Genomic DNA, 56,165 nt, shown 5'->3' with positions numbered 1-56,165 from the left:
GCCTCGTGGCCCAGGTGACGCGCTCGGTGCGCTGGGACTCCTGCATGGACACCCTCGCCGCCCGGGGCGTCGACGCGGTCATCGAGCTGACGCCCGCGGGCACGCTCACCGGGATGGTCAAGCGCGCGATCAAGGGGACCGCCGTCGTCAACGTGAACACACCGGACGACCTGGAGAAGGCCGCGCAGACGATCGGGGAGCACGCGTGAAGATCCAGCTGACGCCACCCGTCGCCGGGGCCCGCATCCTCGGGCTCGGCAGCATGCAGCCCGACACCGTGGTCACGAACCACGACCTCGAGAAGCGGGTCGAGACCAACGACGCGTGGATCCAGAGCCGCGTCGGGATCATCGAGCGGCGCTTCGGCACCGCGGAGGACTCGGTGGTGTCGATGGGCGTCGACGCCGGATCGAAGGCGCTGGCCGACGCCGGCGTCTCCCCCACCGACCTCGACGCCGTCATCGTCGCCACCTGCACGATGTCCAAGCCGATCCCGAACGCCGCGGCGCAGACCGCCGACCGCATCGGGGTCAACGGCATCGGGGCGTTCGACGTCAACACCGCCTGCGCCGGCTTCTGCTACGGCGTCGGCATGGCCGGCGACATGATCCGCTCGGGCACCGCGCGCCACGTGCTGGTGATCGGCTCGGAGAAGCTCTCCGACTGGCTGGACATGGACGACCGCTCGACCTGCATCATCTTCGCCGACGGGGCGGGCGCCGCGGTGATCGGACCGGCGACCTCCGAGGACGAGGTCGGCGTCGGCCCGGTCATCTGGGGCGCGGCGGGCGACCTCGTCTCCACGATCCACATCGACGAGACCGACGCGCTGCGCCAGGAGGGCCAGGCGGTCTTCCGCTGGGCCACCACCAAGATCGCGCCGGTCGCGCTGCGCGCCGTCGAGGCCGCAGGCCTGACCCCCGCCGACATCGACGTGCTCGTCCCCCACCAGGCCAACCTGCGCATCGTCGAGGCGATCGCGAAGCGCCTGCGCCAGGCCGGGGCCCGCGACGACCTGCGCGTCGCCGACGACATCCAGTACTCCGGCAACACGTCGTCGGCGTCGATCCCGATGGCCATCGACCACATGCGCGGCGCCGGGCGCGCGCGGTCCGGCGACGTGGCGCTGCTCATCGGCTTCGGCGCCGGCCTGTCGTACGCGGGGCAGGTCGTCGTCCTGCCCTGAAACGTCCTACGGTGCGCACCGCACGGCGCGCACCGAACGAAGAGAAGCACGAGAAAGGGAGCCAGTGGCGACCAACGAAGAGATCCTGCCCGACCTCGCGAGCATCGTGGAGGAGGTCGCGGGCGTCGACGCCGCGGAGGTCACCTCCGAGAAGTCGTTCGTCGACGACCTCGACATCGACTCGCTCTCCATGGTGGAGATCGCCGTGCAGGCCGAGGACAAGTTCGGCGTCAAGATCCCCGACGACGAGCTCGCCAAGCTGACCACGGTGCAGGACGCCGTCGACTACATCTCCTCGCACTCGTGAGCGCCACCGGCCAGGGGGTCGTCGTCACCGGCATGGGAGCGACGACCCCGCTCGGCGGCGACGTGGCGACCACGTGGGACGGCCTCCTGGCCGGTCGCAGCGGCGTCTCCACCATCGACGCGGAGTGGGTCGACACGTTCGAGCTGCCGGTGAAGATCGCCGCGCAGCTCGCGACGGAGCCGACCGAGACCATCAAGCGTGTCGAGGCCCGGCGCCTCGACCGCAGCGAGCAGACCGCGATCGTCGCGGCCCGCGAGGCCTGGGCGCACGCGGACCTCGGCGACTACCCGTCCGCCGAGGACGGCTCGCCGAAGGTCGACGGGCTGCGGCTCGCCGTCATCATCGGCACCGGCATCGGCGGTGCGCTGACCCTGCTCGGCCAGGACGACATCCTCGAGCAGCAGGGCCTGCGCAAGGTGTCCGTGCTGACCATCCCGATGCTCATGCCGAACGGCCCGGCCGCGCACGTCGGCCTGGAGCTCGGCGCCGCGGCGGGCGTCCACGCACCCGTGTCCGCGTGCGCCTCGGGCGCCGAGGCCATCGCCTGGGGCTGGCGGATGCTGCAGGCCGACGAGGTCGACGTGGTCGTAGCCGGGGGCACCGAGGCGTGCATCCACCCGATCACGCTCGCCGGCTTCAGCCAGGCCCGCACCATGGCGATGCGCAACGACGAGCCCGAGCGTGCCTCGCGCCCGTTCGACACCGGCCGCAACGGCTTCGTGCTCGGCGAGGGCTCCGGCATCGTCGTGCTCGAGCGCGAGGAGTTCGCGCAGGCCCGTGGGGCCACGGTGCACGGGCGCATCGCCGGCATCGGCACCAGCGCCGACGCGTACCACATCACCGCGCCGGACCCCGAGGGAACGGGCCAGTCGCGCGCCATCGCGGCGGCGCTGCGGACCGCGGGTCTCGACCCGTCCGACGTGGGCCACGTGAACTGCCACGCCACCGCCACCTCGGTGGGCGACGTGGCCGAGACCGTCGCCGTCAAGAAGGCGATCGGCGAGCACCCCGTGCTCACCGCGCCCAAGGGCTCGCTGGGTCACCTGCTCGGCGCCGCCGGCGCCGTCGAGGCGATCACGACGATCCTGTCGGTGCGCGAGGGCCTCGTGCCGCCCACCGCGAACCTCGAGGAGCTCGACCCCGACGTCACCCTCGACGTCGTGGCGGGCGAGGCGCGCAAGGTGTCGCTCGACGCCGCGATCAGCGACTCGTTCGGCTTCGGCGGGCACAACGTGTGCCTGGCGATCACGCCCGCCTAGCTCTTAGCCCCGCGCCGCGGTCGGCGCGCCCCGCGACGCAGGAGCGGGGCGGGTCGCACCATTCGGCGCGATCACTAACAGGGCGTCCGCAACTGGCTGCCGGGTCGGGGGTCGACGAGACGGGGCTCGCCCCCGTCGGTCTCGACGACGGCCCCGACCTGCCAGCACAGCCGCGGCACCCGCACGTCCGCAGGCGCGTCGGCCGGGTCCTGGGTGGTGACGTACCCCAGCGGCACGACCAGCTCGCCCCCGGCCACGGGGTCGATGCGGCGCACCACGACCGACCCCACGCGCTGGGTGCGCGCGGCCGCCGCGAAGGTGGTCGCGTCCACGCGGGCGTCCGGCACGAGCGTCGCCCGGTAGGCGGACAGGTCGCCGCTGTTGCGGGCGTCGGTCCAGCGCTGGAGGAGGTCGCGGACCGCGCCCGACTGCGGGTGCGCGGCCGCCGACGCGGACAGCACCACGGTCGGCGGGCCCGCGGATCCGTCGGCCGGCAGCTCCGCGCCCACGAGCACCGGCCCGGTGTCGCCCACCGCGGCCCGGGCGACGCTGGCGGCGCGGGCGCCGAGCACGGCCCCGGCCACGACGATCACCACCAGCGCGAGGGCCAGCACGACGGGCACGACGAGGCCGGGACGCAGGCGGTCGGCGAGGGCGCCGTCCCGCAACCGACCGAGCATGGCTCCCACCCTGCCAGTACCCCCCGACACGCTCCCGACGGTAGGTGGGGAGGCCAGGACTAGCCGACCTGGTGCAGGCGGGCGGACGCGGCGCCGTCGCCGGCGTAGCGGAACTCCTCGAGCGCGGCGTCCCACCGGGTGCCGAGCAGGTCGTCGAGGCGACGGGTCAGCGCCTCGCGGGTCCCGGCGCCGGCGAGAGCGGTCCGGACCTGGTCCTCACCGAGGACGATGTCGCCGTTGGCGCTCGTGCGGCCGTGCCACAGGCCCAGGCCGGGGACGTGGCTGAAGCGCTCGCCGTCGGTGCCCGGGGAGGGGTCCTCGGTGATCTCGAAGCGCACCATCCCCCAGGCGCGCAGAGCGGTCGCCAAACGGGCCGCGGTGCCCGTGGGACCCACCCACGTGCACTCGGCACGCACCGTCCCTGGTGCCGCGTCCTGCGCGGACCAGTTCAGCACGACCCGAGCGTCGAGGACGCTCGAGAGCGCCCACTCGACGTGCGGTCCGACCGCAGACGGCGACGAGTGGACGTAGACAACGCCACGGGTGCTCACTGCTGACCTCCGGCTCGACGAGAAGCGCCTTCCCCAACGTCCTCGTCCGGACTTTCGGTCCTCTGGATCACCCAGCGCTGCAGTGTGCACCGTGGGACGGGTGTGGCGCCAGTGCCCCCGGGATCTCGGGCGTGTCGGCCTCCCTGTCCGTAGAGTCGTCGTACCGTGACCGACGATCACGGTCCGCACACGGGCGGTGCGCGGTTCGGGGACGTCTTCGCCGACGCCCAGTTCCGAGCCCTCTGGGCGGCCCAGCTGCTCTCGGTCCTCGGCGACCAGGTCGCCCGCGTCGCCCTCGCCGTCCTCGTGTTCACCGAGACGGGGTCGGCGGGGCTCACCGCGTTGACCTACGCCCTGACCTTCCTGCCCGACCTCGTCGCCGGTCCCCTGCTCTCCGGCATCGCCGACCGCGCCCCGCGCCGGCTGACGATGGTCGTGAGCGACCTCCTGCGCGCCGGGGTGCTCGCCCTCATGGCCGTGCCCGGGATGCCGTTCGCGGCGCTGTGCGGGCTGGTCGTCGCGGGCCAGCTGATCGCCGCGCCGTTCGCCGCGGCGCGGGCGGCGATCCTCCCGCACGTGCTCACCGGGGAGCGCTACGTCGTCGCCTCCGCGGTGTCCGGCACGACGTACCAGAGCGGGCAGGTCCTCGGCTTCGCGCTCGGCGGGCCGCTGGTGGCCCTCGTCGGGGTGCCGGTCGCCCTGCTCGCCGACGCCGCGACGTTCGTCGTCTCGGCGCTGATCCTGCAGATCGGGGTGGCGGAGCAGCGGGCCACGGGCGGGGTCCCCGACGACGCCGGCATCCGCCTGCGCGACGGCGCCCGGATCGTCGTGGGCGACCGGCGTCTGCGCTCCCTGGTCGCGCTCGCCTGCGTGTCGGCGTTCGTCGTGACGGTGGAGGGCCTGGCCGCGCCGTACGCGGCGTCGCTGGGCGGCGGGCCGGTGACCGTGGGCCTGCTGCTCGCCGCGAACCCGCTCGGGGCGGCGCTGGGCATCGTCCTGCTCGCCCGCCTCGTCCCGCCGGCGCGGCGCGACCGGCTGCTCGGGCCGCTCGCGGTGCTCTCGTGCGTCCCGCTCGTCGCCTCCGCGCTCGATCCGCCGCTGGGCGGGGTGATCGCGCTGTGGGTGGTCTCGGGGCTGGCGTGCGCCTACCAGGTGCCGGCGAACGCCGCCTTCGTCGCCGCCGTGCCCGACGCGCACCGCGGCCAGGCCTTCGGGCTCGCGGTGACGGCCCTGCGCGTCACGCAGGGCGTGGGGGTGCTCGTCGCGGGCCTGCTCGCCGAGCGGACCGGGCCGGCGACGGCCGTGGCCCTCGCCGGAGCGCTCGGCGCCGTCGTGGCGCTCCTGTGCGCCGTCGCCTGGAACCGCGCCCGCGGGTCGTGATCGGGCCCGGGCGTGATCACTGGCCGGTATCGCTCGCATCGCGAGCGATACCAGCCAGTAACACGACTCCCGGGGTCCGGACCTAGTGCCAGTTCGAGTCCCGGTGCCAGTTGGAGTCGGCGAAGTGCCAGTTGGAGTCCGCGAAGTGCCAGTTCGAGTCCCGGTGCCAGTTCGAGTCGGCGAAGTGCCAGTTGGAGTCGCGGTGCCAGTTCGAGTCGGCCACGGGGGTTCCCTTCGGATCTCTGGGGGTCGGTCGGACGGGTCGGGCCCGCCGCCACGGACGTGGCCCATCGCACACGCTGTGTGGTGGGCCGAGCCGCGACGTCGGTGCGACCACCGACCGCTCTCCGCGCTGACGGAGAGCGACCGGACTGTCACATCCAGCGGTGCGTCGCGGCGCATCCGCCCCTCGATGCTCGTCAAGGGTGCTGTGCGTGACCAGACGGCGACTGGGCGTCAACCATCGGAGTGATTACTGCCCAACGGGTGATGCGAGATGACGAGATCCACAGTCCGTCGGTACCGTGTTCCGCACGCGGAGACCGCCCCTGCGGCGCTTCGTCGGCTCGGAGGAGGTCACTCATCGTGACGGCGCGTGAACCTGTGAGGGGTCCTGGCGACCCCGGGTCCGCGCTCTCTCCCGCGTCCGGAGCAGCGCAGCCCGAACGTTCGGTACGTCCTGTGACGGAGGGGGCCATCCAGACCGGGGAGAGCGACGGGGTGCAGCCGGTCCGACCGGCCCGCGCGACCGCCGACGGCCCGGTGGACGGTCCCGACGTCGACGTGTCCGACATCACGGCCGGCACGGCAGCCACGGAGGCCGGCCGGTCCGCCCTCCGCCGGTTCGACCCCCGCCGCCTCGACCCGCGCCGCTGGAGCCTGTGGCAGGCGCCGCGCCGGGTCGTCGTCGCCGTCCTGCTCGTCGACCTCGTCGCGGTGGGCCTGTCCCTCGGCGTCGCCGGGACGGAGCCGATCGGGCCTGCCGACTGGCGGGCGCTCGCGCTCCTGGTGCTCGGCCTCGTCATCCACGTCGAGACCGCCCGCGGGATCGAGCGACGGCGCGAGGTCGTCGCCGACGGCCAGCCCTACATCGAGCTGAAATCCGTCTGGAGCTTCGCCGGGCTGCTCCTGCTCCCCATCGGCCTGGCCCTGGCCCTGGTCGTCGTCACGTTCGCGTACTGGTGGCTCCGGGTCAGCCAGCGCCCGGTGCCCCACCGGTGGACGTACTCCGCCGCCACCGTGCTCATCGCCTCCGTCGCGGCGTGGCGGGTCCTCGAACTCGTGCCCGGCGGGGTCCTGGTGAAGGTCGCCGGCCCGCTCGGGCTCCTCGTCCTCGTGGCGGCGGGCGTCACCCGCTGGGTGGTCAACCACGGGCTCGTCGTCTTCATGATCTGTCTCAGCGCGCCCGGGACGCCCTGGTGGAAGCGGCTCGGCTCCCCCACCGACACGCTCATCGGCATCGGCGCGCTCGCCCTCGGCGCCGCCCTGGCCGTCGTGGCCGTGACGACGCCGTGGCTGCTGCCGGTGCTGCTCATCCCCGTCATGGGCATGCACCGCGGCTTCCTGATCCAGCAGTTCGCGCGTGCCGCCCGCACCGACCCCAAGACGGGCCTCGCCAACGCCACGGCGTGGCGTGACCAGGCCGACCGCGAGCTCGCCCGTCTCCGCCGCCGGGGCGGCGAGCTCGGCGTGATCATGGTCGACATCGACGCGTTCAAGGCGATCAACGACCGGCACGGTCACCTCGTGGGCGACGCGGTCCTGCGCGCCGTCGCCGACACCCTGCGGGCCGAGGTCCGCCCCTACGACGCCGTCGGGCGCTTCGGGGGCGAGGAGTTCATCGTGCTGCTCGCCGAGGCGAACCCCGAGCAGGTCGTGCGCACCGCCGAGCGCCTGCGGCGCAGCATCGCCGAGTGCGAGGTCGTCGTGGCCCCGACCCTCGGCGGCGGGACGGTGCGGGGCATGACGGCCTCGATCGGCACCGCCTCGTTCCCGCAGGCCTCCCGCGACCTCGACGGCCTCATGGTCAGCGCCGACGCCGCGCTCTACGCCGCCAAGCACGGGGGCCGCAACCGGGTGGAGTGCGCGCCCCCGCGCTAGAGCCGGTCAGCGGAAGGCCGCGATGCCCGTCACGGCCTGCCCGATCGACAGGGCGTGCATCTCCTCGGTGCCCTCGTAGGTCAGGACGGTCTCGAGGTTGGTCATGTGGCGGAACACGGGGTACTCGAGCGTGATCCCGTTGCCGCCGAGCACGGTGCGCGCCGTGCGGGCGACGTCGAGCGCGGCCCGGACGTTGGCCATCTTCCCGAAGCTGACCTGCGCGGGGTGCAGCTGCTCGGCGTCCTTGAGCCGCCCGATGCGCGACGCCGTGAGGCCGGCCTGGTTCACCGCCACCACCATGTCGGCGAGCTTGCGCTGCGTCAGCTGGAACCCGGCGATCGGCTGCCCGAACTGCTCGCGGTCGATCGAGTAGGCCCGCGCCGACTCGTAGCAGGCCCGCGCCGCGCCCACGGCGCCCCAGAGGATCCCGTAGCGCGCCTCGTTGAGGCACGAGAGCGGGCCCTTGAGCCCCGCGACGTCGGGGAACACCGCGTCGGCGGGCAGCCGCACGCCCTCGAGGACGAGCTCGGCGGTCAGCGACGCCCGCAGCGAGAGCTTGTGCTTGACCTCGTTGGCGGTGAAGCCGGGGGTGTCGGTGGGCACGACGAAGCCGCGGATGCCCTTGCTGCCGGCATCCGGGTCGGTCTGCGCCCACACCACCGCGACGTCCGCGAGGGTGCCGTTGGTGATCCACATCTTGGACCCGTCGAGCACCCAGTCGTCGCCGTCCCGCCGGGCGCGCGTGCGCATCGAGCCCGGGTCGGAGCCGGCGTCGGCCTCGGTGAGCCCGAAGCAGCCCAGCGCGTCGCCCGTGGCCATCGACGGCAGCCACCGCTGCTTGTGATCCTCGGAGCCCCAGCGGTGGATCGCGTACATCGCGAGCGACCCCTGCACGCTGACGAAGCTGCGCAGCCCCGAGTCGACGGCCTCGAGCTCGCGGCAGGCCAGCCCGTAGGAGGTGGCGTTCGTGCCCGCGCAGCCGTAGCCCTCGAGGTGCATGCCGAGCAGGCCCAGCGAGCCCAGGCCCTTGGCGATGTCGCGGGGCAGGGTGTTCGACTCGTACCACTCGGCGATGCGGGGGCTGAGCTCCGCGGCGGCGTAGTCGCGCACCGCGTCGCGGATGTCGCGTTCCTCGGCGCTCAGGTCGGCGTCGACACCGAGGAAGTCGCTGGGGTCGGGAGGAGCGGTCGCCATGGGTTCACGGTAGGGGTTCCAGCGCGTCCGGACCCGCCCAGAACTGCGCGAATCCCGGGTGCAGTGGCAGGTCCGACACCTGCTCGACGGGTGTCCAGCGCAGCTCGGTGGCCTCGCCGTCGGTGGGCTCGAGCGCCGGCGGGACGTCGGTCTCCAGCCGGGCGTGGACGGTGACGTAGGACCATCCGCCGTGGTCGTCGACGGTGTCGCCGGTCAGCCGCACGCGCGCCGGGTCGATGCCGGTCTCCTCGACGGCCTCCCGCAGCGCCGCGTCCCGCGCCGTCTCGCCGCTGTCGCGCGCGCCGCCGGGGATGCCCCACGTGCCGCCGTGATGGCTCCACCACACCCGGTGCGCGAGCAGCACGCAGTCGGCGTGCCCGCGGTGCCCGGCGTGACGCAGCAGCAGCCCCGCGGCCCCGAACCGGCCCCAGTGCCGGTGCCCGCCGTCGCAGACCACCCAGCCGTCGCCGTCACCACCCACACGATCACGGTAGGCCGCCGACGGTTCGCGCGCCGGGCAGGTGGGAAGCTCGCAGCATGAGCGAGGTGCCCCCGTTCGGGGCCGAGGAGGAACTGCTGCTGGTCGACCCCGCGAGCGGCGCGCCGCGGGGATGGGCGGGCGCGGTGCGCGACGCGGCCGACGGATCGCTCGACGGCGAGATGCGCACCGAGCAGGTCGAGACCGCGACCGCGCCCCACACCAAGACCGACGACCTCGCCGCGGACCTGCACCGTCGGCGGATCGAGGCCCGCGAGGCCGCCGCGGCGCGAGGCGTCGACGTGGCCGCTCTCGCGACCTCGCCGCTGGCGGCCGAGGACGGCGGCGGGTCGGGGCCGAACCAGGAGGGCCGCTACGGGCGCATCGCCCAGCGCTTCGGCGCGATCGCCACGTCGCAGCTCACGAGCGGGCAGCACGTGCACGTCGAGGTCGCCTCGCCGGAGGAGGGCGTCGGCGTCCTCGACCGGATCGGTCCCTGGCTGCCGGTGCTGCGCGCGCTCGCGGCGAACTCGCCCTGCTGGCGGGGCCGGGACACCGACTACGCCAGCTACCGCTCGGTCGTCTGGTCGCGGTGGCCGTCGGCGGGCCCGACGCGGGTGTTCGGCTCGCTCGCGGCCTACGACGAGGCCGTCGCGGCGATGCTCGCGACCGACACGGTGCTCGACGACGCGATGGTCTACTTCGACGCCCGGCTCTCCCGCGAGCTCGGCACCGTCGAGGTGCGGGTGACCGACGTGGCGCTCGAGGTCGAGGACGCGGTGCTCGTGGCCGTCCTCGCCCGGGGACTCGTCGCCACCGCCGCGCGCGACCACCGTCGCGGCACGCCGGTGCCGAGCGCGCCCGTCGAGGCGTTGCGCCTGGCGCACTGGCGTGCCGCGCGCTGGGGCCTGACCGACGCCCTCGTCGACCCGCGGGAGGGCCGCACCGCCGCCGCGGGCACGGTGCTCGACGCGCTGCGCGAGCACGTGGCGGACGCCCTGACCGACGCCGGCGACGCCGATCGGGCCGCCGACGGCTGCGCCCGCCTGCTCGCCGACGGCACGGGCTCCGAGCGCCAGCGCGCCGCGGCCCGGCGCGCCGACGGCGACCTCGCCGCCGTCGTCCGCGACGCCCGCGAGCGTTTCCTGCCCTGACCCCTCGTGCGTGATCTTCTCAGCTATCACTGAGAAGATCACGCACGTGCGGTGATGCCCCGGGCCATGGCGCCGAAGATCGCGGGGGCGCCCGCCTGGACCGCGCGGCCGTAGAGCACGCCGGGCAGGCCCGAGGCCGCGAAGCGCACCGCCAAACGCAGGTGCGACCCGCGACCGGAGACGTCGGGGTCGACGGCGAGCTCGAGCCACATCCGCCCGGGCTGGCGCAGCTCCGAGCGCAGGAGCAGCGAGGAGCCCGGCTCGACGGCCGCGACGCACCAGCCGTCGACGACGTCGCCGGTCCGCAGCGGGCGTCCGTGCGGTCGTCCCCGGTAGCCCCCGACGCCCCCGAGCAGCTGGTCGGTCCAGCCGCGCACCGTCCAGGCGCCGAGCGGGACGTACCAGCCGGCGTCTCCCCCGATCCCGTCCACGACCGCCCACAGGGCGTCGGCGTCCGCCGCGCACGGCTCGGTGGTGCTCCAGCGGTACACCGCCCCCCCGGAGCCCTCCGGGTCGGTCGGGCCCGCGAGCGCCGGGTCGTCGACGGGGACGGGCCCGGCGAGGTCGCCGTCGCGCGGGCGCCCCAGGGCCGCCCGCACCGCGGCGTCGTAGGTCGTGCGCCCGCCGGGCGGCGGCCCGACCACCGCGAGCACGTCCTCCTCGGCGCACACGAGCTCCTGGGACAGCGACTCGATCAGCGGGGTGACGAGCTGCCGCGAGAGCGGGGTCAGCGCCTCGACCACCCAGCCGGCCAGCGCGGGCGCCCCGGGCGGCACCGGCACGGGGAGCGGGACCGCGGCGCTCTGGGGCAGCCCGGCGAGGCGCAGGTAGCGGCGGATGAGCTCGAGGTAGCTCAGGACGTCGGGCCCGCCGACGTCGAAGCGGCGGTTCACCTCGGGCGGCAGGTCGAGGGCGCCGACGAGGTAGTGCAGGACGTCGGCGATCGCGATCGGCTGGGTGCGGTGCGCCAGCCACGGCACGGCCGGCAGCACGGGCACGCGCTCGGCGAGGTAGCGGATCATCTCGAAGCTCGCCGAGCCCGAGCCGACCACGATCGACGCCTCGAGCGCGGCGGTCGGGACCGGGCCGGCGAGGAACACGTCGGCCACCTCCGCGCGCGACGTGAGGTGCCGCGACGACGGGCCCGACGGCCGCAGCCCGCCCAGGTAGACGACGCGCCGCACGCCCGCGTCCGCCGCCGCGGCGTCCACCGCCCGGGCCGCGTCGCGGTCCCTCTCGGGGAAGTCGGGCTGGTCGAGGGCATGCGCGAGGTACACCACCACGTCGGCGCCGGCGACGAGGGCGGCGATCGCGGACGGGTCGGCGAGGTCGCCGGGGACGACGTCCACGCGGTCGGCCCATCCCGTCGCGGCGAGCTTGTGCGGGCTGCGGACCAGGGCGGCGACCTCGTGGCCGCCGTGGAGCAGCCGGGACACCAACCGGACCCCGACGTAGCCCGTGCCCCCGATCACCGCGCAGCGCATGGAGCCATGATCTCCGCGCGCGCACCCCGGGGGCACCCCCGGGTCGGGTCAGCTGACGGTGGGCTTGCCCGGGCGGTCGGCGCGGCGCTGGTCGACGAACAGGCCGCCGCCGCGACGCGCCACGAGCACCAGCTGCCACAGCGCGAACGCGAGCAGCACCGCGCCGATGATCGACGCCCCGAGCACCAGGGCGACGATGCCCGCCGTGGCCGCGATCCAGATGACGGTGTCGCGCGCCGTGCGCCGTGCGCGCATGACGTCCTCCTCAGACCCGGGACCCGTCCCCACGATCGTGCGTCGCCCGATCGTGGCGGCGACGCGGCCAGTGTGACCCGTCCGGGCCCGGACCGCAGCCGATCGTGCCCGGTGGGGGCCCTGACACCCGATCGCCCGACCTCCGTCGGCGCAGCGTGAGCAGGACCTGTGACCAGCAACACACGACTGCGACAGGGTGGTGTGGATCCAATGCGTTTGCCCGACGCGCTGTACGGCTAGATCATGGTGTTCGGCTGACGCGGTGCCCCCACACGCCCGGGGACCCGTTCCGCGACGACACACGTCGCGGGTCGAGGGAACCGATACGGGGACCCCGGCGTCATACCGAGTACATCGAGTGCTCCGGTCCCGGAGACGTCGTTCCCACGCGGGTCGCCGTCGAGGACCGTCACGCAGGACCTCCGGATACGTACCGACGCCCGGCGCACGACCGTGCCGCAGGGTCCGTCGCCGGGTGCGCACGCGCCCGACAACGGCCCGCGGCGCCTGGCCGCCCCGGCGCGGACAGACCGACCGACAGCTTCGACCACCACGAGCGAGATTGGATGAGCAGGATCATGGACTGGGAGCTCGCGGCTTGCCGCGACCACGACCCCGAACTCTTCTTCCCCCTGACCGCCCACGGTCCCGGCTCGGCCCAGCTGGCCGAGGCGAAGGCCGTGTGCGGCGGATGCCCCCTGCAGCGGGGCTGCCTCCAGTGGGCGATGGACACCGGCCAGGAGGCCGGCGTCTGGGGCGGCACCTCCGAGGACGAGCGCCGTGCGATGCGTCGCGGTGCCCGGATCGGCAACTCCGCCCGCGCCGCCTGAGGCGGGCACACCACACGCACGAAGGGCCCGTCCCCCGAGGGGGACGGGCCCTTCGTCGTGTGCGGGTCGCTCGTCAGCGCCCGGTGACCTTGCGGGCCGCGAACTGCAGCACCTGACCCCCGGTGGAGATCACGGCGCCTGCGACGCTGAAACCGGTCTTGACGGCGATCGCGGCGGCGTTGCCGACGATGCGCACCGGGTTGTAGCCCGGCGCGTTGTCGCGCACCTGGTCCGCGGCCTGGCGGACGTTGCGGTCCACCTGCTGGGCCGCGGCCTCGCTCGCCCGTCCGACGCGCGCCGCGGCGGCGTCGCCGGCCCCGTCGAGCTCCGAGGCGATGCCCGAGGAGACGGAGTCGGCGCGATCGCCGGCCTGCGCCACCTTCTCGCCCGCCTCGTCGGCGCGGACCTTGGCCTCCGAGCCGGCGTGCTGCGCGACCCGGGTGGCGTCCTTCGCGACGCGCTCGCCGGCGCGCGAGGTCGTGGTGGCGACCTGGTCGCCGGTGACCTGCGCGACGGTCGCCGCGTCCTTGGCGGCGGCGGACACCGACTTGTCGCCGTCCGCGGCCTTCTTGGCCTGGTCGGCGACACCGGCCGCGCCGGCCTCGGCCTGCGCCGCGGCCTTCTTGCCCGAGGCCTGGACGCGATCGGCGTCCTTCTGCGCGGTCGCCTTGGCGTCCGCACCGACCTTCTTGGCGCTGCTGGAGGCCTTGTCCGAGGCGGACTCGGCCTTGGCGCGCGCGCCCTCGGCGTTGGCCTTGGTGGTGGCCTTGGCGGCCTCGGCGGTGGTGTTGTCCTCGCCGGAGGCGACATTGTGGGTGTCGCGCACCTTGCCGTCCGTGCCGTGCACGACGACCTTGCCGCCGCCGTCCTTCGACACGATCTCGGTGGCGCGATCGACGGCCTCGGCCTGCGTGGCCGCCTTGGCGCTGGCTCGCTGGGCACCCTTCTTCTGCACCTGCCAGCCGTCCTCGGTGGGAACGACGTACCGGTCGGCCATGACGGTCTCAACTCCTGTCTGACGGCTTCTTCAAGCCGTGTGTTTCCCAGGCCGCGACCTGCACAAACGCGCCGGCGGCCGAGGTTGGTTTCACCCGTTCAGCGCAGCCGCCGCACGGTCCTGCAGCTCGACGTACCGCCGGGTGGCCTCGTCGCGGACCTCCTCGAGGCGGGCGAGCCACGCCTCCTGCGGCGATCCCTCCGGCACGATGACCGGACCGTACCGGCGCACCAGCTCCGGTCCCACCACCGAGGCCGCGGTGGCGACGGTGGCCGATCCGGCGGCCTGCGCCCAGGCGATCGGGCCGAGCGGCGTGCAGCCGAAGAACTGGCTGACACCCGGGGTCTGCACCACCGCGAACAGCGCGCCCGCGGAGACGACGCCGGCGCCGATCACCATGGGGCTGCGACCGCCGCCGGCGACGACGGTCTGCCCGAGCTGGGTGCCGACGAGCGCCGTGAGCGCCACGGTGCGCGAGCGGGCCGGGCTGCCGTACGGGGTGGTCTGCGCCGCCAGCCACGCGAGGCTCGCGCCGCCCGCGGTCGCCATGGCCCGCAGCCCGATCTCGCGGTTGAGGGCCTCGCCCAGCGACGCGTCCGGCCCCTCGGCCAGCAGCGCGGCCGCCGACCCGGGCTCGGGCGCGCGCACCGCGAGCGCCAGCGAGGGCACCAGGTCGGTGAGCAGGTTGACCAGCAGCAGCTGGCGGGCGTTCAGCGGCGACGTGCCCGTGGTGCTCGCGCCGAGCACCGTGAACGCGATCTCGCCGAGGTTGCCGCCGACGAGCACGCCGAGCGCCTCGCGCACCGACGCCCACATCGCCCGGCCCTCGACCAGCGCCGCGAGGATCGTCTCCAGCCGGTCGTCGGTGATGACGAGGTCCGCCGCGGCGCGGGCGGCGGGCGTGCCCCGGCGACCCAGCGCGATGCCCACGTCGGCGAGCCGGATGGCCGGCGCGTCGTTGGCGCCGTCGCCCGTCATCGCCACCGTGCGCCCGAGGCGCTGGAACGCCTGCACCGCGCGCACCTTGTGCGACGGCGTGCCGCGCGCGATGACGCGGACGCGCGGGATGAGCTCGTCGAGCGCGTCGTCGTCGAGGGCGTCGAGCTCGGTGCCGGTGACGACGACGCCGCCGTTGAGGACGTCGAGCTCCTCGGCGACGGCCTCGGCGGTGCTCGGGTGGTCCCCGGTGATCATGACGACCTGGACCCCGGCGTCGCGCAGGTCGCGCACGGTGGCCTGCGAGCCGGCGCGCACCGGGTCGGTGAAGCCGACGAACCCGGTGAACTCGAGGTCGGCGACGTCGGCGTCGTCGAGCGTGCGGTCGTCGGCGCCGTCGGCACCGTGCAGGGCCGCGTGCTGCTCGGCGGTGAGCACCCGCTCCGCCACCGCGAGCACGCGCATGCCCTGCCCCGCGAGCAGCTCGGTGTGCTCGAGGAGGCGCTGGCGGGCCTCGTCGTCCAGCGGGGTGCCCGCCCAGCTGGTGGCGCGGGCGATGACCACCTCGGGCGCACCCTTGACCGAGATCAGCCGGAACGGGCCCCCGTCCTCCTGCGGGTCGTCGACCTCGCCGAGCGTCGCGTGGTACCCGCGGGACGGGTCGAAGTCGAGGGAGGCCACCGGCCACCAGCCCGGCCGCTTGTGGGCCGGGTCGACGTCGAACTGCTGGCCGCCGGAGACCACCGCGCGGTCGGTGAGGTGCGCGAGGCGCTCCCCCGGCGCCGGGCGCGGGGTGGCGCGCAGCGCGGCCGCGAGCACGCGGCGCTGGCGCTTGCGCAGACGGTCGGTGGGCCGCAACTTGACGCCGTCGGAGATCGCCGAGAGCGCGAGGCGTCCCTCGGTGAGCGTGCCGGTCTTGTCGAAGCACAGCACGTCGGTGCGCCCGACGGCCTCGATCGTCTTGGGGTTGCGCACCAGGGCACCCTCGGCCGAGAGGCGCCGGGCCGACGCGAGCTGGGCCGCCGAGACGACGAACGGGAGGCCCTCGGGGACGCTGGCGACGGCCAGCCCGACCCCGGAGTGCAGGTTCTGCTGGAACGGCAGACCGCGCACCGCGCCCGCGAGGACCACGGCACCGGCCGACGCGATTGCCAGCGGGGTGGTGACGCTGGTGAGGCCGGCGAGACGCTCGTCCACGCCGGCGACCGGGGCGGCCGCCCTCGCCGCGGCGGTGGAGCGGCCGACCTCGGTGCTCGACCCGGTGGCGACGACGACCGCGCGCCCGCGCCCGGTGGCGACGGTCGAGCCCTCGTAGAGCATCGAGCGACGGTCAGCCACGGTGCGCGCGATCACCGGCAGGGGCGACTTCGGCACCGGCAGGGACTCGCCCGTCAGCGACGACTCGTCGATCTCGAGCCCGTCGGACGCGAGCACGCGGCAGTCGGCGGGCACGACGTCGTCGGGCCCGAGATCGATGATGTCGCCGACGACGACCTCGTCGGCGCCGACGCCGCCCGCGGTGCCGTCGCGCACCACCCGGGCGCGGATCGACGACCGCTCGAGCAGCCCGGCCACGGCGCGGTCGGTGGCGACGCGCTGCACGCCGCCTATCAGCGCGGAGAACGCGGTGACGCCGACGACGATCGCGGCGTCGACGACGGCGCCGATGGCCGCCGAGAGCACCGCGCCGCCGGCGAGCACCGGGGTGAGCGGGTTGTTGAGCTCGTCGAGGAACGCGCGGCCCAGCGAGGTCTCGGTCTCGGCCGCGGCGGGGTCGTCGCGCTGACGGCGGTGCGCCTCGGCGGAGGTGAGGCCGCCCTCGGTGACGTCGAGGCGGGCGAGCACGGTGCTCGTGGGCATGACGTGCCAGGGCGTCCGGCTGACGCCGGGGACGACGACGCGGCGTCCCAGCTCCGTCGCCGACCAGGCACCGTTGCCGAGCGAGACCGCGGCGGCGCCGTTGACGGCGAGCCCCGCGAGCCCCGGGCCGCGCGGGGCGGTGCCGGCCGTCGCCATGATCGTGCCGAGCACCGTGCCGGCGCGGGCGAGGTTCACCGAGCGCGAGGACACGCCGCGCGCGACCTTGACACCCTCGATGAGCAGCGCGGCAGTGCCGAGGTCCTCGCCGACGAGCACGTGGGCACCCCAGGGGGCGACGCCGTCGGCGCGCGAGACGCCGATGCCGAGGTCGGCAGCGGCGAGGGCCTGGCGGTCGCGGGAGACGACGAGGACGCCCGACCCGGCGGCCTGCAGCGCGCGCACGGAGTTCCGGAGGGCCTCGCCCCCCGGCACCGCGCGGTCGGCGATGCCGGGTCCGGTGCCCTCGCTGTCGCCGAGCACGAGGGTCAGCCCGGCGCGGCGCGCGGCGGCGGCGAGCGCCTCGGCGGCGGACGCCGGCTCGGGCAGCACGCCGACGACGGCGGTGAGCCGGTCGTCGCGGCGCAGGCCCAGGACGTGGGTGGCGCCGTCGGCGAGCAGGGCCTCGCCCGCCTCGACCGCCCGCGGGTCGTCGCCGCCGGGGATGTCGTCGAGGCCGGTGAGCAGCCAGTACTCGCCGTCCGCGGTCAGTCGGCGCGGCGCGGTGGCGTCCTCGGGGTCGAACAGCTCGTGCACGCGCGGCACGAGCTCGTCGAGGGCGTCGGCGGTGCCGTCGGCGCCGGGCAGGGCGAGCAGGTCGCCGAGCATGAGCACGCCGGTGGTCAGGGCCTCGGCGTCGAGGACGACGGTGTCGAGGCGGTCCATGCGGCGCAGCGCGCTCGGCTCGACCACGACGGCACCGCGGCGGGCGAGCACCCGGCCGAACGTGGTGGCGAAGCCCTCGCGGCCGAGACGCCCGGCCTTCGGCAGCGTCGACAGCGCGACGCCGGCGCCCTTGCGCAGGGAGGTCGTGACCGCGGACGCCCCCGCGAACCCGGCGAGGGCCGCGGCGCCGACCACGTCGCCGTGGCGCTCGACCGGGCCGAGGGGCAGCGCGACGGGGCGGGGCTCGGCGAGGGCGTCGTCGGCGCGGGCCGCCGCGCACTCGGGGCCGGAGAGCAGCCGCGGCTCGGCCTCGGTCCAGGTCTGCTGGCGGGCGCGGGCCTCGGCGACCTGCATCGCCCGGTAGGCGGCGTCGACGAGCAGGCCGGCGTGGCCCTGGCCGAGGGCCTGCGCGGCGGCGTTGGACAGCGCGAGCAGGACGTTCGCGCGCTCCTGTCCCACCGCGCGCTCGACGGCCTCGCGCAGGCGGGGCTGGTGGTCCACGAAGGTGGCCGCGGAGGCGAGCTCGGTGGGCAGCGGGGTGCGCCGCAGGATGCTGCCGAGGGCGGCGACGCCCAGGCCGGCGATGTCGGCGGCCAGGATCGTGAACGCCTGCTGCGCGGCGTTCATCAGGGGCGCGGACGCGGCGGCGACCGCGTCCCCGCCCTCGCGCTCCTCGAGGATCTCGACGAGGTCGATCAGGTCGTCGACGGTCTCGTCGTCGGGCAGACCGACGGGGCCCTCACCCTCGTCGACGAGGCCGACGACGACCGCACCGAGCGCGGCGTTCACGGCCGCCCACGCCACCTGCGGGTGCGCCGCGAGCGCCTTCTCGACCGCGCGCGCCAGCTCCTCCCCCGACTCGCGTACGACGGCGGGCACACCGATCTGCAGGCGACCGGCTCCACGCCACACGCGGCGGCCGCGGTGGCGGAACGGGTCGACGCGGTCGAGCACGCCGCCGGCGATCCCGAACGGGTCGACCACGCGGGCGAGCAGGCCGCGGGACGGACGGGGCGCGGGGAGAGAAGCCATGAGAGTGGCTGACGTCCTCTCGTCGAAGGGGAGCGAGCGGGTCGGCGCCCGTGGTGTCGAGGGCCTCGCGACGTCTCCGCCGGGGCACACGCTCGGCCCAGCGCCGACACCGGCGGCGACCAGCTTACGGGCGACCCAGTGCAGGAGGCCCCATCGCACGCGTCCCGGACGTGGCGCCCGGGTGAACGTCGCCCCGATCGGGTGCGCGTCCCCCGCAGACCGGCGCGCCGATCCCGGCGTCGGCGCCTGAACCACCCGGGCCGCCGGGTCCCGCGGCCCGCGACGCCAGGGCGTGCAGCACCCGGCCGGCCGGCGGCCACGACGCGACGCGCAGCGCTCCGCGGCGCACCCCGGCCACGAGGCGGTTGCCGGGGAGGAAGAAGTGGCGTGACCGCCGGGCCGCGCTGCCCGCCGCGAGCGCCGCGGGCCGGTGGGCCTGCTCCCACTGCGCGAGCCCGGCCTCGGGGTCGTCGGGGTGCGCGGTGAGGTGGGTCCCCAGCGTCTCGCCGCCCACGAGCGCGAGCGCCGAGCCCTGGCCGGAGTAGAGCGTCGGGCACCACGCGGCGTCGCCGACGAGCACGACGCGACCGCGCCGCCACGACCCGATGCGGATCTGGGCGACGGTGTCGACGTGGGTGGTGCCGGCCTCCTCGACGCCGTCGAGGATCTCGGGCATGAGCCCCGCGAAGTCGCCGTAGACCCGGCGCAGCGCGCCCACCGGGTCGCGGGCCGCGCGGGACGCCGCGTCGGCGCCGTCGGCCCCGAGCAGGTCCGCGCGGAAGGTGAAGAAGACGACGGGGTCGTGCTCCGCGACGGCCATGAGGTGCGCGGTGCGACCGACCTCCGCGGGCACGACGTAGTCGCCCTCGCGCAGCTCGCCGGGCAGCCGCGGCAGGATCGCGGAGATCACGACCTGGTCGAACTCGTGGCGGAAGTGCTCGTCGGGGCCGAAGACCATCCCGCGGACCGCCGAGCGCACCCCGTCGGCGCCGACGACGAGGTCGAAGCGCTCGCGCGTGGAGCCGTCGGGGCCGTCGAGCACCACGTCGACGGTGTCGCGGCGCGGGTCGAGCCTGCGGGGGGCGGTGGCGAACCGGACCGTGACGTCGTCGGGGCGCGCCGCCCAGAGCGCGGCCTCGAGGTCGCCCCGCACGAGCGCGAGCGCGCGCGGGTCGTCGGCCAGCGACGCCTCGACCCGGGACACGGTGCGCCCGCGGCCGTCGACCCCGGTGATGATCCCGTCGGCGGGCAGCCGGGTGCGCAGCGCGCCGGAGACCCCGAGGCGGCCGGCCGCGGCGAGGCCCTCGGGCGCGAGGCGCACGAAGTACCCGCCGGTGCGCCGGGCGGGGGCGCGCTCGCAGACGTCGACGCTCCAGCCGGCACGGTCCAGCGAGGCCGCGGCGGCGAGCCCCGCGACGCCGGCGCCGACCACGAGTGCCCGCGGCGGTCCGTCACGCCCGGTGCGCTCCACGATCCCCACAGTAGGCGTCGCCGCAGGGCCGGACCCGTGGGCGGGCGCGTGGGCCCGCTCTCACAGGGGGCTCCGGACAGCACGCGGCCCCGTCACCGGCGAGGCGTGACGGGGCCGGGAGGAGAGCTCAGCTGCGCGCCGGCTCGCTGCGGCGGAAGTGCGCGCACTCGCACTGGGCGCAGTGGTCGCCGAGGTAGTAGTGCTCGTGCGACTCACGCGGGTGCCGACAGGAGCAGAGGTCCACGAGCGGAACCCGGGCCAGGGACGGCGGGATGGGGGCGCGGAGGAAGGGACGGTGTGACCGACGGTGGTCGATGAGCTTCATGTGGAGGAGGTCCGTTGAGGTGGAGGGGTCGGCAGGGGCGGTCGAAGAGCGGTCGTGGGCACTTCGTGCCCGCGCGCACGGTGGGTACGCGCGGACGGCACGGGGTGGGCGGTGGTCCCGCCCCGGGCCGCGACGAGCTCCGTCCGGACCCGTGACAGTTCACGTCGGGCCTGATCGAGCTCGTCGTGGGCCTGGTCCCGCTCGCGCGTGACCAGGGCCACCTCGTCCTGCAGCGACACGACCATCGCGGCCGCGGTGAGGGTCAGCCCCTCGTCGAACAGCTCGCGGATCCGGGCGGCGAGGGCCAGCTGCCGACGCGACCAGCGTCGGTGCCCGCCGGCGGAACGATCCGGACGGACCATGCGACCCGCATCCAGACTCCGGAGGAACGCCTGCCTCACACCCAGGAACTCCGCTGCCTGACCGGTGGTCAGAGCGGGGGTCTCCTCGTCGTCGAGGCTCTCGGCGCCCACGGCTTCCGTCGCGTCCTCAAGTTCGTGCACTGCGTGCGTCCGCACCGCGTTGCGCAGGGCGAACGTCCCGAAGTTCTACTCGCCACTGCAATTTCTGTCAACGCTCAACGAGACACGAGCAGGGCGTGTCACCCGGAGGGAGTGATCCGCGGGTGACGGTCGGGTGACGAGGTGCCCACGATCACCCGAATTCGTGGACTCGGTATGTCGCTGTGGCCCGATCCGGGTATGTGTGGTGGAAGGATGGGACTCGGTGTCGAGTAGGGGGGGTGGACGATGGGCCAGTCGGATCCGTCCGCGTCCCCGTCCGGCCCCTCCGCACCCGGCCCGCTCCCCGAGCGTCTCGGTCAGCGCTTCGCCCTCGGCGAGCTGATCGGCCGGGGCACGTGCTCCGAGGTCTACCGCGCCCACGATCTCCTCCTCGACCGCGACGCCGCCGTGAAGATCTTCCCGGTGGCCGACGACCCGCGCATCGAGCGCGAGGTCTCGCTCACCGCGTCGATGGACCACCCGAACCTCGTGCCCGTCTACGACGTCGGCGGCGTGAACGGCCGGGCGTTCGTGGTGATGGCGCTGCTCGAGGGCGGCAATCTGTCCGATCGGCTCGCCGACGGCCCGCTCCCGGTGGCCGAGACGCTGCTGGCCGTGGCGGCGGTGGCCGACGCGCTCGGTCACGTGCACCGGGCCGGCGTCCTGCACCGCGACGTGACGCCCCGCAACGTCCTCTTCGACGGCGACGGGCGCGCGCACCTGTCCGACTTCGGTGTCGCCTTCGTCGCCGACGCCCCGCGCATCACCGACACCGGCATCGTCGTCGGCTCGGCGCCCTACCTCGCCCCCGAGCAGGTCCGCGGCGAGCCCGTGGGCCCGCCCGCCGACGTCTACGCCCTGGGCCTCGTGATGATCGAGGCGCTCACGGGGCGCCCGGCCTACGAGGGCGCGCCCCTGGCCGCCGCCCGCGAGCGCCTGGAGCGTCGTCCCGAGGTCCCCGAGGGCCTCGACTTCGAGATCGTGACACTCCTCGAGGCGATGACCGCGGACGATCCGGCCCACCGCCCGCCCGCCGAGAACGTGTGCATCGGCCTGCGCCGGGCCGCGCTCGCCGCCGAGACCCTCCCCGCGAACGGCGCGCCCCTCCCGTTCGCCGGCCTCGGCCTGCCCGGCCTCCTCCACGCCACGACCGACACGTCCGCCACCACCGACACCTTCGCCACCGCGGGCGCCACCGCGGGCGGCACCGCGGCCGCGGCCCGGGCGGAGACCCCGCGCCGCGAGCCGCGCCCCGTGCTCGCCCGGTCCGGCGGTCTCGTGATCGCGGCCTCGGTGGCCGCGGCGGTCCTGCTCGCCGGTGGCGTCGTCGTCGCCTCGGCCTGGACCGTCGACAGCGTCGCCGCCTCCGCCCCGCCGGCGGCCACGCTGGCCCCGCCGACCGCGGAGGTCGTGGCCGACCCCGGCCCGGGGTCGCTCGTCGGCCGCGGGTCCGGCCGGTCCGAGGCACGCGACGAGGACCGCGGCTCCCGCGGCGACGACGAGCCGGTGACGGTGCGCCGCGGATCGAGCGCGTCGCAGCGCGCCGCCGCGACCACCTCGACCGACGGCGGCGCGGCGTCCTCCGCGCCCCGCGAGACCACGTCGGCCGCGCCGACCACGGAGACGTCCCCGGAGCCGACGCGGGAGACGACCCCGGAGACCTCGTCGTCGACGCCCTCGCCGTCGTCCGAGCCGAGCGAGAGCACCGAGCCGTCGACGCCGTCGCTCGCCCCGGGTCTGTCGCTGCCGTCGGTCACCGTCCCGTCGGTGTCGCTGCCCCTGCCCACCGGGACGTCGTCGACCACCAGCCCGGCGCCCTCGTCGAGCAGCACGACGTCGAGCAGCAGCACCTCGAGCGCGGCGCCGTCGTCGACCACCGCCGCCGACCCGACGAGCAGCGCCCCGGCCTCCCGCACCGAGGCCTCCCGCACCGAGGCCTCCCGCACCGAGGCGAGCACCGAGGCGAGCACCGACGCGGCGTCGAGCGCCACCACGACGACGTCGACGCCGAAGCGCGCGGCCGCCCTCACCGACCCGGCGCTCGAGGCGCTCGGCAGCCGCTGACCGGCCTCCAGCTCAGCGCAGCGAGACCATCGACCGGACGTCGAGGCGCCGCAGCACCCGGTCGGCCACCTCGGGGTCGACGCCCGGCTCGCTGCGGGCGGCGAGCACCTCACGGCGCGCGGCGGCGAGGGCGAGCGACTGCACCCGGTTCCACTGGTCGCGACGTCGGCGCAGGGTCTCGAGGCGGCGCTCGTAGTCGGCGCGGCCGGCCGCGTCGTCCCCCGGCGCGCCGCCCATCCCGCCGCCGGGCCCGCCCTCCCCCGCGCCGAGGCGGGCGAAGCGGGCGCGCAGCTCGCCGAGCACCTCCTCGCCGACGCCGTCGTCGAGGCCGAGGGCCTCGCGGTCGAGGCCGGCGAGCTCGGTGAGCGCCGCCCGGCGCGCCCGGCCGGCGAGGCGCTGCTCGGCGTCGCGCCCGACCTCCTCGCCCTCCTGCACCCCGAGCCGGCGCAGGAGCAGCGGCAGGGTCAGGCCCGGTACGACGAGCGTCGCCACGAGCACCCCGGCAGCGATGATCACCAGCTCGGTGCGGAACGGGAACGGGCTGCCGTCGGCGGTGACGCGCGGCAGGGCGAGGGCCAGCGCCAGGGTGGCGAGGCCCCGCATCCCCGACCAGGTCAGCACCGCGGCCTCGGCCGCGGTCCGTGGTGCGGCGAGCTCGGCACCACCCCGCCGGCGCACCACCACGAGCGCCGCGAGCGCCCACACCGCCCGCACCGCGATCACGACGACGGCGACGACGGCGGCGTCGGCCACCATCCCGCCGAGCCCGGTGCCGGCGTCGGCGACCACCGCGCGCAGCTCGAGCCCGATCAGCGCGAACGCGGCCGCGGTCACGAGCATCTCGACGACGTTCCAGAACGCCCCTCCGGTGAGGCGCTGCTCCACGTCGTCGGCGTCGGCGCGCTCGCGGGTCTGCAGCGCGGCCACCACGACGGCGATCACGCCGGAGGCCTCGATCCCGTCGGCGGCCAGGTAGACGGCGAAGGGCAGCACGAGGGTCAGGGCGCTCGGGGCGACGGGGTCGGTCAGCCGGTCGGCCAGGCGCCCGGCGAGCCAGGCCGCGGCGAGACCGACGAGCACCGCCCCCACGGCCGCCCACACCAGCTCCAGCAGCGTCCCCGCGCCCGCGGCCTCCCCCGACACGGTCGCCGCGATCGCGGCCTGGAACACGACCAGCGCGGTGGCGTCGTTGAACAGCCCCTCGCTCTGCAGCACCGAGACGAGCCGTCGCGGCATCCGCAACGGCCCGGCGACGGCCTCGACGGCGACGGGGTCGGGCGGGGCGACCGCGGCGCCGATCGCGAGGGCGGCGCCGATCGCGATGCCCGGGACCAGCCACACCACCGTGGCGCCCACCGCCGCGATGGTCACCGCCACCAGCAGCACGGCGAGGAAGAGCACCGAGCGCCAGCGCTCGCGGAACACCGTCCACGACGCCCGCTGCGCGGTGGCGAACAGCAGCGGCGGCAGGAACAGCGGCAGGATCAGCTCGGGGTCGAACTGCGGGGCGTCGATGCCGGGGACGAACGCGGCTCCCGCGCCGACGAGCACGAGCAGCACCGGCCACGGCAGCCGGAGGCGGTCACCCACGCCCACGAGCACGACCCCGACGAGCAACGCCGCGACCACGAGCGCCAGCACGGTCATGCGGCCGGACCCTGCCAGAGCACCGGCGCACCGACGCGGCATGCTGATCCCCATGGCGGGATTCCGGGACCTCGTGGGGCGGGCACTGCAGGCCGGGCTGGACCTGCTGAACAAGCAGGCGGACAGCCAGGGTCGGCAGCAGGACCGGGGGCAGGGTCGGGAGCAGGGTCGGGAGCAGGGCCGGGGCGGGCCTCCCTCGGGCCGGCCGGGACCGTCGCCGGCGGGCGGTGGCGTACGGAGCGCGGCCGCGAACGAGCGGGCCGGCGCGATCTCCTACCAGCCCGACCTCGACGGTGCCGCCGATCCGGGCGAGGTCGTGTGGACCTGGGTGCCCTACGAGGAGGACGCCTCACAGGGCAAGGATCGTCCCGTGCTCGTCGTCGCCCGCGGGAAGGGCGGCGACCTGCTCGGCCTGATGCTCTCGAGCCAGGGCCACCGGCGCGACGACGCGCACTGGCTGAGCGTCGGGTCGGGCCCGTGGGACCGCGAGGGGCGCGAGTCCTTCGTCCGACTCGACCGCGTCCTGGAGATTCCGGAGGACGGCATCCGGCGCGAGGGCGCGATCATGCCCGCCGGCGCGTTCGAGCACGTGGCGGGCGAGCTGCGCAGCGGCTACGGCTGGCGCTGACCACGCGACGAGCCGCTACCCTCCAGCCACCGACCCGGCGCCCTGTCCGGGTTTCGATCGTCCTCCGTCACCGCGTCGCGGCTGCTCGGCCGGGCCCGAGGGTGTAAGGAGTGCCCGTGCCGATCGAGCCCGCGTCCGTCTCGCCCTCCGTGTCCTGCGGAGCCTGTGGCGAGCCCACCACCGGAGAGGACGCGCGCTGCGAGGCCTGCGGGCGCCGTCCCGCCGGCGTCGAGCACGCCGAGGACGTCCTCGAGAGCCCTGGTGCGGGGACCGCCGACCTGATCGTGCTGGGCGCCGGTGTCACCGATCGCGGACACCGCCGCCGGCGCAACGAGGACGCGTTCGACCTGGTCCGCGTCGCCACCGACACCGGCGACGTGGTCGTCGCCGTGGTGTGCGACGGGGTCGCCTCCGTACCCGGCGGGGCCACGGCCTCGCGCGCGGCCTGCGACGTCGCGGTGGCCGCCGGTCGGGAGGCGCTGGCCGGCGGGCAGGACCTCGACGACGCCGCCGCCACCACCGCCGATGCCGCGCGCCGGGCCGTCGCCGCGCTCGCGCCGGGCGCCGGTCAGGCCCCGGCGTGCACCTACGTCGCGGCCGTGCTCGACGCCGAGCGCGCGGTGGTGAGCTGGGTCGGCGACAGCCGTGCCTACTGGCTCTGCCCCGCGACGCCCGAGGACTCGGCGGTGCTCACCGAGGACGACTCGTGGGCCGCCGAGATGGTGGCCGCCGGCGTCGTCGGCGCGGAGGACGCCCTGTCGGACCCGCGCGCGCACGTCATCACCCGCTGGCTCGCGGCCGACGCCCCGGACGTCGTCGCCCGCCACCGCAGCTGGGTCCTCGACGACACCGGCGTCCTGCTGCTGTGCAGCGACGGGGTGTGGAACCACCTGCCCGACCCCGCGGTGCTCGCCGCGGCCCTGCCGTCGGCGACGACGCCCACCGACGCGGACGGCGTGCACGCGGGTGCGCTCGCCCTCGTCGACGCGGCCCTCGATGACGGCGGCCACGACAACGCCACCGCCATCCTGCTCGCGGTCGGTCCGGCCCCCGGGGCCTGAGCGGTCACAAGGGGGTGCGGGCCGCCAGGTGGGTCGGTGTCATCGAGAGGGCGATCATGACCTCGCCGGAGTCGACGTAGGCCCGGTCGGGGATCTGCTCGAGCTTCGTGCGCGTGCGCGGGTCGACGCCGTAGTCGTCGGCGACGGCGAGCACCTGCCACCGCCGCAGCGGGAAGCGCTCGCCGTCCAGGACGGCGCGGAATCCGGGCATCCCTCCACGGGTACCGGGGCTCGCCACGATCGACAACGTGAGCGTTCCGACAGCTCGCGTTCACGCCACGGGTAACGCCCGAGTCCCGTGCAGCAAGGCCCCGGTCAGCCGCGCGCGGGGGTCGGCGGCCACGTCGAGGGGGTCGGGCTCGACGTCGGCGCGCACCAGCAGGTCACCGAGGGCGGCGATCATCGCGCCGTTGTCGGTGCACAGCCGGATCGGCGGGACGCGCAGGGTCAGGCCGGCGGCGGCGCAGCGCTCCTCCATCAGCGAGCGCACGCGGGAGTTCGCCGCGACCCCGCCGACCATGAGCAGGGTGTCGGCGCCCTGGTGGGCGCAGGCGGCGACGGCCTTGCGGGCGAGGGTGTCCGCCACCGCCTCCTGGAACGACGCCGCGACGTCGGGCACGGGCAGCGTGCCGTCGTGGGCCTCGACCCAGCGGGCGACGGCGGTCTTGAGGCCCGAGAACGAGAATGTCCACGGCGGGTCGGACGGACCCGTGAGCGGGCGCGGGAAGGCGATCGCGCGCGGGTCGCCGTCGCGGGCGGCGCGGTCGATCGCCGGACCGCCCGGATAGGGCAGGCCGATGAGGCGCGCGACCTTGTCGAACGCCTCGCCCGCGGCGTCGTCGACGGTGTCGCCGAGGTGCACGATCTCGTCGCGGGCCAGGTCGCCGACGCTGAGCAGCGACGTGTGCCCGCCCGACACGATGAGCGCGACGCAGCGCTCGGGCAGCGGGCCGTGGTCGAGCACGTCGACCGCCGCGTGCCCGGCGAGGTGGTGCACGGCGTAGAGCGGCACCCCGGCGGCCAGCGAGTACGCCTTGCCCGCCGCCAGCCCGACCTGCAGCGCCGGGCTCAGACCGGGCCCCGCCGTGACGGCGACCGCGGTGACGTCGGCGAGGTCCACCTGGGCGCGCTGCAGGGCCGTGCGCACCATCGGCGCCATCGCCTCGAGGTGCGCCCGCGCCGCGACCTCGGGCACGACGCCGCCGAAGCGCGCGTGCTCCTCCATGCTCGACGCCAGCGCGTCGCCGAGGAGCACCCCGCCCGAGACCAGGCCCACCCCGGTCTCGTCGCAGGACGTCTCGATGCCGAGGACCAGGGGCGTGCTCACCCCCGCATTCTGCCCTCGCCCATGCCGGGAACCGGGGCCGGGACCTCAGGCCGGCACCAGCCGCCGGCGGGTGCGGTCGGGGTCGGCGCGGTACCAGGCGAGGGTGGCGGCGATGCCGTCGTCCCAGTCGGTCGCGCGCGTGCTGAACGAGGCCCGGAACGCGGAGTCGTCGACGAGGAACGGCTGCTCGAACTGGTAGAGCAGCTCCGCGCCCTCGCGCGCGATCGGCGAGACGAGGCGCATCGCCGCGACCATCGCCGGAGTGATCCGGCCGAGCCGGGGCTCGTGACCCGCGGCGGCGAAGACGCGCTCGACGAACCGGCGGCCGGTGATCGCCGGCGGCACCGGCGTGTGCCAGACGCGGCCGGTGGCGCCGGCCGGGGCGAGGGAGAGCTCGACGAGCGCGGCCCCGACGTCGGGGGTGTAGCCGGCGGTCATCGGGAGGTCGGGGTCGCCCGGCCAGCGGACCGTCCGGCCCTGCGCGGCCTCACCGAAGACCCCGGCGGCCAGGAGCGACTCGACGCCCGGGCCCCACAGCTCCGGCGCGCGCCCGATCACGGTCTCCACCTCCCCCCGCGCGTGCGCGGCCAGCACCATCTCGGCGAGCCAGGCCCGCAGAACGCCCTTGGACGACACCGGCGCGACCGTCGTGTCCTCCCGCATCGGGGCGTCGACCTTCCCGTACATCCAGGTGTCGTCGGCGAACACCAGCCGCGCCCCCGCCGCGCCCGCGGCCGCGAGCAGCGCCCGGGTGGCCGCCGGGAACGCGGCCCGCCAGGTGGTGAACGGCGGGTTCACGCAGTGGTGGACCACCGCCGCGTCGCGGCAGACATCTCGCATCGCGGCGGCGTCTCGTGCGTCGGCGGCGACCGCCTCGGCGCCGTCGACCGGGGTGCCCGACCGCGTCACCGCGCGGACGGGCAGTCCGCGGCGGACGAGGTCGGCGCACACCGCCCGCCCGATCCCACCGCCGGCGCCGACGACGACGTGCGTGCTCATGAGCTCATGTCCTTCTGGTGCGGGGTGTCGGGGGTGCCGAGCATGCGGTCGAGACCGGCGGCGGCGACGCCCGCCGGGAGCGCCGCGACGAGCGCGTTCCGCGCGGCCACCGCGAGCGGCGAGCGCCACAGGGCCACCTCGCCCGCGCGGCGGGAGCGTCGTGCCACCGCCTCCGCGCCGGGGCGCCGGCGGGCCTCGTAGGCGGCGAGGGACGCCGGGTCGTCGGTGGCCTCCTCGGCGAGGGCCACCGCATCGAGGAACGCCTGGGCCGCGCCCTGGCCCAGGTTCGGGGTCATCGCGTGGGCGGCGTCGCCCAGCAGGGCGATCCGTCCCTGGTGCCAGGAGCGCGGCGGGCGCAGGTCCTCGAGCGCGTGCACGAGGACCGGCCCCTCGACGGCGTCGAGCACGGACGGGATCGGGTCGTGCCAGCCCGCGAGTCGCGCGCGCAGCCAGGGCAGGGGGTCGTCGCGCGCCGGGACCTCGGCGGTGGGCACGACGGCGTAGAGGTAGGTGCGGGCGCCGGGCAGCGGACCGAGGCCGACGAGGGCGCCGTTCCCCCAGCTCTCGCCGCCCTCGGCCAGGTCGTGGGCGGCGATGAGCCGGAACCCGGTCTGCCCGGTGGGTCGCGGCACGGCCTCGGGCCACGCGGCGGCCCGGATCGTGCTGCGCAGGCCGTCCGCGGCGACGACGAGCTCGGCGGGGTGCTCCCGGCCGGCGTCGTCGTGGACCACCGCGGGCCGGGTGGCGTCGCCGGGGTCGACCCGGCGCACCTCCACACCCGTCGTGACCTCGGGGGCCGCGGTGCGCAGCAGGGCGTGCAGGTCGGGGCGCCGCAGCACGACGACGCGGTCGCCCTGGCGCCGGCGCAGGTCGGCCGTGTCGGTGCGGGCGAGCCAGCGGCCCGACATCGTGCGGATGCCGCCGCCGACCTCGACGGTGCCCGCGGCGCGGGCCTGCGCGCCGATCCCCGTCGGACCGGGCCCGAGCACGTCCAGCGCCCGCAGCGCGTTCGGCCACACGGCGATCCCCGCGCCGGCCTCGTCCGGTTCGGCCCGGCGCTCCAGGACCGTGACGTCCCATCCGTGCCGGCTCAGCGCGATTGCGCCCGCCAGTCCACCCAGCCCCGCGCCCACGACCACCGCTCGCGCCATGACCCTCACTCCTCTACGTCTGTAGTAGCAGCTACTCTACGGCTGTAGAGGATGCCGCCGGAAGGGGACGGATGGTGGAACGCCGGGACGTCCTCGCCGACGCCGCGATCACGGTGCTCGCCCGGGCGGGCAGCCGCGGTCTGACCCACCGCGCGGTCGACGGCGCCGCCGGCCTGCCCGAGGGCACGAGCTCGTACTACTTCCGCACCCGCTCGGCGCTCCTGCAGGCCTGCGTCGACCGGATGGCGGCGCGGACGCTGTCGGAGATGGCGAGCGGGGCACCCGCGGGGCCTGCCACGCTCGACGGTCTCGTCGCGGCCGCCGTGGCGACGGTCGGGCGCTGGCTCGCCGACGACCAGGAACGCCTCCTGGCGCGCTGGGAGCTCGCGCTGGAGTCGACGCGACGCCCCGAGCTGGGCGCGGCCCTGCAGGCGGCGGGCGCCCGGGTGCGCGAGCGCGTGGCCGCGACGCTCGCCGCCCTGGGCATCGTCGAGCCCGAGCGCCGGGCCCACGACCTCGTCGCCTGCCTCGACGGCCTCGCGTTCGACCAGCTCGCCGGCGCCGGGGCCCCGCGCGACTCCGCGGCGCTCCGGGCCGCGATCACCGACGTCGTGCGGGGGTTCACGGGGTCGCCGTGAGGAGTCACCGTGAGGGCTCTCCATCTCGATCTCCCGAGAGTGTCGTGAGTGCTCCCGCCGCGGACAGCACTGGTGACACTGTCGGGAGATCGACATGGAGAGCTCACGTCACCGGGACCACCCGCCGATCCCGGGCCACGAGCACCAGCACCGCGACGGCCAGGACGATCTCGACGAGGAACCCCGTCTGCTGGAGCACCGCGTCGAGCAGCGGGAAGTGCTCGAGGTGCAGGCAGTGGAACACCGTGTGGGGCACGGTGAAGGTCAGGAACGCGACGACCGCGGTGATCACCACCCGCCGGTCGAGCCACCACGCGGCGAGCGCCAGGGCGACGCCCATGGCCAGGGTGCCGGCGCCGACGTCGCGCACGAGGTGCTCGTTGTACGGCGGGAGCAGGGCGACCCAGGGCGTGCCGCCGTACGGGAACGCCTCGTAGAAGGCCACGGGCAGGAACAGCGCCCAGGAGCCGACGACGAACTGGATCGCCGCGAGGGCGCCGAGCAGGATCCTCATCGCGTGCCCTCCGCCCGGGCCGCGAGGAACTGCTCGAAGGTGACGACGCCGTCGGCATGCTCCGGCGTGAGGTGGGCGCCGTCCCGGTAGCCGCGGGCGATCGCGCCGGGCAGGCGCAGCGGGACGACGGCGCGGCGCCGGCCGGAGGCGGCGAGCCAGTCACGGGCGAGATCGGCCATCGGGCGGACCTCGGGGCCGCCGAGGTCGTTCGCCCGGCCCTGCGCCGGGCCGTCGACGAGATCGGCGAGGCGGTCGGCGACGTCGTCGAGCGCGACCGGCTGGAACGACGTGCCGGCGAGCACGGGCAGGAGTCCGGTGCGGGCGGCGGCGGTGAAGATCTGGACCAGGAGGTCGTGGAACTGCGTCGCGCGCAGGAGCGTCCACGGCAGCCCGGATCCCTGTACGACGCCCTCGGCCCGGACCTTCTCCCGGTAGTAGCCCAGCGGGATGCGGTCGACGCCGACGATCGAGACGAACACCAGGTGCGGGGTGCCGACCCGTCGGGCGGCCGTGACGAGGTGCTCGGTCGCGGCGGCGTCGCCCCTCGGGGCCGTCGCGCAGTGGACGATCGTCGAGACGCCCGCGACGGCCTCGTCGAGGCCCTCGCCGATCGCCAGGTCGCCGACGACGCGGCCGGGCCCCGGCCGGCGGCTGAGCACGCGCGGCCGATCGAGCCGGGCGACGAGCGCGCCGCCGAGCCTCCCCGTCCCGCCCGTCACGAGCACGGTCATGTGTCCTCCCGAGGCCGTCGGGCGCCTGGGTGCGGCGCCCGTCAGGAGGGTCGACCGGACAGCCCCTCGGAACGTGACACCTGCCCGGCGAGGAAGGTGAGCTTGTCGGGGTTGCGCAGGAAGCGGACACCCTGGGATGCGGTCGCCTTCGGTGTCGACCGTGACCACGCCGACGAGCTCGCCGTCCTGGTAACCGAGCAGGGCCGGGGCACCGTTGACCTCGGCGGCCGCGCCGGTCCCCCGCCACCGCGACGGCCCGAGGATGCCGACGAGGAACCGCGCGACGGCGTCCCGGCCGTGCACGGGGCGCCGGGCCGCGCTGACCTTGCCGCCGCCGTCGGACCAGACGGTGACGTCGGCGGCGAGCAGCGACTCCAGGCCCGCGACGTCGCCGTTCCGGGCCGCCGCGACGAAGCGCGCGAGCAGCGGCCCGACGTCGGCGCGCGGCGGGGCCGCGGGCGCCGTCGCGAGGTGCCGGCGGGCCCGGGTGTGCAGCTGGCGGGACCCGGCCTCGGTGACGTCGAGGACGGAGGCGACCTCGGCGTGGCTGTGCCCGAACGCCTCGCGCAGCACGTAGACCGCCCGCTCCGGGGGCGTGAGCCGTTCCAGCGTCGTCAGCAGGGCGAGGGACACCGACTCGCGCTCCTCGACCGTCGCGGCCGGGCCGGTCGCCGGGTCCGTCGTGAGGATCGGCTCGGGGAGCCACGGCCCGACGTAGGTCTCGCGGCGGGCCCGGGCGGAGTCGAGGCGGTTGAGGCACAGGCGGGTGACGACGGTGGTCAGCCAGGCGGCGGGGTTGTCCACCGCGTCGCCGTGGCCCGACCACCGCAGCCAGGCGTCCTGGACGACGTCCTCGGCGTCGTGGGCGGACCCGAGCATGCGGTAGGCGAGCCCGAACAGCCGCGGCCGCTGCGCCGTGAACGTCTCGGTGGCGTCCCTCACGACGACCATCCTGCCCGGGAACGCTTGCCTTCGACCGCACTCGAAGTCCTACGGTCGAGGCGTGAGCGTGACGACCGAACGTCTGCGGGACCTCATCGAGACGATGCCGGCCGAGCTGCCGCCGCTCACGGTCGAGCTGGTGCGCGATCTCGACATCGCCGAGCACCTGGCGATCGCGGACGTCGCGGCGCTGACCGGCCTGTCGCCGCACACCCTGCGCTACTACGAGCGGATCGGGCTCGTCGATGTCGCGCGGGATGCGGGCGGGCGTCGGGTCTACGACCGGGACGCGGTGGGCCGGGTCGTGTTCATCACGCGGCTGCGCGACTCGGACATGCCGATCGCGTCGATCGCGCGCTACGTCGAGCTGGTCAAGCAGGGCCCGGAGACCGAGCCGGAACGCCTGGCACTGCTCGAAGCGCACCGCGCCGACGTGCTCGTCCGCCTCCGTGAACTGCAGGCCGCCCTGGCCGTCGTCGACTACAAGATCACCGCCTACGGCGGGGCCTGCGGCAGCTAGGAACACGAGCAGAGCCAGCGCGGCGACCGGCGGCACACCCCGCGCGGCGCGATGGTCTTCGCCCTCCTGACCGGCCCTTGCCGTGCCGGTGATCGTGCTGCTCTGATCTGGGGATCATGGGCCGCGCCGGAGCCGACCGACGTCCGACGCGCACCGCGTCCGGCCTGGCGATCGCGCTGCTCTCCGCGTTCTCCTTCGGGCTCGCCGGGCCGTTCGCGGCCGCGTTGCTCGCGGTCGGCTGGTCGCCGCTCGCGGTGGCGCTGGGCCGGCTGGCCGGCACCGCGGTCCTGCTCGGGGTGCCGCTGGCGCTCGTGTTCGTCCGCGGGTGGCGTCCGCGCGCCGGCCACCTGCGCGCCGTCGTGGTCTACGGGATCGTCCCCCTCGCCGGCGCGCAGGTCTGCTACTTCAACGCCGTCGACCACCTCTCGGTGGGCGTCGCGCTGCTCATCGAGTACACCGCGCCGGTGCTGCTGCTCGGCTGGATGTGGGCACGCGGCGGCGCGCGTCCGAAACCGGCGACGCTGCTGGGTGCGGGGCTGGCGGTGGCGGGTCTCGTGCTCGTCCTCGACGTCGCCCGCGGCGCGGAGTTCGACGTCGTCGGCGTGCTGTGGGGCCTGGCCGCCGCGGTGTGTCTGGCGGCGTACTTCCGCCTGTCCGCCGACGCCTCCGACGAGAACGGCCCGCCCGCGCTCGTGCTGACCGCGGGAGGCGCGATCGTCGGCAGCGCCGTCGTCGTGCTCGTCGGGGCCGTCGGTCTGCTGCCGCTCACGGCGACGACGACCCCGATCTCCCTCGCGGGGTGGACCGCGCCGTGGTGGGTCGGCGTCGTGCTCGTGGCCGCGCTGTCGACGACGCTCGCCTACCTCACCGGGATCGCCGCCGTCGGGCGGCTGGGGTCCCGGCTGGCGTCGTTCGTCGGGCTCAGCGAGGTGCTCTTCGCCGTGCTGGGCGCGTGGTGGCTGGTGTCCCAGCGGCCCACGCCCACCCAGGTCGCGGGCGGCGTCCTCGTCGTCGCCGCCATCGCGCTGATCCGGTGGGCGGAGGGGGTCTGAGCGCGCTCCGCGAGCACTCCGGGCTCAGTAGGCGATCCCGAACACCGCGACCAGCAGCGTCATCGCGGTGAGCGTGATCAGCACGATGGCGACGAGGTTGAGCCACACCCCGCCGCGGACCATCTGCCCGATCGTCACGTACCCCGAGCCGTAGGCGATCGCGTTGGGCGGGGTGGCGACCGGGAGCATGAACGCGCAGGTGGCGGCGAGGGCCACGGGCGCGGTCAGCAGCAGCACCGGGGTGCCGATGCCCATCGCGACCCCGCCGACGAGCGGCAGGAACGTCGCGGCCGTCGCGGTGTTGCTGGTCAGCTCGGTGAGCAACAGCACCCCGGCCACGAGCAGCAGCACGAACAGCGCGGTCGGGATGAACCCGAGTCCCGCGGCCTGCTCACCGATCCACTGCGAGAGCCCGCTCGAGTCGAACTGCTCGGAGAGCGCGAGCCCGCCACCGAAGAGCAGGAGCACGCCCCAGGGCAGCTGCAGCGCGCTGTTCCAGTCGAGCAGCCGCACGCCGAGCGCGGCACCGGCCGGGGCGAGGAAGAGCACGACGCCGACGGTCATGGCGATGCCCGCGTCGCTGATGGCCGGGTTCTCCCAGACCAGCGGGATGACCACCCAGCTCAGCGCGGCCAGCACGAACGCGGCGAGAACCCGCTTCTCCCCGCTCGAGGGCGGGCCGAGCCGCTCGAGCTCGCGGTCGATGAGCGCCCGCCCACCGGGGATGCGGTCGATCTCGGGCTTGAACAGCACCTTGGTGAGCACGAACCACGCGATGGCCAGGAACACCACGGAGAGCGGCAGGCCCACGAGCATCCACTGGCCGAACCCGATCTGGATGCCCTGGGTCTCCAGGTAGCCCACCAGCAGCGTGTTGGGCGGGGTGCCGATGATGGTCGCCAGGGAGCCGATCGAGGCGGCGTAGGCGATCCCGAGCATCAGCGCGGTGCCGAACGTCGACTGCACGACCGTGCGGCGCGCGCTCTCGTCGTCGGGGGTGTCGCCGGCCGGGGCGGAGCCGCCCCGGCCCGTGGTGGCGGGGTCGAGCACGAGCAGCAGCACCGAGATCCCGATCGGCAGCATCATCACCGCGGTCGCGGTGTTCGAGACCCACATGCTCAGGAACGCCGTCGCCACCATGAACCCGGCGACGAGCATCGTGGGCTCGGTCCCCATCGCCCGGATCGTCACCAGGGCGATGCGCCGGTGCAGGTTCCACCGCTGCATGGCCAGGGCCAGCAGGAACCCGCCCATGAACAGGAAGATGATGTCGTCGCCGTACGAGGCCCCGACATCACTCACGCTGGGCCCGCCGAACACCGGGAAGATCACGAGGGGCAGCAGGGCGGTGGCCGGGATCGGGATGGCCTCGGTCATCCACCAGACGCCCATGAGCACCGCGACCCCGGCGGTCAGACGCGCCTCGGAGGCCAGGCTCGCGGGCAGCAGCAGGTAGACCAGCACCGCCGCGACCAGGCCGGCGAGCAGGCCGATCCGCCGGCGACGGACGATCCGGGGCGACTCCGGCTGGGCCTGCAGACCCGGCGAACGGTGCTCGCGCCCGCCGAGGTCCGCAGGGTCGTCCGCAGAGTCGTGCGGGGTGTCGTCCGCGGTGTCGTCCGCGGTGTCGTCCGCGGTGTCGTCCGCGGTGTCGTCCGCGGTGTCGTCCGCGGTGTCGTCCGCGTCCGGCTGCGGCGTGGTGCGGCCTTCGGTCATCGCGACCCCCCGTCGGTCGGTGCGGCGTGACCCGTCACGGTAGGGCCGGGCCTTCACACCTCCGGGGGACGAACCTTGCGGTTGGCCGACGATCGGTGCTGCTCACGCGCCGTCAGGCACCTTCGGCATCCCCCTCGGCCTCGAGGAAGGCCTCGCGCAGCTGCTCGACCATCGCGGGGTCGGGCTCGGCCCAGAGCCCGCGGTCGACGGCCTCCAGCAGGCGCTCGGCCATCCCGTGCAGCGCCCAGGGGTTGGCGTCGCGCAGGAACGCGCGGTTCTCCGGGTCGAGGACGTAGTTCTCGGTGAGCGAGCCGTACATCCAGTCGCTCACCGTCCCCGCGGTGGCGTCCCAGCCGAAGAGGTAGTCGACGGTCGCGGCCATCTCGAACGCGCCCTTGTAGCCGTGGCGGCGCATCGCGGCCATCCAGCGCGGGTTGACGACGCGGCTGCGGAAGACGCGCGCCGTCTCCTCGATCAGCGACCGGGTCTTCACGTTCTCCGGCCGCGTCGAGTCGCCGACGTACGCGGCCGGCGCGGCCCCGGTCAGCGCGCGGACCGTCGCGATCATGCCGCCGTGGTACTGGTAGTAGTCGTCGGAGTCGGCGATGTCGTGCTCGCGGGTGTCGATGTTCTTCGCCGCCACCGCGATCCGCCGGTACGCCGCGCGCATCTCGTCGACCGCCGACTCGCCCTGGCGCCCGCGCCCGTACGCGTGCCCGCCCCACGTCGTGTAGATCTCGGCGAGGTCGGCGTCGCCGCGCCACTCCCGCGAGTCCATCGCCTGGAGCAGACCCGCGCCGTAGGCACCGGGGGGCGAGCCGAAGATGCGCGTCGTCGCGGCCTGCCAGTCCGACCCGCCGGCGACGTCGGCCCGGGCGTGAGCGGCGACGAAGTTGTCCTCGTCGGCCTCCTCGAGCCCCGCGACCAGCTGCACCGCGTCGTCCATCGTCGCCACGACGTGCGGGAACGCGTCGCGGAAGAACCCGGAGATGCGCAGGACGACGTCGACGCGGGGCCGGCCGAGCTCCTCGGTCGGCGTCACCTCGAGGCCCGTGACCCGGCGCGACGCCTCGTCCCACACCGGCCGGACGCCCATCAGCGAGAGCGCCTCGGCGATGTCGTCGCCGCTCGTGCGCATCGCCGCGGTGCCCCACAGCGACAGGCCGACGCTCGTCGGCCACTCGCCCTCGTGGTCCTCGCGGTACCGCTCGAGCAGGGAGTCGGCGAGCATCTGCCCGGTCTCCCAGGCCAGCCGCGACGGGATCGCGCGCGGGTCGATCGAGTAGAAGTTCCGCCCGGTCGGCAGGACGTTGACCAGCCCGCGCAGCGGCGACCCGCTCGGCCCCGCCTTCACGTGCCCGCCGTCGAGGGCGTGCAGGACCCCGGTGATCTCCTCGGTGGTCCGGTTCAGTCGCGGGACGACCTCGGTGGCGGCGAAGGTCAGGATGTCGGTGACGACCGGGTGCTCGGTCCCCAGCACCTCGAGGGTGACGTCGGCGGCGACTGCGCCGACCCCCCGGGGATCCGCCCAGCCCTGCTTCTCCATGCCGAGCACCAGCGAGTGCGCGGTCTCCTCGAAACGGTCGGTGTCGGCGCGCGACGTGCTCCCGTCCTCCTCCATGCCCAGCGCCTCGCGCAGCCCGGGCAGCGAGTTCGTGCCCGACCACAGCTGCCGCGCGCGCAGGATCGCGAGCACCATGTCGACGCGCTCCTGCCCGCCGGGCGCCTGGCCGAGCACGTGCAGGCCGTCGCGGATCTGCGCGTCCTTGATCTCGCAGAGCCAGCCGTCGAGGTGCATGACGAAGTCGTCGAAGCGCTCGTCGTCGGGCTGGTCGGAGACGCCGAGGTCGCTGTCGAGCTTCGCGGCCTGGATCAGCTGCCAGATCTGCCCGCGGATCGCGGTGATCTTGCCGGGGTCCATCGCCTGGATCGAGGCGTACTCGTCGAGCAGCTGCTCGAGCCGGGCGAGGTCGCCGTACGACTCGGCGCGCGCCATCGGCGGCACGAGGTGGTCGACGAGCGTCGCGTGCGCCCGGCGCTTGGCCTGCGTGCCCTCGCCCGGGTCGTTGACCAGGAACGGGTAGACCAGCGGCAGGTTCCCGAGGATCGGGTCGGGCGCGCAGGACGCCGAGAGCGCGGCGGTCTTGCCCGGCAGCCACTCGAGGTTGCCGTGCTTGCCGACGTGCACCAGCGCGTGCGCCCCGAACTGCGTCTGCAGCCACCGGTAGGCCGCGAGGTAATGGTGCGAGGGCGGCAGGTCGGGGTCGTGGTAGATCGCGATCGGGTTCTCCCCGAACCCGCGGGGCGGCTGCATCATCACGACGACGTTGTCGCGCTGGAGCGCGGCGACGGTGATGGCGCCCTCATGGAGGAACATCGAGCCGGGTGCCGTGCCCCAGTGCTCCTCGACGCCGGCGCGGAAGTCCTCGGGCAACGTCGCGAACCACGCGGTGTACTCGTCGACGGGCACGCGCGCGGGGTTCGCGGCGAGCTGCTCCTCGGTGAGCCAGTCCTGGTCGTAGCCGCCCGCGTCGATGAGGGCGCGGATCAGGAGATCGCCGTCCTGGACGTCCAGCCCGGGGACGTCGCCGATGGTGTAGCCGGACTCCCGCATCGCGGCGAGCAGCCGCACCACCGACGCCGGGGTGTCGAGACCGACCGCGTTCCCGATCCGCGCGTGCTTCGTCGGGTAGGCGCTGAGCACCAGCGCGATGCGCTTGTCGGCGTTCGGGACGTGGCGCAGGCGCGCGTGCGACACCGCGAGGCCGGCCACGCGCGCCGCCCGCTCGGGGTCGGCGACGTAGACCGGCAGGCCGTCGGCGTCGGTCTCCTTGAAGGAGAACGGGACGGTGATGACGCGCCCGTCGAACTCCGGCACGGCCACCTGGTTCGCGGCGTCGAGCGGGCTCACGCCGTCGTCGTCGCCGAGCCAGTCCTCGCGGGACCGCGTCAGGCACAGGGCCTGCAGGATCGGGACGTCGAGCGCCGCGAGCGCTCCGGTGTCCCAGCTCTCGTCGTCCTCGCCCGCGCTCGCCGACGCCGGGCGGGACCCGCCCGCCGCGAGCACGGTGGTGACCAGGACGTCGGCCTGCCGGAGCACCGCGACGAGCTCGTCCTCCGGCGCGCGCAGCGACGAGCAGAACACCGGCTCGGGCACCCCGCCCGCGTCGACCACCGCGCGGCACAGGGCGTCGACGAACGCGGTGTTCCCGGCCATGTGGTGCGCGCGGTAGTAGACGATCGCGACGCGGGGGCGGGCCTTGTCCGCAGCGAACGCGCTGTTCGCTGCTTCTATGCGCGCAAACTCCCCGTTCGCTCCCTCGGCGGAGGCAGCGTCCCAGCCCTCGAGCCGGCCCCAGTTCGGCATCTCGGCCGGCGGGTCGAAGCCGTGGCCGGTGAGCAGGACGGTGTCGGAGAGGAAGTGGTGCAGCTGCGTGAGGTTCTCCGACCCGCCCTGGGCGAGGTAGAGGTGCGCCTGGGTGGCGACGCCGACGGGGACGGTCGACGACTCCATGAGCTGCGCGTCCGGGCTCTGCTCGCCGCCGAGGACGACGACCGGCCGGGGCTGCGACGGCGCGAGCAGGGCGTCGAGGCCCGCCTCCCACGCCTGGCGCCCGCCGAGCAGGCGCACGACGACGAGGTCGACGCCCTCGAGCAGGGCCTCGAGGTCCTCCACCGCGACCCGGGCGGGGTTCGCCCAGCGCCAGGCACCCTCCTGCCCGGGGGTGCTGGCCCGCGCCGAGCGCAGGTCGGTGTCGGACGTCGACAGCAGCAGCAGCACCGGCGCTCCCGGGGGTCGGTGGCGGGCGCCCGGGAGTTCGGACGCCTCATCATCTGATCAGACATCGTGACACGGGCACCGGGGTGCAGGTCCGTGTCGCCGGGCACTCTCATCTGAGCATCTGACTAGATACTGTGTCGACGATGCCCGACTCCCGACGACGTGACGGCGCCGAGCCTACGGACCCGCGCACGACCCCGCGGACCGTGCCGGACGCCTGTCCGGGCGCCTGGCGACGCCACGACGCCGCCGACGGCGCCCTGGCGCGCTTCCGCCCCGTCGGCGGCGCCGTCACCGGCGCGGAGCTCCGGGTGCTCGCCGACGCCGCCGCGACCGGCGGCTCGCCGCTGGAGCTGACCTCGCGGGGATCGCTGCAGGTCCGCGGCCTGACCGCGGAGGGCGCCGACCGGCTCGCGGCGACGCTCAGTGCGCTCGGCGGGGACGCCGCGCTGCTCGACACCCAGGGCCGCGACGTGCCCTGCAGTGTCGTGGCCTCGCCCTCGGGGCTGCTCGACGACGCGGCCCGTGCCGTCGCCGACGCCCTGCGCGGGCGCACCGAGGTGCCCGGCCGGCTGCTCGTCGCGCTCGACGACGGCGCCGGCGACGTGGCCGCCCTCGACGGGGACGTCACGGTGGTCGACGGAGCGCTCGTGCTCGCCGGCACCCCGACCGACCTCACCGGTGACCCCGCCGCCCTCGCCCTCGCCGCGGTCGAGGCGTTCCTCGAGGTCCGGGGCAGCGCCTGGCGCGTGGCCGAGGTGGGCCCCGAGAGGGTCCGCCCGGGCGTTACTGGCTGGTATCGCTCGCTGAGCGAGCGATACCAGCCAGTAACCGCACGACACGGCGCCGGCCCGGAGATCACCGAGGTGCTCCCCCGCCTCGGGGAGATCGACGCACCGACCGCCGCGGTGCTCGCCGACCTCGCCGACGCCGGGGCCACCCTGCGCGTCACGCCCTGGCGCACGGTCGTGCTGCGCGAGCTCGCCGACCCCGACGACGCCCTCCGCCGACTCGCGGACCTCGTCGAGACCGGGCCGTCGCCGTGGTCGAGCCTGTCGGCCTGCGTCGGCGCGCCGCGCTGCGCCCGCTCGCACACCGACGTCCGCGGCGACCTCGCCCACGCCGTGGCCACGGGCTGCGCCGGCGGGCTCCTGCACGCGCACTGGGTCGGGTGCTCGCGGGCGTGCGGCACGCCGGCCGGTCCGGTCGCCGTGGTCGAGGGCACGCCCGGCGGCACCTATCGCACGACCGTCCGAGCAGGGAGGGTGTCCCCGTGAGCGCCGGCCACACACAAACGGCAGCGACGGAGTGGTCCGCTGTCCCCTCCTACGTCGCCGACGGCCCGGAGATCTATCGCCGGTCGTTCGCGATCATCCGCGCGGAGGCGGATCTCGCGCACCTCCCCGGGGACGCCCACGACGTCGTCATCCGCATGATCCACTCGTGCGGGATGGTCGACCTCGCCGCCGACACCGAGGTCTCCCCCGGTGCGGTCGCCGCCGCGCAGGACGCCCTGAAGGCCGGCGCTCCGGTGCTCTGCGACGCCATGATGGTCGCGAGCGGCATCACGCAGCGCTTCCTGCCCGCGGGCAACGAGGTCGTCTGCACGCTCAACGCCCCCGAGGTCCCGGCCCGCGCCGCCGCGATGGGCACCACCCGCAGCGCCGCCGCCCTCGAGCTGTGGCGACCCCTGCTCGACGGCGCGGTCGTCGCCATCGGCAACGCGCCGACCGCGCTGTTCCGGCTGCTCGAGATGATCGAGGAGGGCGCCCCGCGCCCCGCGGTCGTGCTCGGCCTGCCCGTCGGGTTCGTCGGGGCGATGGAGTCGAAGGCCGCGCTGGTGGGGCATCCGGCCTCGTTGGAGCACGTCGTCGTCCACGGCCGCCGCGGCGGGTCCGCGATGACCGTGGGCGCCGTCAACGCCCTCACCCTGGGCTGCGCCCAGGGAGTCGCTCAGTGACCGGACGGCTCTACGGCGTCGGGGTGGGCCCCGGCGACCCCTCGCTCATGACGGTGCGGGCGGTGGACCTCGTGCGCGGCGCCGACGTCGTCGCCTACCACTGCGCGCGGCACGGCCGCTCGCACGCGCGCTCGATCGTCGCGCAGTACCTCGGCACGCAGACCGAGGAGCAGCTGACCTACCCGGTCACCACGGAGCAGACCGACGACTACCAGGGCCGCCTCGACGCCTTCTACGCCGAGGCCGCCGCCCGGCTGGCCGCCCACCTCGACGCCGGCCGCGACGTCGTGGTGATCGCCGAGGGCGACCCGTTCTTCTACGGCTCCTACATGCACCTGCACAAGCGCCTCGCCGACCGCTTCCCCACCGAGGTCGTGCCCGGCGTGACCTCGGTGTCCGCGGCCGCCGCGTCGCTGGGACGCCCGCTCGTGGAGCGCGACGAGGTCCTCACCGTCCTGCCCGGGACGCTGCCGCCCGACGAGCTGGCGGCCCGCCTCGCCGACACCGACGCCGCGGCGGTGATGAAGCTCGGCCGCACGTTCACCGGGGTCCGCGCGGCCCTCGCGACCTCGGGACGCCTCGACGAGGCGTTCTACGTCGAGCGCGCCTCCACCGAGACCGAGCGCACCGCGGCCCTCGCCGACGTCGACCCGGGCACGGTGCCGTACTTCTCCGTCGGCATTGTGCCCTCGCGGGTGCACGCCGACACCACCCCGGCCGCGCGGACGGAGACCGCCGAGGTGATCGCCGGCCGGACGCCCGGCGAGGTCGTCGTCGTGGGGCTGGGGCCGGGGGCGCGCGACCGGCTGACCCCCGAGGCGGCCGCTGCCCTCGCGTGGGCCGACGACGTCGTCGGCTACGCGACCTACACCGCGCGGGTCCCGCCGAACCCCCGCCAGCGCGTACACGCCTCGGACAACAAGGTCGAGTCCGAGCGTGCCGCGTTCGCCCTCGACCTGGCCCGCTCCGGGCACCGCGTGGCCGTCGTGTCGTCCGGCGACCCCGGGGTGTTCGCGATGGCGTCGGCCGTGGTCGAGGTCGCCGCCGACGACTACCCCGACGTCCCGGTCCGCGTCGTCCCCGGCGTGTCCGCGGCGCAGGCGGTGGCCGCCCGGGTCGGCGCCCCGCTGGGCCACGACTACGCGATGATCTCGCTCTCCGACCGGCTCAAGCCGTGGGAGGTCGTCGAGCGCCGGCTCGCCGCCGTCGCCGACGCCGACATGGCGATGGCCCTCTACAACCCGGGCTCGCGGTCACGGACCTGGCAGGTCGAGGCGGCCCGCGACCTGCTGCTGAAGTACCGCGACCCGTCCACGCCGGTGATCGTCGGCCGTGACGTCGACGGGCCGGAGGAGTCGGTGCGCGTCGTGCGCCTCGCCGACCTCGTGCCGGGCGAGGTCGACATGCGGACCCTGCTCATCGTCGGGTCGTCGAGCACGCGGTGGCCCGCCACCGGCACGGTCTACACGCCGCGACGGCACGGGTAGGTCAGTCGCCCGCGAGGGGGACCCAGATCCAGTCCTGGTCGGTCCGGTCGCGCCCGACCAGCTGCCCGCACGTCGCGCAGAACAGCTCGTTGGCGCCCATCGACTCGTCGGCGACGGCCCACCCCGTCACCACCCAGGAGTGCTGGCGCCCGCCCAGGCACAGCCACCGCTCGTCGCCGTCGCTCACGGGCCCGATCGTGTCAGGCGACCTGGGTCAGCGTCGCGGATTCGTAGGGGCGGGTCTCCCACCGCTCGAGGGGGAGCCCGCCGACGGACGCGAACAGCTCGCCCATGCCGGCCTGCATCGCCTCGGGCGACGCCCAGATCGACACGGCGACGATGCGCGAGCCGTCGGGCTCCTCGTAGGCCCCGATCTCGTCGAGCCCGTCGATGTGCGCCGACGTCTCCCGGATGACGTCCATCGCGGCGAGCATGTCGTCGCGGTGCTCCGGCTTCGGGAAGTGGACGACCTGGAACAGGACACGGCTCATGGCGAGCTCCTCTCGGGGTCTGCGGCGGCGGCCAGGGCGGCGAGGATCGCGGCCCAGCCTGCGGAGTAACCGCCGCCCGCGGTGGTGGCGGCGGCGAACTGCTCGGCGGTCAGCTGCTCCCAGCCGCGGTGCTCGACGTCGACCTTGGTCAACGCGGGCCCCAGGGCGCGGAAGGTCAGCTCGACCTCGGTGGTGACCGGGGTGGCCTCCCAGGTCATGACGAAGCGTTCGGGCGGCTGCCAGGCCAGCAGGTGACCCCAGGTGACCTCGGTGCCGTCGGCCCAGGTCTCGTGGACCCGGCCGCCCTCGCGGCGGTCGAACCCGACGGCGCGGACACGCTCGCCGCCCAGCGAGTAGGGCTGCAGCGGCCACCAGTCGCCGATGGTGTCGACGAAGATGCCGAAGGTGTGCTCGCGGCTCGAGCGCACGAGCGTCGACTGGCGGATCGGCGGCCGGCGCAACGGGGTGACGGTGCCGTCGCTGTGGTCGGGCGGGCTCATCCGGTCTCCTCCTCGTGCTGGTCGTCGGCGACGCCCCGGTCGGCCTCGACGATCCGGCGCGCGCGGTCGAGCGCCGAGCCCCACAGGTCGTCGAGCATCTCCCGCAGCTCGGCGAGCCCCTCCGGGCGCGCACCGTAGAGCCGGCGCGTGCCCTCGCGGCGCTCGGTGAGCAGGCCGGCCTCCTTGAGCACGGTCAGGTGCTGGCTGACGGCCGGGCGGGTCACGTCGAAGGCGGCCGCGATCTCCCCCGCGGCCAGCTCGTCGTGGGCCACGAGCTGCAGGATCGCCCGCCGGCGCGGCTCGGCGAGCGCCCGCAGCGCGCGGTCGCGAGGATCCTCGCCAGGGCTCACGCCCACAGCCCGACGGGGTTGCCGTCGGGGTCGGACACGACGGCGATGCGCCCGTAGCCGCCGGGCAGATCCATCGGCGGGGCGAGGGTGTCGGCGCCGAGCTCGGAGGCGCGGGCGAGGCCGGCCTCGAGGTCGTCGACCCGGACGTAGAACTTGACGCCCGTGTCGCCCGGCGCCTGCGACGGCCCGATGCCGCCGCCGATGGCGTCCGGCCCGGCGCCGGTGTCGACCATCGCGTAGCCGTCCATGTCGGGGTCGGGCTCCGCCGACCACCCGAACAGCTCGGTGTAGAACCCGCGGACCTTCTCGGGTGCGGTGCTGGTGATCTCGAAGAACGCGACCGGCTGGCCCATGGTGACCTCCTGCTCGTGCTTTGTCGGAATTGCTAACGTTAGCGTTCGCTTTCGTTAGCGTCAACGCACGCTTATGGAGTCGCCGCAACGCTGACCGACGCGCACGCAGCTCCACCAGTTGCTCCCGCGCCCGAGGCACCGTAGGAACCGGCGCGCCGACCTCGTGTCGCTGACCGACGAGGGCGAACGGGTGCGGGCCCGGGCCGCCGCGGCCCTCGCCGCGTGCGACGACCGTTTCCTCGATCCCTTGGACGCGCCCGACCGCGCGCGCCTGCGCACGCTGCTCGGACGGCTCGTCGCGGGCGCTGACCCGCATACTGGGTGAGATGCGGCGCTTCCGCCGGTCCCCTCCCCGCCGGCCGCTCGACGCGGTCGAGCTCGCGGAGGCGGCCGCCCTCGGTGATCTCGTCGCCGTCGTGTGCGTGCTCACCCGCCTGTTCCCGGTCGGCCCGATCGGCGTGGTCGTCGCGGCCTTCCCGCTGGCCGTGCTGTCGTCGCGTCGGGCGGGGCGCGCGGGGCCGGTCGGGGCGCTCGTCGCCGTGGTCGTCGCGTTCCTCGTCGCCGGCGTCGGCCCGGCGGGCACGGCGGCGTCCGCGGCGTCGCTGGGCTGGCTCGTCGGCGTCGGCGCGCGCCGCGGGTGGTCGACGGTGCGCACCGCGCTCACCGGCGTCGTCGCCCTCGCCGTGCCCACCTCGGTGGTCGGTACCGCGCTGCTCGCCGCGTTTCCCGCGTACCGGGAGCTCGTGCTCGACCAGCTGCGCACCTCGTGGAGCGGCCTGGCCCGCCTGCTGCGCGGCGGGCTGCCCGAGGTCGTCGCGGCCGGGGACCGCGCGGTGCGGGCGATCACCGACTACTGGTGGGTGACGCTGCCCGCGATCGCGGTCGTCAGCACCCTGTTCGGGGTGGCGGTCGCGGCGTGGATCCTCGCGCGGCCGCTGCGCTCGGTGCAGCGCCTGCTGCCGACCGACCTCGCCGGCCGGCTGCCCACCACCCGCGCCGGCGCGCCGGTGGCGCCGCTGCCGCTGCACCTGCGCGGGGTCGCGCTGCCGTCGGGACCTCCGGTGGACCTGGACCTCGACGCCGGCCGGTTCGTCGTGGTCACCGGGCCGAACGGGGCCGGCAAGTCGACGCTCGGGCGCGTCGTCGCAGGGCGTCCACCGTCCGAGGGCACGGTCGAACGTCCCGGCGAGGCCGGGCTCGGCGTCGTCGGCGGCACCGGGATGGTGTTCCAGCGCCCCGACAGCCAGGTGCTGGGCGTGCGCGTCGCCGACGACCTGCGCTGGGGCCTGCCCTCCGGTCACCCCGTGCCGGTCGACGAGCTGCTCGCCCGGGTCGGTCTCGAGGGTGCCGGCGACCGCGAGACGGCGACGCTCTCGGGCGGCGAGCTGCAACGTCTCGCCGTCGCGGCCCTGCTCGCGCGCTCCCCCGCCGTCGTCGTCAGCGACGAGAGCACGGCGATGCTCGACCCCGAGGGCCGCACCGAGGTCACCGACCTGCTCCGCAGCCTCACACGCACCGAGGGTGTCGGGGTCCTGCACATCACCCACCACGACCCCGGCGAGGCCGACACCGTGCTCGCGCTCCCGGGCGCGCCAGCGCCGCCGGGGGCCGGCGGGGTGCCGTGGGGTCCGCCGCGCCCGCCGGCCGGTGGGTCGCTGCGCCTGCGGGGCGTCGACATCGTCCACGACGCCGGCACGCCGTGGCGTCGGCCCGTGCTCTCCGGGGTGGACCTCGACGTCCCGGCCGGGCGGATGGTGCTGCTCACCGGCCCGAACGGGGCGGGCAAGACGAGCCTCGCGTGGGTGCTCGCCGGCCTCGCCACCCCCGCGCGCGGCACCGCGACGCTCGACGGCGCGCCGCTGCGCAACGGCCGCGCCGGCGCGCTGCTGGCCGTGCAGCACGCCCGCCCCGCGCTGCTGCGCCCCACCGTGGGCGAGGAGGTCGAGGACGCCGCCGGCGTCGGCCCGCGCACCGCCGACACGACCCTCGCCGCCCTGGGCCTCGACCCGGCGATCTACCGCGACCGATCCGTCGACGAGCTCTCGGGCGGCGAGCAGCGCCGCGTCCTGCTCGCGGGGCTGCTCGGCGCCGGGCCACGGGTGCTCGTGCTCGACGAGCCGCTGGCGGGCCTCGACACGGACGCCGCGACGGCGGTGCGCGAGGCCCTGCGCGCGGCGCGGGCGGCGGGCACCACGCTCGTGGTGGTCACCCACGACATCGCGCCGCTGGCCGACCTCGGCGACGCGGTCCTGCGCGTCGAGGACGGGGCGGTGCACGGGCCGCCGGAGCTCGTGCGGCCGTCGAGCACCTCGTCCTCGTCCTCGTCCTCGTCCGAGCGGGAGCGCCGGCCCCGCGCCGTCGGCGCGGTGCGCACGCTGCCGGGGCCGTCGGTGCTGCACCGGACCTGGGTGGGCACGAAGATCGCGGCGCTCGCCGCGACGGCGCTGGCGCTGTTCGTCGACCCCACCTGGCCGACCCTCGGCGCCGCCGCCCTGCTCCTGGTCGTCGGGGCCGTCGCGGCGCGCCTGCCCCGCGGGGCCGTGCCGCGCCCGCCCCGCTGGCTGCTGCTCTGGCTGCCGGCTATCGTGCTGTCGACGATCGGCACGCGCCCGCCGCTGGTCGACGTCCTCGGCACCGAGCTGAGCCTCGGCGGGCTCGAACGCGTCGTGCTCTTCCTCGGCACGACGCTCGTCTCGCTGCTCGGCGCGGCCCTGCTGATCGCGACGACCCCGCTCGGTGCGTTCCCGCCGCTGCTCGAGCGCCTGGCCCGGCTCGGGAGGCGCGTGCGGATCCCGTTGCGGACGCCGACGACGGCGATCGCGCTCGGGCTGCGCCTGGTGCCGCTGCTGCTCGCCGAGGGTCGGACGGCGTGGCTCCTGATCGCCCAGCGCCAACCGGTCGGGCGCGCGGTCACCCCGCTGCGCGAGCAGGTGCGCACGGCCGTGCGGGCGGCGATGCAGGCGTGCGCGATGGCCACCCGGCGGGCGGCCGAGACGGGCGAGGCAATCACCGCCCGCGGGGGCCTGGGCGCCGTCGCCGGCCCGGACCAGCGCCCGGGGTGGCGGGACCTCGCCGTCCTCCTCGTCGTCGCCGCGGTCCTGGCTGTGGGGTTGTGGGGCTGAGGACGAGATGTCAGCGGCGTGGCGCCGCAGACGTTGAGTGTCCGTATTCTTCCGTCGATCACAGGCGCTCGAGCACCTCATCGACGGAGCTCACCGCCGTCACGCCCTCCGGCAGGGGCGGGCGGTCGACGAGCACCACCGGCAGCGACCGCTCGCGGGCCGCGACGAGCTTGGCCTCCGTGGCGCCGCCGGAGTCCTTGGCCACGACGACCGTGATCGCATGCTGGTCGAGCAGGGCGCGCTCGTCGTCGAGGGCGATGGGGCCGCGGGCCAGCACGAGCTCGGCGTGTGGAGGCAGCACCGCAGGCGCCTCGATCGCGCGCACGAGGAACCACGCGTCGACGTCCACGAACGCCCCGACGCCCTGGCGGCCGGTCGCGAGCAGGACCCGCGCACCGACAGGGATGGCCGCAGCCGCCGCCGCCAGCGACGGCACCCGCGTCCAGCGGTCCCCCGGTCCCTGGGTCCACCCGGGCCGACGCAGGACGATCAGCGGCGTCCCGGCGAGCGACGCCGCCGCCGCCGCGTGCTCGGTCATCGTCGCCGCGAAGGGATGGGTCGCGTCGACCAGCACGTCGACGTCCGCCAACGCGTCGGCCAGCCCGGCGACCCCGCCGAAGCCGCCGGTCCGGACCTCGCCGGCGGGCAGCCGGGGGTGACGCGTCCGGCCGGCGAGGGACGTGGTGACGTCGAATCCCCGCGCGGCCAGCTCGGCCGCCAGCGCCCGCGCCTCCGCCGTCCCCCCGAGCACGAGTACCCGCCGCGTCATCGAGGGCCCGCGACGCTCCGGCGAAGGGCGCCCCTCGCCGCTCTATCCGGCCGAAGGTGCCCTTCGCGCGAAAACCGCCCCCTCACGGCCGCGCGCGGGTCGCCGAGTAGAGGTGCGACTCGTCGCCACCGGAGGTCCCGACCACCGCCCCCACCACGATCACCGCGGTCCGGCGGACGTCCGCCGCGGCGACCTGCTCGGCGATGTCGGCGAGCGTGCCGCGCAGGACCACCTCGTCGTCCCGGGACGCCCGCGCGACGACGGCGACCGGCTCCGATGCCGGGCGGTGCCTCAGGAGCGCTTCCACCACCGAGGCGCACCGCTGCACGGCCAGGTGCAGCACGAGCGTCCCGCCGGCCGCGGCCCACACGTCGAGCGACTCCCCCGTCGGCATCGGCGTCGCGTTGGCGGCGTCCCGGGTGAGCACCACGGACTGGCCGACGCCGGGCACGGTCAGCTCGGTGCGCAGCGCGGCCGCCGCCGCGGCGAAGGCCGGGACGCCCGGCACGATCTCCCACGGCACGCCGGCGGCGTCGAGGCGGCGGGTCTGCTCGGCGACCGCGGAGAACACCGAGGGGTCCCCGGAGCACAGGCGCGCGACGTCGTGGCCCGCCTCGTGCGCGGCGACGAGCTCGGCGGTGATCTCGTCGAGCGTCATGCGGGCGGTGTCGACCCGGTGCGCTCCCGGCGGGCACTGCCCGAGCAGCTCCTCGGGCACCAGGGAGCCCGCGTAGAGGCACACCGGGCTGGTGGCCAGGGCGCGCAGGCCGCGCACGGTGATGAGGTCGGGCGCGCCCGGCCCGGCGCCGACGAAGCGGACGGTCACGCGGAGGGGTCCTTCCGGTGGATCAGCTGGGTCACGCCGGCCAGCGCACGCCACGCCGAGAAGCGGCCGACGGGCTCGGCGCGCTGGATCCCGATCCGCCGCAGCGCGCCGCCGTGCGCGGCGCGGAACGCGGCGAGAGCCGCCTCGCCCTCGACGGTGACGGCGTTGGCCACCAGCCGCCCGCCGGGACGCAGCGACCCGTGGGCCGCCTCCAGCATCCCCGGCACCGACACCCCGCCGCCGACGAACACCGCGTCCGGCGTCTCGAGGTCGGCGAGCACGTCCGGCGCCCGTCCGAGGACGACGCGCAGCCCCGGCACCCCGAGCCTTGCGGCGTTCGCGCGGATGCGGGCCGCCCGATCCTCCCGCACCTCGACCGACAGAGCCCGGCACGCCGGGTGGTGGCGCATCCACTCGATGCCGACGCTGCCCGCCCCGCCGCCGACGTCCCAGAGCAGGGCGCCCGGCACCGGGCGCAGCGCGGCGACGGACAGGGCCCGGACCTCGGTCTTCGTGAGCTGACCGTCGTGGGAGTACGCGTCGTCGGGCAGGCCCGGCGCGCGTCCGAGCAGCGGGTCCTCGGGGAGGTCCGGGCAGGTCACGGCCACCACGGCCAGCGGGTCTCCGGGCGGGTGGACCCAGCCCGCGGCGTGGCCGTCGACCCGGCTCTCCCCCGGCCCGCCGAGGGAGCCGAGCACCGTCATCGTCGCGGCCCCGTAGCCCCACGACGTGAGCGACTCGGCCAGCGTCTTCGGGGCGTCGCCGTCCGGCACGAGCACGAGCAGACGCCGGCGGGGCGCCAGCGCGGCGCGGACGGCCTCCGGTGGCCGGCCGACCGTCGAGAGCACCTCGACGTCCTGCGCGGCCCAGCCCAGGCGCCCGCACGCCAGCGCGAGCGACGACGGCGCCGGGTGGACGGCCGCCGTCGGGTCGTGGGCGAGCACCGTGGACCCGATCCCGTAGAACGTCGGATCGCCGCTGGCGAGCACGACGAGCGCCCGGCCGGCGTGCTCGGCGAGCAGCCCGGGCAGCGCCGGCACCAGCGGCGAGGGCCAGGTGGCGTGCGACGCGGACAGCGAGGGCAGCAGGGCGAGCTGACGGGGGGCGCCGAGCACCACGTCCGCGGCCTCGAGCGCGGCCCGGGCGGGCTCCCCCAACCCCGGCCACCCCTCGGCTCCGATGCCGACCACCGTCACGGTCACCGCGACACCTCATCACGGACCGGGGCACTCCCGGACTGGGAGCCTCGTCACCCCGCGTGAGGCTCAGCCCGGGGTGTAGCGCAGGCCCGTCATCGTCAGCACGGTGCGGTCGCGGTCGTCGCGCAGAAGCGCGCGCCCGCTGCGCAGGCGGCGCCCGTCGTGCTCGACCTCGACCTCGGTGCGCACGGTGCGCCCGTCGGCGGGGACGGCGCGCAGGAACGTCGCCGTCGCCTCGTCGGGCGGCCCGCCGAGCACGTCGGCGAGGGCGCGGGCGGGCAGCGAGGCCAGCGCGCCGCCCTGCACCACGCCGGCGTGGTTCACGGCCTCCGGGTCGGGGGCCGCGCCCTCGCCCACCAGCGTGTGGGGCGCCCGCGCGGTCGGCGACCAGTCCGGGGTCGCCGTTCGGTACTCGGCGGCCTGCTCGTCGCGGAGTACGGCGTTGCGGCCGTGGGCTCGCGCCACCGTCCGGCCGTCGTCATCGGTGATCACCGCGGTGCTCAGCGCCACCTCGGGATCGCGCTCGTCGAGGCACCCGACGGCGTGCAGGGTCCCGGCGACGGCGTCCCGCGCGACGACGTGCAGGGTGAGGCGCAGCGTGGTGATCCGCTCGCCGGCCGCGAGCGTGCTGGTGACCGCGAGCCCGGAGACGAAGTCGCCGAGCAGCCAGAGTGCGCTGTCGACGTCCCCGTCCGGGGCCGGCATGTCCGCTTCGGCCCGTCCCGGCTCGATCGCGCGGAGCCGCGCCCGGACGGTGGCGTGGACGGGCGCGAGCGGGATGTCGTCCGCCACGCAGCGCCGCAGGACCCCCAGCGGCGTCTCGTCGGCGGTGGGCGTGCTCAGGAGCGTGCCCCGGCCCGGATGTGGGGCGTGACGCCCGTGAGCTCGGACGCGAGGTCCCACAGGCGCGCCTGGACCTCGCGGTCGTGCGACGCCACCGTCGAGCCCACCGGCACCGGCGGACCCGCGATCTCCTGGAACCCGCTCGGGCCGATGAAGGTGCCGCCGGGCAGGTCGGGCATCGTCGCGGCGTAGAGCGTCGGCTGGGCGCCCGACTCGGGCCCCTGCGCGATCACCTTGTTCATCAGGCCCATCGCGGCGTCCTGCACCGACTCGGTACGGCTCTGCAGGTTGGTCGCGCTGTAGCCGGGGTGCGCGGCCATCGACCGCAGCGGCGAGCCGGCCGCGACGAACCGGTGCTCGAGCTCGTAGGCGAACATCAGGTCGGCGAGCTTGGACTGCCCGTAGGCGAACCAGCGCTGGTAGCGGCGCCGGCGCCAGTTGAGGTCGGACAGGTCGATGCTGCCGAGCCGGTGCGCGACGCTCGAGAGCGTCACCACGCGGTCGGTGATCACGTCGAGCAGCAGGCCAGTCAGCGCGAAGTGCCCGAGGAAGTTCGTGCCGACCTGCATCTCGAACCCGTCGGCGGTGCGCCGCTCCGGGATCGCCATGAGGCCGGCGTTGTTGATGAGCACGTCGACGGGTCCGTCGAGCTCGGCGACGAAGGAGCGCACCGATGACAGGTCGGCGAGGTCGAGCCGGCGGACCTCGGTGGTGCCGGGGGCGTCCACGCCGATCTCCGTGGCCGCCTGCGTGCCCTTCTCGGTGTCCCGGACCGCGAGGACGACGTGGGCGCCGGCACGGACGAGTGCACGGGACGCCTCGAGGCCGATGCCCGAGTTCGCACCGGTGACGACGAATGTCCGTCCGGTCTGGTTTCCGATGTCTGCAGGAGTCCACGCGGCCATGTGGCTCCCGTGCCCGGCGTACGGGTGGCCGAAACGGTGGTCCCGAAACGGTGGTCACCGTCGCACGAGGACCTCGGCGAGGTGCCGGTAGACCTCGACGTTGACACCCAGCCCGACGTGGCTGCCGCGGACCTCGAGCGCCTCGGCGTCCTCCGGGCGGCACGCCGAGGGCCGCACGATCCCGTCCTGCCCGCTCCAGATGGCGACGACGGGCGGGGCGGCGGGCGCGACGAGGTCGGCCCCGAACGGGCACGGGCAGCGCACGGTGAGGCAGAGCGGGCGGTGTGGGCGCACCACGTTCTGCGCGACCCGGGCCCCGCTCACCGCGGCCAGGGTCAGCACCGACGCGTCGAGCTGCGAGGCCAGCGGGCTGCCGAGCGCGACCACCCGGCGGACCAGCGACGGGCTCCGGGACGCGAGCGCGCGGGCGAGCAGGCCGCCCCGGCTGTGCCCGATGATCGTCACGGGCGCCCCGGCGCGGTCGGCGACCTCGGCGAGGCGCCGGTCGAGGCGGCGCACCGCGGCCTCCGAGCAGTCGACGTTCCAGGCGATGCCCGAGCGGTAGGAGCGGTGGCCGATGCGCCGTAGCCAGTCGTGCAGGACGGTGAGCGTGACGTCCCCGGCGAGGAACCCCGGCACGAGCAGCACCGGCGCGCCGTCGCCGTGCGGCACGTCGTGCCCGCGCCAGGTGTCGCTCACGAGCAGGCGCGCCAGCTCGAGGTGCACCCGCGCCTCGCCGAACGGGCGGCCCCACCAGCGCAGCGGGGGCGGGAGCTCGGCCACGCCCCCGACCCTATGTGAGTGATGTTCACGGCTATAGCCGTGAAGATCGCTCACGGGGGTAGGTCAGGCGGCGCACCAGCAGCTCGGCCGGGCCCCGGTGGCCGGCGCGGGCGAGGAGCCCGGCCACGAGCACGCCGGCCAGCCAGGTCGCGAGGCCGATCAGCGTCGCCGCCGCGAGGCTCGCCGACGACCCGAGCCCGCCCGCCACCGCCGCGAACACGGCCACGAACACCACCGACTGGGACAGGTAGAGGGTCATCGACCAGGTCCCGGCGGCCGCGATCAGGTCGCGCCCGGGCCAGGACACGCTCGCGAGCAGGCCCATGACGCCGAGCAGCCCGAGCGCGCCTGCGTAGCCGCCCGCGGTGTGGGCCGCGCCGGCGAGGCCCGCCAGGACACCCGCCGGCACCCACGTGCCCGCGACGGCCAGGGCCAGCGGCAGCCCGAGCACCACCGAGGCCCCGAGCCCCCCGACCGCCCAGACGGCGAGCCGCCGCCGGTGGGCCTCCGGTTCGTCGAGCGTGCCGGAGCGGGCGATGACGACGCCCACGAGCACGGCGGGCGCGGTGAGCAGCGCCGAGAACAGGGTGGTCGTCAGCCACTCCCCGGGGTGCGCGGCCAGGAAGGCGCCGACGGTGGGCGCCCCGATCGAGGGGACGGTCGGGACCCCCTGCGGCGTGCCCTGGCCGGTACTCAGCAGGCCCCCGAACGTCGCGATCGCCCCGGCCGCCGCGAGGAGCCCGCGGGACGACCCTGCTGAGGACCCTGCCGCCGGCCCCGTCGCCACCACCGGCGCGATCAGCAGGATGACCAGCCCGTACGCGCCGATGATGTCGCCGGGGAAGAGCAGCACGCCGTGCAGCGCGCCGACGCCGATCAGCACCACCCCGCGCCGTCGCAGCACCCCCTCGGGCGCGCGGTCGGCCAGCCGCGCCAGCCCGTAGCCGACGAGGGCCGCGAACAGCGGGTAGACGCGGCCGTCGACGAGCACCACCTGCACGACCGCGACGACGCGGTCGCCGCCGACGAGCCCCGCCGGGTAGCCGCGGTAGCCGATCGGGCGGTCGACGAGGTAGAGGTGCGCGTTGGCCACCGCGATGAGGACGAGCATCAGACCCCGGGCCAGGTCGGGGGCGGTACGCCGCGCGGAGAGTCCCGTCGGTCCCGTCACCGCGCGCGTCCCCCGTCTCCACCGCCGTGTCTCCCGGCGCCGCCACCCGGCGGCCGGGCGAGGATGACACGATGTGTCGGTGCACCTCACCGAGCCCCCGGACGGCACCGACGAGGACGCCGCCCGGGCCGAGCAGCGCCAGCGCGCGCTCGACGAGGACCACCGGATCTGCGACGCCGTCGAGGCCCTGCCCGACGGCGACAGGATGCACGCCTGGGTCACCCGCTTCGCCCTCCTCGCCGACCCGACGCGTCTGACGCTGCTGCTCTGCATCCACGCCGCCGGCGAGATCTGCGTGTCCGACCTCGCCCTGGCCGCCGGGCTGAAGGACACCACCACCTCGCAGGCGCTGCGCCTGCTGCGCGCGCAGGGTCTCGTCGCCACCCAGCGCAGCGGCCGCGTGGTGCGCTACCGCCTCGACGACGAGACCGTGCACGCGCTGCTCCACGAGGTGGCGGGGCAGCCCGCGCGGTTGTAGCTCCCCGCCGGAGCGACGGGTCGTCTCTAGGCGCGGAACAGCTCGCCCAGGATCTGCTCGAGCCTGCGCGCCTCGATGAGGAACGCGTCGTGCCCGTACGGCGACTCGATCCGGTGCACCTCGCCCGCGCCGGGGATGAGCTCGGCCAGCTCCTCCTGCTGGTGCAGCGGGTAGAGCCGGTCCGACACGGAGCCCGCGACGACGGTGCGCGCCGTGATCCGGCCCAGCGCCTCGCGCAGCGACCCCCGCCCGCGGGCGACGTCGTGCCCGTTCATCGCCAGCGTCAGCGCGACGTAGCTGCCGGCGTCGAAGCGGTGGACGAGCTTCTCGGCGTGGTGGTCGAGGTAGCTCTCGATCGCGAAGCGCCCGCCGTCCTCCGGATCCTCACCCGGCTGGGGCCGGCGTCCGAAGCGCGTGTCGTACTCCTCGCCCGTCCGGTAGGTGTTGTGCGCGATCCGCCGGGCGACGCCGAGCCCGGCGTGCGGGCCCTGGCCGCGCGGGCGGTCGTGGTAGTCGCCACCGCGCCAACCCGGGTCCTCGCGGATCGCCGCGATCTGGGGGGCCGCCCACGCGATCTGGTCGGCCGACGCCGCCGCGGGCGAGCACAGCAGCAGCAGCCGCTCCACCCGCTCGGGCGCCATCACGGCCCACTCGAGCGCCCGCATGCCCCCCATCGAACCGCCGAGCACGGCGGCCCACCGGTCGATCCCCACGGCGTCGGCGAAGCGTTCCTCGACCGCGACCTGGTCGCGCACCGTCGTCCGCGGGAACCGCGAGCCCCACGGGCGCCCGTCCGGTCCCGGGCTCGCCGGTCCCGTCGTGCCCTGGCACCCGCCGAGGACGTTGGGGGCGACGACGAACCAGCGGTCGGTGTCGATCGCCCGACCCGGCCCGATGATCGCCGACCACCAGCCCGGGGTGGGGTGCCCGAGACCGGGATCCCCCGTGACGTGGCTGTCGCCGGTGAGCGCGTGCAGCACGAGGACGGCGTTGGTCCCGTCGAAGCGTCCCCACGTCTCGTAGGCGACGCGCACGTCGGGCAGGGTCGCGCCGCTCTCGAGCGTCACCGCGCCGAGGTCGACGAAGTGACGGCCGCCGACCGGGTCCCCCTCCCGCCACGCACCGGTGGCGGGAGGGAGGACCTGGACGGACGTGTCGCCGTCGACACGCTGGAGTGAGTCGGTCACGCAGCCAGATCTCTCACTGGGCAGACTTGGCCGCCGTGAAGCCCGCCTCGAGGTCGGCCTTCAGGTCCTCGACGTGCTCGATGCCCACGGCCAGGCGCACGAGGCC

General features: G+C 75.7%; 54 protein-coding genes (2 of these 54 running past the window's edge). 20 read left to right on the top strand and 34 right to left on the bottom strand.

Annotated elements, in window-relative coordinates; genetic code table 11:
* From OG774_RS01650 to OG774_RS01635, 4 genes are all read left to right on the top strand, one after another.
* A protein-coding gene (locus tag OG774_RS01650; protein WP_328306203.1) for an ACP S-malonyltransferase crosses the window boundary here: on the top strand, positions 1-209 show its 3' portion. 724 nt of this gene lie to the left of the window's left edge; the window shows 209 of its 933 coding nt (coding positions 725-933); the start codon falls outside the window, past its left edge; it ends in the stop codon at positions 207-209.
* On the top strand, positions 206-1,186 hold the full coding sequence (locus OG774_RS01645; RefSeq protein ID WP_328306202.1) for a beta-ketoacyl-ACP synthase III: 981 nt from the start codon (positions 206-208) through the stop codon (positions 1,184-1,186). Before OG774_RS01650 ends, OG774_RS01645 begins: the two co-directional genes overlap by 4 nt.
* Before the next feature lie 64 nt (positions 1,187-1,250).
* A complete protein-coding gene (locus OG774_RS01640; RefSeq protein WP_274187924.1) occupies positions 1,251-1,493 on the top strand; it encodes an acyl carrier protein in 243 nt (80 codons plus the stop codon).
* The gene (locus OG774_RS01635) at positions 1,490-2,752 is read left to right on the top strand and encodes a beta-ketoacyl-[acyl-carrier-protein] synthase family protein (RefSeq protein ID WP_328306201.1); all 1,263 of its coding nucleotides are present in this window, start codon (positions 1,490-1,492) and stop codon (positions 2,750-2,752) included. Before OG774_RS01640 ends, OG774_RS01635 begins: the two co-directional genes overlap by 4 nt.
* A 74-nt stretch (positions 2,753-2,826) precedes the next feature.
* Here OG774_RS01635 and OG774_RS01630 read toward each other — a convergent pair whose 3' ends face one another.
* The gene (locus OG774_RS01630; protein WP_328306200.1) at positions 2,827-3,432 is read right to left on the bottom strand and encodes a hypothetical protein; all 606 of its coding nucleotides are present in this window, start codon (positions 3,430-3,432) and stop codon (positions 2,827-2,829) included.
* Between the two features lie 59 nt (positions 3,433-3,491).
* Complete coding sequence (locus OG774_RS01625; RefSeq protein ID WP_274195536.1) at positions 3,492-3,983, bottom strand: DUF3145 domain-containing protein; 492 nt, start codon at positions 3,981-3,983, stop codon at positions 3,492-3,494.
* Positions 3,984-4,148: 165 nt separating this feature from the next.
* Here OG774_RS01625 and OG774_RS01620 point away from each other — a divergent pair, with 165 nt between their 5' ends.
* Positions 4,149-5,363, top strand: coding sequence for an MFS transporter (locus OG774_RS01620; RefSeq protein WP_328306199.1), 1,215 nt, complete (start codon positions 4,149-4,151; stop codon positions 5,361-5,363).
* Between the two features lie 82 nt (positions 5,364-5,445).
* Here the strand turns inward: OG774_RS01620 and OG774_RS01615 are convergent, their stop codons facing one another.
* Positions 5,446-5,586: a hypothetical protein gene (locus OG774_RS01615; RefSeq protein WP_274187919.1), complete on the bottom strand. Its 141-nt coding sequence runs from the start codon at positions 5,584-5,586 to the stop codon at positions 5,446-5,448.
* 458 nt (positions 5,587-6,044) lie between these two features.
* Here OG774_RS01615 and OG774_RS01610 point away from each other — a divergent pair, with 458 nt between their 5' ends.
* Positions 6,045-7,463, top strand: coding sequence for a sensor domain-containing diguanylate cyclase (locus OG774_RS01610; protein ID WP_328306198.1), 1,419 nt, complete (start codon positions 6,045-6,047; stop codon positions 7,461-7,463).
* 6 nt (positions 7,464-7,469) lie between these two features.
* On the opposite strand, the gene OG774_RS01605 is transcribed toward OG774_RS01610, so the two are convergent.
* Both OG774_RS01605 and OG774_RS01600 read right to left on the bottom strand, forming a co-directional pair.
* Complete coding sequence (locus tag OG774_RS01605) at positions 7,470-8,657, bottom strand: acyl-CoA dehydrogenase family protein (protein ID WP_328306197.1); 1,188 nt, start codon at positions 8,655-8,657, stop codon at positions 7,470-7,472.
* A 4-nt stretch (positions 8,658-8,661) separates the two neighbouring features.
* Complete coding sequence (locus tag OG774_RS01600) at positions 8,662-9,138, bottom strand: NUDIX hydrolase (RefSeq protein WP_328306196.1); 477 nt, start codon at positions 9,136-9,138, stop codon at positions 8,662-8,664.
* A 56-nt stretch (positions 9,139-9,194) separates the two neighbouring features.
* Here OG774_RS01600 and OG774_RS01595 point away from each other — a divergent pair, with 56 nt between their 5' ends.
* A complete protein-coding gene (locus tag OG774_RS01595; protein WP_328306195.1) occupies positions 9,195-10,289 on the top strand; it encodes a carboxylate-amine ligase in 1,095 nt (364 codons plus the stop codon).
* Between the two features lie 38 nt (positions 10,290-10,327).
* Here the strand turns inward: OG774_RS01595 and OG774_RS01590 are convergent, their stop codons facing one another.
* Together OG774_RS01590 and OG774_RS01585 are read right to left on the bottom strand one after the other, a co-directional pair.
* Positions 10,328-11,773: a DUF2867 domain-containing protein gene (locus tag OG774_RS01590; protein ID WP_328306194.1), complete on the bottom strand. Its 1,446-nt coding sequence runs from the start codon at positions 11,771-11,773 to the stop codon at positions 10,328-10,330.
* A gap of 48 nt (positions 11,774-11,821) precedes the next feature.
* Positions 11,822-12,028 (bottom strand): hypothetical protein, encoded by a 207-nt coding sequence (locus tag OG774_RS01585; protein ID WP_274187913.1) that lies wholly within the window; start codon positions 12,026-12,028, stop codon positions 11,822-11,824.
* 578 nt (positions 12,029-12,606) lie between these two features.
* Here OG774_RS01585 and OG774_RS01580 point away from each other — a divergent pair.
* Positions 12,607-12,858 (top strand): WhiB family transcriptional regulator, encoded by a 252-nt coding sequence (locus OG774_RS01580; RefSeq protein ID WP_328310719.1) that lies wholly within the window; start codon positions 12,607-12,609, stop codon positions 12,856-12,858.
* A gap of 73 nt (positions 12,859-12,931) precedes the next feature.
* Here OG774_RS01580 and OG774_RS01575 read toward each other — a convergent pair whose 3' ends face one another.
* The 4 genes from OG774_RS01575 to OG774_RS01560 form a co-directional block, all read right to left on the bottom strand.
* Positions 12,932-13,855 carry a DUF2188 domain-containing protein gene (locus OG774_RS01575; RefSeq protein ID WP_328306193.1) on the bottom strand — a complete coding sequence of 308 codons (924 nt, stop codon included), beginning with the start codon at positions 13,853-13,855 and terminating at the stop codon, positions 12,932-12,934.
* A 90-nt stretch (positions 13,856-13,945) separates the two neighbouring features.
* On the bottom strand, positions 13,946-18,565 hold the full coding sequence (locus tag OG774_RS01570; protein WP_328306192.1) for a cation-translocating P-type ATPase: 4,620 nt from the start codon (positions 18,563-18,565) through the stop codon (positions 13,946-13,948).
* 124 nt (positions 18,566-18,689) lie between these two features.
* Entirely contained in the window at positions 18,690-20,036 is a 1,347-nt protein-coding gene (locus tag OG774_RS01565; RefSeq protein WP_328306191.1) for an FAD-dependent monooxygenase, read from the bottom strand.
* 321 nt (positions 20,037-20,357) lie between these two features.
* Positions 20,358-20,834 carry a helix-turn-helix domain-containing protein gene (locus OG774_RS01560; protein WP_328306190.1) on the bottom strand — a complete coding sequence of 159 codons (477 nt, stop codon included), beginning with the start codon at positions 20,832-20,834 and terminating at the stop codon, positions 20,358-20,360.
* A gap of 276 nt (positions 20,835-21,110) precedes the next feature.
* Between OG774_RS01560 and OG774_RS01555 the strand changes: the two genes are divergently transcribed.
* Positions 21,111-22,928: a serine/threonine-protein kinase gene (locus tag OG774_RS01555; RefSeq protein ID WP_328306189.1), complete on the top strand. Its 1,818-nt coding sequence runs from the start codon at positions 21,111-21,113 to the stop codon at positions 22,926-22,928.
* 12 nt (positions 22,929-22,940) lie between these two features.
* On the opposite strand, the gene OG774_RS01550 is transcribed toward OG774_RS01555, so the two are convergent.
* Positions 22,941-24,575, bottom strand: a complete 1,635-nt coding sequence (locus OG774_RS01550; RefSeq protein WP_328306188.1) for a Na+/H+ antiporter — start codon at positions 24,573-24,575, stop codon at positions 22,941-22,943.
* A 52-nt stretch (positions 24,576-24,627) separates the two neighbouring features.
* Here OG774_RS01550 and OG774_RS01545 point away from each other — a divergent pair, with 52 nt between their 5' ends.
* Together OG774_RS01545 and OG774_RS01540 are read left to right on the top strand one after the other, a co-directional pair.
* Positions 24,628-25,203 (top strand): type II toxin-antitoxin system PemK/MazF family toxin, encoded by a 576-nt coding sequence (locus OG774_RS01545; RefSeq protein ID WP_328306187.1) that lies wholly within the window; start codon positions 24,628-24,630, stop codon positions 25,201-25,203.
* A gap of 116 nt (positions 25,204-25,319) precedes the next feature.
* A complete protein-coding gene (locus OG774_RS01540) occupies positions 25,320-26,264 on the top strand; it encodes a PP2C family protein-serine/threonine phosphatase (RefSeq protein ID WP_328306186.1) in 945 nt (314 codons plus the stop codon).
* A gap of 4 nt (positions 26,265-26,268) precedes the next feature.
* Here OG774_RS01540 and OG774_RS01535 read toward each other — a convergent pair whose 3' ends face one another.
* The 4 genes from OG774_RS01535 to OG774_RS01520 are packed head-to-tail and all read right to left on the bottom strand — an operon-like array spanning position 26,269 to position 29,741.
* Positions 26,269-26,475, bottom strand: coding sequence for a hypothetical protein (locus tag OG774_RS01535; protein ID WP_328306185.1), 207 nt, complete (start codon positions 26,473-26,475; stop codon positions 26,269-26,271).
* A gap of 60 nt (positions 26,476-26,535) precedes the next feature.
* The gene (gene tsaD / locus OG774_RS01530; protein WP_328306184.1) at positions 26,536-27,591 is read right to left on the bottom strand and encodes a tRNA (adenosine(37)-N6)-threonylcarbamoyltransferase complex transferase subunit TsaD; all 1,056 of its coding nucleotides are present in this window, start codon (positions 27,589-27,591) and stop codon (positions 26,536-26,538) included.
* A 45-nt stretch (positions 27,592-27,636) separates the two neighbouring features.
* Positions 27,637-28,590 (bottom strand): NAD-dependent epimerase/dehydratase family protein, encoded by a 954-nt coding sequence (locus OG774_RS01525; protein ID WP_328306183.1) that lies wholly within the window; start codon positions 28,588-28,590, stop codon positions 27,637-27,639.
* Complete coding sequence (locus OG774_RS01520) at positions 28,587-29,741, bottom strand: FAD-dependent monooxygenase (RefSeq protein WP_328306182.1); 1,155 nt, start codon at positions 29,739-29,741, stop codon at positions 28,587-28,589. The genes OG774_RS01525 and OG774_RS01520 overlap by 4 nt, the downstream gene beginning before the upstream one ends.
* 71 nt (positions 29,742-29,812) lie before the next feature.
* Between OG774_RS01520 and OG774_RS01515 the strand changes: the two genes are divergently transcribed.
* Complete coding sequence (locus OG774_RS01515) at positions 29,813-30,379, top strand: TetR/AcrR family transcriptional regulator (protein ID WP_328306181.1); 567 nt, start codon at positions 29,813-29,815, stop codon at positions 30,377-30,379.
* A gap of 103 nt (positions 30,380-30,482) precedes the next feature.
* On the opposite strand, the gene OG774_RS01510 is transcribed toward OG774_RS01515, so the two are convergent.
* Both OG774_RS01510 and sigJ read right to left on the bottom strand, forming a co-directional pair.
* The gene (locus OG774_RS01510) at positions 30,483-30,893 is read right to left on the bottom strand and encodes a hypothetical protein (protein WP_328306180.1); all 411 of its coding nucleotides are present in this window, start codon (positions 30,891-30,893) and stop codon (positions 30,483-30,485) included.
* Positions 30,890-32,566, bottom strand: a complete 1,677-nt coding sequence (gene sigJ, locus OG774_RS01505) for an RNA polymerase sigma factor SigJ (RefSeq protein ID WP_328306179.1) — start codon at positions 32,564-32,566, stop codon at positions 30,890-30,892. Before sigJ ends, OG774_RS01510 begins: the two co-directional genes overlap by 4 nt.
* A gap of 61 nt (positions 32,567-32,627) precedes the next feature.
* On the opposite strand from sigJ, the gene OG774_RS01500 reads away from it, so the two are divergent.
* Together OG774_RS01500 and OG774_RS01495 are read left to right on the top strand one after the other, a co-directional pair.
* Entirely contained in the window at positions 32,628-33,086 is a 459-nt protein-coding gene (locus OG774_RS01500) for a MerR family transcriptional regulator (RefSeq protein ID WP_328306178.1), read from the top strand.
* A 116-nt stretch (positions 33,087-33,202) separates the two neighbouring features.
* Entirely contained in the window at positions 33,203-34,138 is a 936-nt protein-coding gene (locus OG774_RS01495) for an EamA family transporter (protein ID WP_328306177.1), read from the top strand.
* 24 nt (positions 34,139-34,162) lie between these two features.
* Here the strand turns inward: OG774_RS01495 and OG774_RS01490 are convergent, their stop codons facing one another.
* Together OG774_RS01490 and cobN are read right to left on the bottom strand one after the other, a co-directional pair.
* Complete coding sequence (locus OG774_RS01490; RefSeq protein WP_328306176.1) at positions 34,163-35,854, bottom strand: SLC13 family permease; 1,692 nt, start codon at positions 35,852-35,854, stop codon at positions 34,163-34,165.
* 112 nt (positions 35,855-35,966) lie between these two features.
* Positions 35,967-39,635 (bottom strand): cobaltochelatase subunit CobN, encoded by a 3,669-nt coding sequence (gene cobN, locus OG774_RS01485; protein ID WP_328306175.1) that lies wholly within the window; start codon positions 39,633-39,635, stop codon positions 35,967-35,969.
* A gap of 143 nt (positions 39,636-39,778) precedes the next feature.
* On the opposite strand from cobN, the gene OG774_RS01480 reads away from it, so the two are divergent.
* From OG774_RS01480 to OG774_RS01470, 3 genes are read left to right on the top strand one after another with little or no spacing between them, the layout of a single operon-like run.
* Positions 39,779-40,912 (top strand): precorrin-3B synthase, encoded by a 1,134-nt coding sequence (locus OG774_RS01480; protein ID WP_328306174.1) that lies wholly within the window; start codon positions 39,779-39,781, stop codon positions 40,910-40,912.
* Positions 40,909-41,595, top strand: a complete 687-nt coding sequence (locus OG774_RS01475) for a precorrin-8X methylmutase (protein ID WP_328306173.1) — start codon at positions 40,909-40,911, stop codon at positions 41,593-41,595. The genes OG774_RS01480 and OG774_RS01475 overlap by 4 nt, the downstream gene beginning before the upstream one ends.
* Entirely contained in the window at positions 41,592-43,082 is a 1,491-nt protein-coding gene (locus OG774_RS01470) for a precorrin-2 C(20)-methyltransferase (RefSeq protein ID WP_328306172.1), read from the top strand. Before OG774_RS01475 ends, OG774_RS01470 begins: the two co-directional genes overlap by 4 nt.
* A 1-nt stretch (position 43,083) precedes the next feature.
* Here the strand turns inward: OG774_RS01470 and OG774_RS01465 are convergent, their stop codons facing one another.
* From OG774_RS01465 to OG774_RS01445, 5 genes are read right to left on the bottom strand one after another with little or no spacing between them, the layout of a single operon-like run.
* The gene (locus OG774_RS01465) at positions 43,084-43,269 is read right to left on the bottom strand and encodes a hypothetical protein (protein ID WP_328306171.1); all 186 of its coding nucleotides are present in this window, start codon (positions 43,267-43,269) and stop codon (positions 43,084-43,086) included.
* Positions 43,270-43,282: 13 nt separating this feature from the next.
* Entirely contained in the window at positions 43,283-43,573 is a 291-nt protein-coding gene (locus tag OG774_RS01460; RefSeq protein ID WP_328306170.1) for a hypothetical protein, read from the bottom strand.
* A complete protein-coding gene (locus tag OG774_RS01455; protein WP_328306169.1) occupies positions 43,570-44,073 on the bottom strand; it encodes an SRPBCC domain-containing protein in 504 nt (167 codons plus the stop codon). The genes OG774_RS01460 and OG774_RS01455 overlap by 4 nt, the downstream gene beginning before the upstream one ends.
* Entirely contained in the window at positions 44,070-44,423 is a 354-nt protein-coding gene (locus OG774_RS01450; RefSeq protein WP_328306168.1) for an ArsR/SmtB family transcription factor, read from the bottom strand. The genes OG774_RS01455 and OG774_RS01450 overlap by 4 nt, the downstream gene beginning before the upstream one ends.
* Positions 44,420-44,776, bottom strand: a complete 357-nt coding sequence (locus OG774_RS01445) for a VOC family protein (RefSeq protein ID WP_328306167.1) — start codon at positions 44,774-44,776, stop codon at positions 44,420-44,422. Before OG774_RS01445 ends, OG774_RS01450 begins: the two co-directional genes overlap by 4 nt.
* Positions 44,777-44,939: 163 nt before the next feature.
* On the opposite strand from OG774_RS01445, the gene OG774_RS01440 reads away from it, so the two are divergent.
* Both OG774_RS01440 and OG774_RS01435 read left to right on the top strand, forming a co-directional pair.
* Positions 44,940-45,101 (top strand): hypothetical protein, encoded by a 162-nt coding sequence (locus tag OG774_RS01440; protein ID WP_328306166.1) that lies wholly within the window; start codon positions 44,940-44,942, stop codon positions 45,099-45,101.
* A 1-nt stretch (position 45,102) separates the two neighbouring features.
* Positions 45,103-47,898 (top strand): DUF2232 domain-containing protein, encoded by a 2,796-nt coding sequence (locus OG774_RS01435; protein WP_328306165.1) that lies wholly within the window; start codon positions 45,103-45,105, stop codon positions 47,896-47,898.
* A 58-nt stretch (positions 47,899-47,956) separates the two neighbouring features.
* Here the strand turns inward: OG774_RS01435 and OG774_RS01430 are convergent, their stop codons facing one another.
* From OG774_RS01430 to OG774_RS01400, 7 genes are all read right to left on the bottom strand, one after another.
* Complete coding sequence (locus tag OG774_RS01430; protein ID WP_328306164.1) at positions 47,957-48,667, bottom strand: cobalt-precorrin-6A reductase; 711 nt, start codon at positions 48,665-48,667, stop codon at positions 47,957-47,959.
* An 82-nt stretch (positions 48,668-48,749) separates the two neighbouring features.
* Positions 48,750-49,493 (bottom strand): precorrin-4 C(11)-methyltransferase, encoded by a 744-nt coding sequence (gene cobM / locus OG774_RS01425; RefSeq protein ID WP_328306163.1) that lies wholly within the window; start codon positions 49,491-49,493, stop codon positions 48,750-48,752.
* Positions 49,490-50,695 carry a precorrin-6y C5,15-methyltransferase (decarboxylating) subunit CbiE gene (gene cbiE, locus OG774_RS01420; RefSeq protein ID WP_328306162.1) on the bottom strand — a complete coding sequence of 402 codons (1,206 nt, stop codon included), beginning with the start codon at positions 50,693-50,695 and terminating at the stop codon, positions 49,490-49,492. Before cbiE ends, cobM begins: the two co-directional genes overlap by 4 nt.
* 63 nt (positions 50,696-50,758) lie before the next feature.
* On the bottom strand, positions 50,759-51,484 hold the full coding sequence (locus OG774_RS01415) for a PaaI family thioesterase (RefSeq protein ID WP_328306161.1): 726 nt from the start codon (positions 51,482-51,484) through the stop codon (positions 50,759-50,761).
* Positions 51,485-51,531: 47 nt separating this feature from the next.
* Positions 51,532-52,440: an oxidoreductase gene (locus OG774_RS01410; protein WP_328306160.1), complete on the bottom strand. Its 909-nt coding sequence runs from the start codon at positions 52,438-52,440 to the stop codon at positions 51,532-51,534.
* A gap of 54 nt (positions 52,441-52,494) precedes the next feature.
* A complete protein-coding gene (locus OG774_RS01405; RefSeq protein ID WP_274195579.1) occupies positions 52,495-53,223 on the bottom strand; it encodes an esterase/lipase family protein in 729 nt (242 codons plus the stop codon).
* Positions 53,224-53,254: 31 nt separating this feature from the next.
* Entirely contained in the window at positions 53,255-54,394 is a 1,140-nt protein-coding gene (locus OG774_RS01400; RefSeq protein ID WP_328306158.1) for a DUF418 domain-containing protein, read from the bottom strand.
* Positions 54,395-54,473: 79 nt separating this feature from the next.
* On the opposite strand from OG774_RS01400, the gene OG774_RS01395 reads away from it, so the two are divergent.
* Positions 54,474-54,872, top strand: a complete 399-nt coding sequence (locus OG774_RS01395; RefSeq protein WP_420791810.1) for an ArsR/SmtB family transcription factor — start codon at positions 54,474-54,476, stop codon at positions 54,870-54,872.
* 26 nt (positions 54,873-54,898) lie between these two features.
* Here the strand turns inward: OG774_RS01395 and metX are convergent, their stop codons facing one another.
* Together metX and OG774_RS01385 are read right to left on the bottom strand one after the other, a co-directional pair.
* A complete protein-coding gene (gene metX / locus OG774_RS01390; RefSeq protein ID WP_328306157.1) occupies positions 54,899-56,059 on the bottom strand; it encodes a homoserine O-acetyltransferase MetX in 1,161 nt (386 codons plus the stop codon).
* Between the two features lie 13 nt (positions 56,060-56,072).
* Positions 56,073-56,165 carry the 3' portion of a bifunctional o-acetylhomoserine/o-acetylserine sulfhydrylase gene (locus OG774_RS01385; RefSeq protein WP_328306156.1) on the bottom strand. 1,215 nt of this gene lie beyond the right edge of the window, so 93 of the gene's 1,308 nt are visible here — the last part of the coding sequence; its start codon lies beyond the right edge, outside the window — the gene reads right to left on this strand; it ends in the stop codon at positions 56,073-56,075.

This window comes from Actinomycetospora sp. NBC_00405 (assembly GCF_036044095.1).
Taxonomy (GTDB): domain Bacteria; phylum Actinomycetota; class Actinomycetes; order Mycobacteriales; family Pseudonocardiaceae; genus Actinomycetospora; species Actinomycetospora callitridis.
This window is presented reverse-complemented; position numbering and strand designations above follow the sequence as displayed.

Excerpts from the sequence above, each read along its gene's own strand:
- OG774_RS01630 (WP_328306200.1), bottom strand. The coding sequence starts at position 3,432 with ATGCTCGGTCGGTTGCGGGACGGCGCCCTCGCCGACCGCCTGCGTCCC.
- OG774_RS01605 (WP_328306197.1), bottom strand. The coding sequence starts at position 8,657 with ATGGCGACCGCTCCTCCCGACCCCAGCGACTTCCTCGGTGTCGACGCC.
- OG774_RS01595 (WP_328306195.1), top strand. The coding sequence starts at position 9,195 with ATGAGCGAGGTGCCCCCGTTCGGGGCCGAGGAGGAACTGCTGCTGGTC.
- OG774_RS01590 (WP_328306194.1), bottom strand. The coding sequence starts at position 11,773 with ATGCGCTGCGCGGTGATCGGGGGCACGGGCTACGTCGGGGTCCGGTTG.
- OG774_RS01585 (WP_274187913.1), bottom strand. The coding sequence starts at position 12,028 with ATGCGCGCACGGCGCACGGCGCGCGACACCGTCATCTGGATCGCGGCC.
- OG774_RS01580 (WP_328310719.1), top strand. The coding sequence starts at position 12,607 with ATGGACTGGGAGCTCGCGGCTTGCCGCGACCACGACCCCGAACTCTTC.
- OG774_RS01575 (WP_328306193.1), bottom strand. The coding sequence starts at position 13,855 with ATGGCCGACCGGTACGTCGTTCCCACCGAGGACGGCTGGCAGGTGCAG.
- OG774_RS01570 (WP_328306192.1), bottom strand. The coding sequence starts at position 18,565 with ATGGCTTCTCTCCCCGCGCCCCGTCCGTCCCGCGGCCTGCTCGCCCGC.
- OG774_RS01555 (WP_328306189.1), top strand. The coding sequence starts at position 21,111 with ATGGGCCAGTCGGATCCGTCCGCGTCCCCGTCCGGCCCCTCCGCACCC.
- OG774_RS01550 (WP_328306188.1), bottom strand. The coding sequence starts at position 24,575 with ATGACCGTGCTGGCGCTCGTGGTCGCGGCGTTGCTCGTCGGGGTCGTG.
- OG774_RS01545 (WP_328306187.1), top strand. The coding sequence starts at position 24,628 with ATGGCGGGATTCCGGGACCTCGTGGGGCGGGCACTGCAGGCCGGGCTG.
- OG774_RS01535 (WP_328306185.1), bottom strand. The coding sequence starts at position 26,475 with ATGCCCGGATTCCGCGCCGTCCTGGACGGCGAGCGCTTCCCGCTGCGG.
- OG774_RS01525 (WP_328306183.1), bottom strand. The coding sequence starts at position 28,590 with ATGAGCACGCACGTCGTCGTCGGCGCCGGCGGTGGGATCGGGCGGGCG.
- OG774_RS01520 (WP_328306182.1), bottom strand. The coding sequence starts at position 29,741 with ATGGCGCGAGCGGTGGTCGTGGGCGCGGGGCTGGGTGGACTGGCGGGC.
- OG774_RS01515 (WP_328306181.1), top strand. The coding sequence starts at position 29,813 with ATGGTGGAACGCCGGGACGTCCTCGCCGACGCCGCGATCACGGTGCTC.
- OG774_RS01510 (WP_328306180.1), bottom strand. The coding sequence starts at position 30,893 with ATGAGGATCCTGCTCGGCGCCCTCGCGGCGATCCAGTTCGTCGTCGGC.
- OG774_RS01495 (WP_328306177.1), top strand. The coding sequence starts at position 33,203 with ATGGGCCGCGCCGGAGCCGACCGACGTCCGACGCGCACCGCGTCCGGC.
- OG774_RS01490 (WP_328306176.1), bottom strand. The coding sequence starts at position 35,854 with ATGACCGAAGGCCGCACCACGCCGCAGCCGGACGCGGACGACACCGCG.
- OG774_RS01480 (WP_328306174.1), top strand. The coding sequence starts at position 39,779 with ATGCCCGACTCCCGACGACGTGACGGCGCCGAGCCTACGGACCCGCGC.
- OG774_RS01460 (WP_328306170.1), bottom strand. The coding sequence starts at position 43,573 with ATGAGCCGTGTCCTGTTCCAGGTCGTCCACTTCCCGAAGCCGGAGCAC.
- OG774_RS01455 (WP_328306169.1), bottom strand. The coding sequence starts at position 44,073 with ATGAGCCCGCCCGACCACAGCGACGGCACCGTCACCCCGTTGCGCCGG.
- OG774_RS01445 (WP_328306167.1), bottom strand. The coding sequence starts at position 44,776 with ATGGGCCAGCCGGTCGCGTTCTTCGAGATCACCAGCACCGCACCCGAG.
- OG774_RS01435 (WP_328306165.1), top strand. The coding sequence starts at position 45,103 with ATGCGGCGCTTCCGCCGGTCCCCTCCCCGCCGGCCGCTCGACGCGGTC.
- OG774_RS01430 (WP_328306164.1), bottom strand. The coding sequence starts at position 48,667 with ATGACGCGGCGGGTACTCGTGCTCGGGGGGACGGCGGAGGCGCGGGCG.
- OG774_RS01410 (WP_328306160.1), bottom strand. The coding sequence starts at position 52,440 with ATGGCCGCGTGGACTCCTGCAGACATCGGAAACCAGACCGGACGGACA.